Below are 57,520 nucleotides of genomic sequence, written 5' to 3'. Positions count from 1 at the left end.
GCAGAGGTAGAAACAAGTAGGTCATGATGCGCGTTCCTTGTGAGTCCAGCCTGATTTTGCCGGTTGAGCAGGACATATTGCGCAATCCTGTGTATGAAAAATACATTGTTATAGAGATTACGTTCTACTAAATAGAACGATATGCCGCTTAACTATCATCACCTACGTTACTTCTGGGCGGTCGCCCATGATGGCAACCTGACCCGGACAGCCCAGCGGCTGAACTTGTCGCAATCCGCGCTGTCTGTTCAGATCAAAGAGCTTGAGGAGCGGCTGGGTCACCCCCTGTTTGAACGTCGTGGACGCAAGCTGCATCTGACCGAGGCCGGACGTATCGCGCTGGACCATGCGGACGCAATTTTTGCGACAGGGCAAGAACTTGTGGCCACTTTGCAGGATGAAGGCAACGCGCGCACGGCGCTTCGGGTTGGCGCGCAGGCGACCTTGTCACGGAACTTTCAGATTGGATTTCTGCGTCCGATGCTGGCGCGCTCAGATGTCGAGGTGATCCTGCGATCAGGCAATCCCAGCGAGTTGCTTGAGGGGCTAGAGACGCTGAATTTCGATCTGGTTCTCATGAATCACGAGCCTGCCAGCGACAGCCTAACCAGTTTTGAAACGCACCATCTGGCGGAACAACCCGTCAGCATCGTCGGCACGCCGGCGCGACTGGATCCAGAGCGCCCGATCCGGGAACTGTTGGAGGAGCAGCCCTTTATCCTGCCAACCACAAATAGCAGCGTCCGCACGGCGTTTGATTCGATGGCCAGCCGCATGTCCGTCCGACCTCAGATCGCGGCCGAAGTGGACGACATGGCCATGATGCGCCTGCTCGCGCGTGAGGATATCGGCCTTGCGTTGGTGGCTCCGATCGTGGTGCAGGATGAGCTGTCCTCGGGCCGTCTGGTCGAGGCTGAGGAGCATCCCCGCATCAAGGAAAGCTTTCACGCCGTCACCTTCAAACGCCGCTTCCCCAACCCGCTGGTGCGGGAGTTGCTGACCTATAGCCTGCCTCAGTAGAAGTGGGGCAGGTTTTTTGCGCGCGCGACGCGGACCCAATTGGGCACGAAGGGGATGATCTTGTCTTGTGAGGGCACCATCATCTCGATGAAATTCGCGCCGGGATTGGCGATGGCATCGGACAGAATGGGTTCGATATCGACCTCGGAGGTGATCCGGGCGGTTTTGAACCCGAACCCTTCTGCAACCTTGCAATAGTCGACGCGTCCGAAATCGGTGGTCCAAGGCTCATCCACATCGTCGAGCAGGATCGCCTCTCCTCTGATCCAGCCAAACGTGTCGTTGCGGGTCAGGATGACGGTGATGTTCTTGCCGCTGCGCTTGAGGGTTTCCATGTCGCCGATGACGAACCCAAACGATCCGTCTCCGGTAAATGAAATGATCGGGCCGTCATGGGCATAGATCGCGCCGACTCCGGCAGGCATGGAGTATCCCAGTGCTCCCATGGAGTAGTTGGTGATGTAGCGCCGCCCCGGTTTGCGGAACGTCAGCAGCGCCGAAGGATAGATCGCGCTGACGCCGGGCTCAGAAGTGACAATCGCGTCATCGGGCATGATCTGGTCCAACACCTGAGACAGCCTGACCGGTGAGATCGTGCCTTCGGGCATCGGGATGTTCGAGTTGAAGACCTTGTCCAGCGCGGTTTGTTTGATCGGGTTCAGGTCCAGTGGTGTCCGCTGAAGACCAGGATGTTCAGCGTTCAGGATTTCGACCATATATTCGATGGTTGCTCGGGCATCGCCAACAAGGCCGACCTTCAGTGGGAAGGTGTTTCCAACATGCGCCTCGGCAATATCAAGGTGCAGGAAGTTTTTGGTATAGGGATCGCCATAGAGTTTCCAGTGATCCGTTCCGGCGCTGTCGGTGTTCGAGCCGATGAAGAAGATCGTGTCCGCTTCGAGAAGGTATTTGTTCGAATACTCCATCCCGCCGCGGCCACCGATGACGCGTAAGGCCAGTGGATGATCCTCGGGGATTGTGCCTTTGCCGGGTGTGGTGGTGCCGACCGGGATTTGTAGCCGTTCAGCCAGTTCAAGGATCGCGTCCGAGGCTTTTGAGATCAGCGCGCCCTGACCACAGACAATCGCAGGTTTTTGCGCCGCCAAAAGCACGTCGATTGCAGCGCGGATCTTGCCGTGATCCGCGACCGGTCGGTGCGCGGGATAGGTGCTGTAGTCGGGTTCGGCATACAGGTCGGTGATCTCGGCCTCTTCACCGAAGATGTTGATCGGCACGCGGATATGAACAGGCGCTGGACGGCCCGAGGTTGCCACGCGAAAGGCCCTGCGGATCAGGAACGGGATGTCGCGCGCATTGGTCAGTACGAAACTTTCCTTGCAGATGCTGTCATAGAGCTTGGTCTGATCGACGCCGGTCAGTCCGTGCTTCTTGTCCTGATTGATCGGGATGTCCGAGCTGAAATAGATCACCGGCACCGAGCTGAGGAACGCCTCGGTAATGCCCGGAGTGCAGTGGGTCACACCGGGGCTGGGCGCTTCAAGCACGGCAGGGCGGCCTGTGATCTTTGCATAGGCCTCAGCCGCGAAAGCCGCAGTGCGTTCATCGCGGGTCAGCACGAACTCGATCCCGCTATTGGCGCGCCATTCCTTGTACCAACCAATCGTTGTCTCACCGGGCAGACCGAAAACATGGGAAACGCCGTGAAGCTCCAGCATTTTCAGGATGATCTGCGCGCCATTCATGCGCGTCGTATGGGGCTGGTTCATCAGGTGGACCTTCGTTGGTGGCGTGTTTCGGGCAAACCCTTTTGAGGGGGTTTGCGCATATCGCCACCATGTCTAGGCGAGGATCGGAAGTCCAGAATTTGCTTAGCCAACAGCGCCCTTGGTGTTCACGTGAACTGCGTAGACACTGGTGGTTGCAGTGATGAACAGCATATTGCCGCGTGGGCCACCGAAACACAGGTTCGCGACGGTCTCGGGCGTCTTGACCTTGCCGAGCAGCTCGCCGTCGGGCGAGAACACATGCACCCCGTCCGCCGCCGAACACCAGACGTTGTCGTATTGGTCCACACGCAGCCCGTCGGGTAGACCTTGATCAATCGCCGCAAAATCGCTGGGCTCGCCAAGATGGCCGTCCTGCTGGACATCGAAAACCTTCAGAACTGATGGGACGTTCGGATCATGGCTGCTGCCGGATTCGGCGACGTACAGGCGACTTTCATCCTTCGAGAACGCAAGCCCGTTCGGCTGTACGAAATCTCGCGAAACGATGGTGGGTTCCGGACTGTCCGGATCAAGGCGGAAGACAAAGCTGCCCTCCTGTTCGGGCGTGGCTTTGTGACCTTCAAGATCAGAGAGAATGCCGTAAGTCGGATCCGAGAACCAAATCGAACCATCCGAACGGGTGATCACGTCGTTGGGCGAATTCAATCGGCGGCCATCATGATGGTCAGCCATTGTTGTCAGTTGCCCGTCATGTTCGGTCCGGACCACCGAGTGGGTCGCATGCTGGCAGGTCAGCAGCCGCCCCTCGCGATCACGCGTGTTGCCGTTGGAATAGTTCGAGTTTTGGCGGAACAGGCTGGTGCCGCCATGCGGGGTCCAGCGATACATGTGGGCGTTTGGTATGTCCGAGAACAGCAACGTTTCATGCGCGGGAAACCAGACCGGCCCCTCTGTCCAGACATGGCCCGTTGCGATCCGCGCCAGCGTGAGGTTGGAGTGGATCAGGTCCCGAAACACGGGACGGATGACCTCATATGTCTGCGAATGACTCATGCGCTATATCCTTTTCGGCTGGCCAGAGTGACCACACCCACAATCACGAGCCCGGTCAAAATCAGGCGAATTCCAGCGCCCAGACCGTATGAATTCAGCATCGATACGATCAGGAACATGAACAGCGCCGCCCCCCAGATGCCGGGTACGTTCGAATTGCCTCCGCCGATGGACGACCCGCCAATGACGACGACTGCAATGGACATCAGCATGTATTCGGTGCCCATGTTCAGGTTGGCCCCGCCAGAGAAGCTGGCCAGCAGAAACCCCGCCAAGGCGGCACAAACGGCTGAGTTGACATAGATGCCAAAGCGCACGGCGTTCACCGGAATTCCGCTGAGCCTTGCCGCGCGTAGGTTTTGCCCGATGGCCGAGATCCACCGCCCTGCAATCGCGCGCTCGAGCAACAGCCATGCGCAGACGGCCAGCGCTATGCCGACCCAGGCGACATTCGGAACCCCGAACGTCCCGCCCGAGGCGAACTCGGCCAGGGGTTCCGGTGGCTTGATACGCAGCCCCCGGTTCGACCAGATCGCCAGTGATTGGTACAGGAACGAGGCAGACAGGGTTGCGATGATGGGCGGGATACGCAGTATCAGGATCAGCGCGAAGTTCACGATCCCGCAACCGATGCCTATTCCGATTGCAACCAGCAGGCCGGGCAGGATCAGCGCGGACTGCGTGTCCATGAACTTTAGCGCCAAAGTGGCGGCCAATGTCATTGTGGCTGGAACAGACAGGTCGATATTGCCGGGACCAAGCGTAATCACGAGCATCTGTCCGATGCCGACAATAGCCGAGAAGGAGGCAAAGGTCAGCGCCGCATAGAGTAACGACCCCGCCCCGGACCCGGCCAGCAGACTGGTGGCGACAAAGGTAATCCCTGCGGCCAGATAAGCCCAGAGCCACGGTTTCTGAACAAGTGCCCGCAAGGGATTGTGTCCGGTGTCAGGGGTGGTTTGATCACTCATGCCGAGACCTCCTTGCGGACAAAGAACAGTCGCACGGCCAGAACGAGGATCAGGATCGCGCCCTGTGCACCGATCTGCCAATCCGGCGAGAGGCGCAGAAAGGACAGGAAGCTGGCGGCAAGGGTCAGGGTCAGCGCCCCGATAACGGCCCCGAAGGGCGAGACACGACCGCCGACAAATTCGCCTCCGCCAAGGATCACGCCCGCAATCGACAACAGCGTATAGCGTAGCGCGATATTGGCATCCGCCGCAGTGGTCAGTCCGACAAGGCACATGCCTGCCAGCACTCCGAACAGGCCCGCCAATCCATAGGCAGAGGCCCGCAGGCGGACGACCGACCAACCAGCGCGCTCCATTGCGCGTTCATTGCCGCCAACACCCTGAAGAACCACGCCCACCCAGGACCGTTTGATCAACAGATGCACGGCAAAGGCCACGACCAGCGGAGCAATCACGGCAACCGGTACCAGCGGGGTTTTGAAATTCATCAGGGTTTTCAGCCATTCAGGCGATGCTCCGCCGGGTGAGGGCAGGATCAGCACCGCCAGACCGCCCCAAACGAAAGACATGCCGAGGGTTACGACGATTGCGGGCAATCCCCGCAGTTGGATCAAGGCCCCCAGCGCGGCATAGGCCAGAATTGCAGCGGCCAGAATCCCATAGCCCAGCAGAGGCGTGTCATGCACGAAAGTAGCTGTGACACAGGCGCAGAAACTAACAAAAGTGCCGATGGATAGGTCGATGTCGTTGACCATGATGATCATCATCTGCGCAATGGTTGCCAAGGCCACGGGGATCGCCAAATTGAACAGGAGGTTCAGGCCAAAATAGCTCATCGCGCGGGGTTGCAGGTAGAATACGGCCCCCAATAAGACGGCCAGAGACAGAACGGGCAGCAATAGCCGCAAACGGTCGCTGGTCATATCAGGCCTCCTGCATCTGGAAAGAGGCGTTGAGGATGTTCTCCTCGGTGATCGCATCACCTTCCAGCTCGGCGGCAATCTGACCGGCGCGGAATACGAAGACCCGGTCACATTCGAGAATTTCGTCGGTCTCGGTCGAGTACCACAGGAAACTGCGGCCTCTTGCGGCTTCTGTCTGGATCATCTGATAGACGTCTTTCTTGGTGCCCACATCCACGCCGCGCATCGGGTCATCCATCACAACAATCGGCGCGGAGGAGGCCAGCGCGCGGGCAAACAGAACCTTCTGCTGGTTGCCGCCCGACAGGGACAGGATCGGGTTCAACAGATTGTCGGTGCGAATGCCGATACGGTCTTTCCAGGTCTGAACCATGTCTGCCTCGCTGCCGCGATCCACCATCACTTTCCGGCTGAACTCGGGCAGGGTGGTCAGCGAGAGGTTTCGCAGGATCGACCAGAGCGGCATTACTCCGTCTCGCGCGCGGTCTCCGGCGACAAAGACCACCTCGGGCTGGCGTGCAGATATCCATTTTGGGGCGTTGTCGAAATAGATTTGCGCCAGCGCTTCGGCCTGCCCGTGGCCCGCAAGCCCGGCCAGCCCGACGATTTCACCCGCGCGGGCGTTCAGCCCATTTGCTGCCCGTACGACCTCGGCCCCGAGGGTCCGATCTGCCCGCCCGGCGCCCGAGGTGTCTTCATCAGGCGCGACATGCCCCATCGCATCCACGATCGAGGCGCGGGTGAACTGGCTGGCAGGTTGGTCATCAACAATCTGGCCATCTTTCATGACGATGATCCGGGTCGAGACTTCGAAAATCTCACCCATCATATGCGAGATGAACAGCACCGCACCGCCCTTGGCACAGAACCGTTTTATATGGTCCAGCAATTGTTGCGCGATGGCGGCGTCAAGAGACGAGGTCGGCTCGTCCAGAATAACAAGGTTGGGTTCTCGGTCGCGGTCGGCAAAGGCGATGGCGATCTCGACCATCTGACGCTCGGCTATGGTCAAGTTTCCAACCGTGGCGCGGGCGTGGATGCCATGACCCGGAAAGACAAGATCCAGCGCATCGAGCATCTTTTGCCGCGCGACCCGCCGCCAGCCTTTGCGCGGCATGTTGCGATAGGGGATACGCAGGTTCTCCAAAACGGTCAGGTTCGGGCAGAGCGACAGCTCCTGAAACACGCTGCGAATACCTGCATTCTGCGCGTTTTGGCTGTTGCGTAGGGCGGGATCTGCGTTCCGATGGTGGACGGCGCCCTGAGTTTGTGTCAGGCGGCCGTTGATCACATTCGCCAGCGTGGATTTCCCGGCCCCATTGTGGCCGACAAGTCCAACGCATTCCCCTGCGCTGATGCTCAACGTCGCACCACGCAGGGCAAGAACAGGCCCATAGGACAGATGGGCCTGCTCCAGAGAGACAACCGGAGCGGCGGTGGCTCCGGGTCCCGTATTCTCGTCAGTCTTCACGCGCTTACTGGGCCGACGCGATGACGTCTTTGGCCTGATCCTGCGTGTATTCCACGTTGGCGACCGAGCCCTTGGGCGTTGTTTTCAGGGCGTCCTTCAAATCTGCCTGATCGATTCTCAGGAAGGGTACGGTCAGGTCCTTCGGAACCTCTTGCCCATCCAGAATCTGCTGGGCGACCCAAAAGGCCAGCGTGCTGACGCCTGGCGCAATCGACAGAGAGGTTGTCTGATATCCGTTTGCGTCCTGCTCATCCGACCACCACTGAAGTTCGTCCTGACGGTTGCCCATCACAATTGTTGGCATCGGGCGATCCGTAGCCCCGATGGCCTGCGCGGCCCCATAGCCGTCGCCACCCTGGGTCACGACGCCCACGATCTCGGGCAGGCTGGGCAGGATACCGGCGACGGCCTTTTGCGCCACATCCTGCGCCCAATCCCCATGGACCGAGCCCACGATCTCAAAATTGGTGTTCTTTACTTCGTCATGAATACCTGCGCTGATCTCATCATCGACGAACACTCCGGCCAGACCGCGGATCTCCAGCAGATTGCCGCCATCAGGATAGCGCTCGGCCAAGTATTTCACCTGCTCGCGCCCCATCTGCTGAAAGTCGACCGCAATGCGCCACGCGCAGGGTTCCTGAACGATGCCGTCGAAAGATACCACCGTGATACCCGCATCGCACGCAGCCTTGACCGCGCCATTGATTGCGGTGGGTGAGGCGGCGTTGATCACGATCGCATCATAGCCTTGCAGGATCATGTTCTGAATCTGAGCCGCCTGCTCGGTGGCCTGATTTTCCGAGGTCGTAAAGGCGTCAGCAGCGGCGACAACACCATCCGCGACGGCCTGATCTCCGTTTTTCTGCCAGCTTTCCAGCATGGCTTGCCGCCACGAATTACCTGCGTAGTTGTTGGACAGAGCAATGCGTTTGTCGGATGTATCCGCTTCGGCAGCCGGGGCTGTCAGGGTGATGATCCCGGCCGCAGCGCCGAGCAATATGGCCTTTAGTGTCATGTTTTCCTCCCAAAGCGGCCCAAGCGCCGCACGATTTTGGTGTCAGCCTGACGGGGCCGACTTGCCTAAAATTCCTAAAGGACACGCGCAAAGTAAGAGTAGGACGCGCGCATTCCTTGCGGGTTCCCGCAAATAGGCTGCGGCGACCCGCATGACACTCGATCCGCTGGTCGATATACTCGCCCATGCCGGTTGCGGCAGGCTGGCGCTGCGAAAGAGAACACATGGCCAATCTTGCCTATTACTTGCGGATTTCGAACCATCTGGCGGGCAATCTGGATATCAAATCCGCATTGCGGTCGGTCAAATCCGAGATCGTGCGCATTCTGGAAATTGACCATCTGGATGTTTGCCTGATCGACGAGGAAGGGCGGCTTAACACAAGCTATGAGGTCGGCCTGCGCACCAGTTGGAGCCGCACCCGCGCCCCGGTCGAGGTCTCGCCCGTGCGCGATATCCTGCGGGGAGATTGCGACTACATGTTGACCGGAAACGCGCCGGAGGACCCGCGATATGTGTTCGAAGGAGGGGACTATGATCCCATCCTCAAACACAATATGCGCAGCCGGGTGAATGTGGCGATGAAGGTTCTGGGCCGCACGATCGGGTCGTTGAATTGTTCATCCCAAAAGCTTGATTTCTATGATGAACAGGCCGTCGAACAAGTTCGCAATATTGCCGACATTCTGGCCCCGTATTTCTACGCTCTGCGTGCGAATGAACAGGCTCGGCGCGAGGCGATCATGCGGACCGAGGTGCAGGCGCGGGAAGAGGGGCTGCGGCTTGGGGCCCTCAGCCTGACAGACGCGCTAGAATTGGAACGCCAACGGATTGGGATGGATCTGCACGATCAGACTCTGGCCGACATGACGCGGATCAGCCGGGATTTGGAGCGGTGCGAAACGCCTCAGGACTTGGATGGGCTGCGCAGCAGTATGAGGAACTGCATTCAGGGCCTGCGTGAAATCATCGACACCTCGATTCCATCCCTGCTGGAGCTGTTCGGCTTTCAGCATGCCGTACGGACCCATCTTGAACGCGCGATTGACCCGGATGAAGGGGTCGAGATTGACGTTCGTGACCTGTCCGGCGGGATGGTCGACCGGCTGCCGCAAACCAAGCGCATCGCCTTGTTCCGTATCGCACAAGAGGCCATCAACAACGCGGTCCGGCACGCCTCGGCCAGTCGGATCGAGGTCGAGATTGTATGTCAGGACGGGCTGCGTCTTCGCGTGCGGGACAATGGGCGCAGCATGGGAGCGATTGAAATCCGGCAGGCCTCGGGCGGGCTGACGCATATGCGCACCCGCGCCCGGCTGATCGCGGCGCAGTTTGAGATCCGCTACAATAGCGGGACCGAGATTACGGTCTGCCTACCGGCTTCTGAATGCCCGAAAACCGAGGTGTTGGCATGAAGGTTCTGCTGGTCGAAGACGACGCCATGCATGCGAATTACCTGCGAGAGTTGGTTCAGGATGCCTTGCCTGAGGTGACCGATCTGAGCCTCGCCTCGAACGGTCGGGAAGGGGAGGAACAAGCCCGACAGAATGGAGTTGAGGCCATTGTCATGGACCTGCGCATGAAAGAGCGCAATGGGATTGAGGCCGCGCGCACGATTTGGTCGGAACGCCCCGCGACCCGCATTCTGTTTTGGTCCAACTATTCTGACGAGGCCTATCTGCGCGGCATTGCGCGGATCGTTCCGAAAGAGGCCGCCTATGGTTATGTTTTGAAGACGGCCAGCCCCTCACGAATGCATCTGGCCCTGCGCGCCGTTCTGATCGAGGCGCAGATCATGGTGGACCGGGAAATCCACCAGATCCAACGCGAACAGAGCCGCTCGGGTGAGGCGCTGACGGAGGTTGAGTTGGCAATCCTATCCGATCTCGCCCTTGGTTTGCCCGATAAGACCATCGCGCTGCGTCGCAAGCTGGCCCTGAGGACGGTCCAGAACCGACTGCTGTCGATCTATGAAAAGCTGGATGTGGGTGATCTGCCGGTGGATGGCAGCGATATCGCAATCAACAAGCGTGTCCGGGCGGTTTCAAAGGCCATGACTTCTCAGATACTGAACCGTGAGAGCATCTTTTCGGCGGAAAAAGAGCTGGGGAGCTGGCTTGAACGTCGGCAAAACCTGGCATGAAAGCCCAGCTAGTCAGACCGTGAGGATTTGAACAGGTAGAGGAATACAAACAGCGACCCGATCGAGGTTGTGACGATCCCCACCGGCAGCTCCTGCGGGGCCAGAAGTAGCCGGGACAGAATGTCTGAAAGTGTCAGCAGGATGGCCCCGACGACGGCGGATGTGATCAAGAGATTGCGGTGGAGCGTTCCGGCGATGCCTCGGGCGATATGCGGAACCATCAGGCCAACAAACCCGATCACGCCTGCCACCGATACAAAGCTGGCAGTGGCCAAGGCCGCGACCAGAAACATCCGGAATCGCAGGCCTTGTACTGGAATGCCCAGCGTCGAGGCCGTGAAATCCCCCGTCAGAAGCGCGTCGAGCCAGCGGCTGCGATAGAGGGAATAGCCTAGGATCAGGGTCAGCCCTAGCACGACAAGTGGAAAGGTCTCCCACCGGGCCAGACCAAGGCCGCCTAGCATCCAGAAAATGACGGAATGCGCGGCGCGGCTGTCGCCCGCGAAAATCAGATAGTTGGTGATGGCCGAAAACAGGAAAGATACAGCCAGGCCTGCAAGGATCAGCTTTTCCGGAGCGCTGGTGCGCAGGCTTTGAACCAGGGCCAGAACAATGCCGGAAGCGATCAGGCCTCCGCAAAAGGCCGCAAGTGGCAGGGTCCAGATGCCCAGAACATCGCCTGTCACAGTGATGACCAGAACGGCACCTGCAGCGGCCCCGGACGAGAGGCCAAACAAAAACGGGTCAGCCAGATCATTGCGCGTTGTCGTCTGTAAAACGACCCCGACAACACCCAGCCCGGCCCCAATCACAGCCGCAAACAACGCGCGGGGCAGGCGCAGGTCAAAGACGATCCGGTGCAGAGGGGACATGTCGCCCTCAGTCACGCCAGTACCCAGCCCAATCGCGGTGAAAACCTCGGCCAAGGGGATCGGGGTGGTGCCGTAGATCGTCGACAGCAGCAAAAGGGCGGTCAGAATGACCGCCCCCAGCAGGACCGCTTGGCCCGTTTTCGTCATCTCAACTGTTTCCCCGGTGCATCGCCGTTGCCATCTTCTCGATCGCTTCGATGTTTGCCGGTCCCGGTGTCAGCTCTTCGTAACGCAGGCCGATCCAGCGCTCGTTCTTGACTGCATCGGTCTGCGACATCACCGGGTGTTCCTGCAGGAACTTGAAGGTATCCGCCGCGCCGTTGCCGGTTTGATAGTCCAGCAGGACAAGGAATTCGGGGTTCGAGGCGGCGACAGCCTCCCACGAGGTGCGGCCCCAGCTAGTGTCCATGTCATGGGTAACGTTGACGCCGCCAGCCGCTGCGATCATCGCGTCGGGAATGGCATATTTGCCTGCGGTAAAGGGCGCATCGGCCGGGCCGTCCAGCAGGAAGACACGGGGTTTTTCCAGATCGGCGGTTTTGGCTTCGATTGCGGCCAGTTGGTCTTTCCAGCCCGAGACCAGCGCGTTCGCCTTGTCTTCGACCTGCATGACAGTGCCCAGACGCAGTACGTCATCAAACAGCAGGTCCATGCTGGCTTCGGGGCGGTCTTTGTTCAGGTGGATGCAGCTTTCGGTCAGCACCATGGTCTTGATGCCAAAGGGCTCTAGCGTGTCTGGGGTTACATCACCTCCGGGCTTCATGCCGTAATACCAACCGGCGAAGAACATGTCGGGTTCAACCGCGACGAGGTTCTCGACCGTCGGGTATTTCGGAGCGAGTTCGGGAATGTCACCGCGTTGCGCGTCGAAATCGGGGCTGGTCTTGTACCAGCCAGTGATGCCAGTCAGACCAACGATGCTGTCCTGAAGACCCAGTGCAAAGGCCATGTCGGTCATGTTCATGTCATGAACTACGATCCGCTCGGGCTTGGTGTCGAACACCAAAGGTTCACCGCAATTGTCGACGGTGATCTCTTGCGCGGCAGCGCTACCCGCCAGTGCGCTTAGTACCGCAGCGGACAAGAGTTTCAGTTTCATCAATCTCTCCTGTTAAGATGAAAGCTTTCGTTTTCGGATGTCCAGCGCGGGGATCACGCGTCCTTCGTGCTGGAAACACAAATAGTCAACACCAAAAGTCTCGCGCACGCGGTCTGGCGTAAGAACCTCGGCGACCGGGCCGAAGGCCGTCAGCTGCGCGTTCTTCATCAGGGCCACGTGGCTGGCGAATTCGGGGATCATGACCAGATCGTGGACGATCATCACAACCGTCACGCCCAACTCGGCCACCAGAGACAGCATGTGCCCTTTGGCATCCGGGTCCAGATGGTTGGTCGGCTCATCCAGAAACAGCAGCGAGGGGTTCTGCGCCAAAGCCCGTGCGATATGGGCGCGCTGACGCTCTCCGCCGGACAGTTTTGCCATCTGTTTACCAGCCAGATGGGACAGTTCGGTGGTGTCTAATACGCGCTGCAGGTCCGTTTTAAGAGCTTCGGCGGATTTGTCGGCCCTGATCGGGATTTGTCCAAGGGCCACATAATCGCGCAGTTGCAGCCGCCCGTCGGGTATTTCCTGCTGGCCGACAACGGCAATCCGTCTGGCCCGTTCCAGCGACGACAGTTTCCGCAGGCTTTGACCTTGAATACGCACATCACCTAGCGCCAGCTTTGCGACCCCGCACAAGAGGTTGAGAAGCGTCGTTTTGCCCGCCCCGTTCGGGCCAGCAACGGCCAATATCGCGCCTTCCTCAAGCGTGAACGAGGTGTCGCGCAGCAGAACATCGCCGTTCAGGGCGTAGTATTCCAGATTTTCAGCGACCAGAAAGCTCATGCCGTATCCTCCGGTGGCAGGCAGGGCATGCGCGACAGGGTTTTGGCATAGAGCGCCAAAGGACGGGTCGAGGCGCTGGTCCAACCATCCTCGCTAGCCCGGAACTGATGGGCGAACTCGGCCAAAGCGTTCAGATCGGCAGGGGATTGAATATCGCCAAACAGATATTGCGCCTTGCCCTTGGCCTGCAGCCCGACCGTCATTGGTCGGTCGCAACCGGCCATACAGTCGATCAGACGTGTCGAGAACCCCTCGGGCAGCTGGTCGTCCAGCGCTTCTTTTGCCTCATGCGAAGGGATCGGCCCTTTGCAGGTGCCGCATATCAGGACGAAATGATCAGCCATGGCACGCGTTGCCGACTTGAACAAAAGCCGATTGAAGGCAAAAGCCATGAGTTGCATCAGCACGCAGATGTGCCATCGAGCCTCCTTCCGGGACACCCCGCCCCGGGTTGGTTAAACTGTGATGGCAGGTCTCCTGACTTGCGGGTCATTGCTCGGCCAACCTTCCCGACCTTTGGGGCCAGTGGTTTTGTGGCGTCGCTCTCCGCTTACAGTTGCGGGGGCAGTCACGGCATTGGCCCTTGGGCCGCACCGTATTCCCATTTTCATCCCTCAGACACAGGCCGTCGGGAACCATCCAGAGCAGCTAGTCTGCTCACGCTCCTATTGTCAAGCACAGGAATCGCGCTAGCGGACCACACGCAGGATCGGCCTGCGCGCGGGTTGGCCCGGTCCGACGCCATTTGTCGGGAACTGGCTAGCCAGGGTCAAACCGGCCTGTATCAGATGGGCGTCCGGATAGCCTCCGGTCAATTCGTTCAAGGCATCGCGCGCCGCCGGAGTTTCGTCGCGGCGCATGTGGTGCAGCATCCGGAGCAGGGCGCGTTCGTCACATGTCAGTTCTTGCCGTGTTTCAACACAAAGCGGGTCGTTGAAGGCTAACCCACTAGGCCGGATGTGTAGCGTGGCCTTGATGACTTTGAAAACCAGATGCGCCAGAACCAGCCCCTGATCGCGCCCCCAACGTTCGGTTGCGACCGAAAAGGCATGTTGCCACGCCTGCGTTTCCGGCTGTGTTAAGCTTAGGATGAAGTGCCGCATGACAGGCAGCAAACCGCGTTCGAAACCGTCAAATTCGACGCGGGGCAATGTGTGGTCAAATGCTGAGGGTTTCATGCGCGTTCCCTATTGGGTTTGGGGGCTTGTGCGACCAAAGGGTGGACGTTTTGCGGAAGGGTGTTTGGGTCAACCGGCGTTTCAGGAAACGTTGATGCAGCGCGGACGGAAAAGCTGAGATCAGCCTCGATCGCCTGCCTCAGTTTTGGTTTCAATGCGCAGCCATGGCGGCTGGCAACGGCGTCCATGGCCAACAGATCTGCGAGGGATTTTCGCATGTCAGGTTATCTTTCGGTCGCAAAAAATGGGACCGGGCGATGATTCCAACGAAATCTGACTGGGTCAGCTGTTAACTGACAAAAACAGTCGGGAAGTACAAGCGCGAAATTCTCAATGAAGTTAGTAGTCGGCAACCAACAGGAAATCCGGCGCTGCATCTTCTTCGATTGTTGCAAAGCGTGGGATCGGGTCTTCGAATACGTTGTCCGTTCGGTCGTCATTCACGGTAGAGACTTCGCCAATCAAGCAATCCCCACCTTCCGCCCAGAAGGCGTGCCAGATGCCGGGCATCAAGGTCACGCTCTGGCCTGGCTTCAGGCGCAGATGCTTTCCGGGCTGTATGGTGACAGGGCAGGCATCGCTTGGAACGGTGACCGCGTTGTCGCGGTCGATACCGCCATCGGGGTCCGACGCATAGATTTCCATAACTAGATCGCCGCCCCCACGGTTGATGATGTCCTCGGCTTTGACGATATGGCGATGCATCGGCGATAGCTGTTTGTCGCGAGAGATCAGCAGTTTTTCGGCATAGAGCATACCGCGCCCTCGACTCAGATCACTCACGTTGCCGTTACGCAGGGTGAACAGGAACAACCCAAGCTCATCGAAATTGCCTTGACCGTAGTCGGTGATATCCCAGCCTAGCCCATGGGCACGGATGCTGTAGGCATCGTCGCTACGCATCTGCTCAGGCGTCCAATCTGCGAAAGGTGGCAGAACGGCACCAAATGAACTGATAAATGCCTGGGCTTCGGTCTTGATACGGTTGATTTCGGATCGTTTCATCTCGGACTCTTCGTAAGGCTATAATTCATGCGACCAAGGCGGGTTGGCTCCGGCACGCGAGACGGTTACGGCAGCCACCTCTGCGCCCAAGGTCAAAGCGTCGCTTAGCGCATCCGGGGACATTGCTTTCATGCCGGGCTTTGTCAGTTGGCCAGCCCGTTCCAGCGAGGCCAGAACCCCTGCATTGAACGTGTCCCCCGCGCCGACCGTATCAACAACTTGCACCGGTTTGACAGGGACTGAGACCACCGTGCCGTTGGCCAGATAACCCGAGGCACCCTCACTCCCACGGGTGACGATGACGGCGGAGGGGCCTGCTTGAAACAGCAAAGGGACTTTCTGATCGTGGCCTTCCGGGCCGGGGATGATCCAATCCAGATCCTCATCCGAGACTTTGACGATATCGGCCTGTTCGATCATCTGGTTCAAACGCGTGCGGTAGAGGGTCTGATCCTGTATGAAACCGGGTCGGATATTGGGGTCCAACATCACAGCACAGTTCGCGCCGTGTTGCGCCAGCATCGCGGCATAGGCATCCGCGCAAGGCTCACAGGCAAGGCTGATGCCACCAAAATACAGCGCTGAAACAGCGGCGAGTTGGCGCGGCATATCCTCGGCCCGTAGCATCCGACCCGCAGTGTTTTCATCGACAAACGTGTATGTGGCGTGACCGTCCTTCAGTTGAACGAAAGCCAGCGTGGTCGGCCTGTCCGAGGCAATCACATGTGTTGTGTCCACATGGCTGGCGCGCAGGTCACCGGCCAATTGCTGCCCGAACATATCCGAGGACAGGCCAGTCAGCAGCCCAACGGGCGCGCCCAATCTGCCCAAAGCGATAGAGGTATTAAAAATAGCTCCGCCGGAATGGGGAACGAAACCGTCCCGCCCGGACAGGGTCGGTTCGGCAATCATGTCGATCAGGGCTTCTCCGCAACACAGGATCATCCCACATCCTCTTCCAAAATACGCTCAGTTATCGCTGAAGCGCATTTTTACAGAAGTTGTTAGCGCCAACAATGCCAAATTCGGCCTGTTCCGAGATATAAAGGTTCATCGACTGCCGCAACTCGCTGAAACGTCCACCTGCATTGAACGCGTTGCGGAAGGCTTCGCCAAACATCCAGCGGTTTTTCTCGGCTACGCCACCAACAAGGAAGACGCCACCGGCAGGCATCACTGTGACGGCCATGTCACCCATCAACGCACCCAGATGGCTGATGAACAAATCTGCGGTGCGAACGGCGATCGGATCCTTGCCGTCGCGTGCGTCCTGCAGAATATCTCGGGCGGTGCGAACCGGAGGCTGAGCTTGCTCAGCCGCCATGCCTGCTGCCTGATACAGGATTGGCAAGCCAGTTCCGCTGAGGAACATCTCAGCCTCAAGCACGAGGCTGTTGTCGAAAAAGCACTCGGGTGCCAGATGGCGCGCGGCGTCGAAGATATCGACTTCATCCCGCGTGCGCGGGGACAGGCCCACATGGCCGCCTTCGCCTGACACGGTGTGGAAATGCCCTTCCGAATGGAGCAGCGCGCCGACACCCAAACCGGTTCCAGGCCCGACGACCAAACGCGTACCCATCGGCGGAGTGGCAGAGCCTTGCAGGACGGATACGTCAGCCTCTGTCACTTCGGCCACGGACCAGGCCGCTGCGGTAAAGTCATTGATCACATAAGTGTTGGCGGCCCCTGTCGCCTTGGCCAGGGCCTCCTCGGACAGGTCCAAATTCGCGTTGGTCAGTTGGATGCGCCCGTCACGCACCGGCCCGGCTCCGGCTGCGACCACGGCTTGGGGTGCGGTGCCGATCTCATCCCGAATTTCATGCAACGCGTCCAGCAGATCGGGCAGGGTGCCCGTCGGGTGTTTGTGCAATGCAGTCAGCTTACCATCAGAGACAATGCCTAGACGCGTATTCGTACCGCCTATATCGGCCACCAATGTCCAATGTGGTCGCAAAGAGCCAGACGGCTGGCGATAGGCCTGTCGTTCGGTAGAGCTCTTGGAAAGTGCGGCCTTTACAGCCGCGAAGGAGGCTTTGGGCCTGCGGTCCAGCGTCTCAAAATCCACGTCTACCAATCCAAACCGTTTTTCATAGCCAAAGGCCCATTCGTAGTTGTCCAGCAAAGACCAGATGAAATACCCCTTAACGGGCACATCCGCAGCCAAAGCCTGTTGCACCGCCGTCAAGTGATCGTCCAGATAGGCGATACGCTCATCGTCCTGCTGACGCTCGGCGCTCGCCATGCCGTTCTCTGTAACATAGATCGGAAGATCACCGGTATAGTCTTCTGCGGTCCTTTTCAGAAATCGGGTCAGGGCGTCGGGGTCGATCTCCCAACCCATCTGAGTTTTGGGCAGAGGGCCCGGCACTTCGGTCAGGCTTGGCCAGGCGCTGTCTGCCGAGGTGATCAGCTTGCGGGTGTAGTAGTTCAAGCCGCACCAATCAACGGGCGCCCCAATGGTGTCGAAATCATCTTGCCAACCCTCGGGCAAATGAGGCTCCAGTCCCTCCAGCACGTTGTCGGGATAGGCTTTTTTGAACACGCCGCCCAAAAAGAACCTGTTGTAGATCCCGTCATAGAGTGCTGCCGCGCGTTGAGCAGCAGCACTATCATCAGCGGGCTCCGCCCATTCGAGGTTGAAGACAGCACCCAGATTGGACATGCCCAAACTACGCATTGTTTGAATGGCGCTGCCATGGGCCAGAAGGACATGATGCATCGAACGTGCGGCCGCACGAATATCGCGCAAACCCGGTGCGTGATGGCCTTCGAAATGGCTGAGCCAGCTGACGCACCAAGGCTCATTGATCGGCGCGACCGAATACATGCGGTCTCCGATACGGCCCATGATCACCTGAGTGAAATCGGCGAACCATCCGGCGATATCCCGATTGCGCCAGCCCCCCAGATCGGCAAGCGTCGAAGGCAACTCCCAGTGGTAGAGCGTCGCACAGGGGCGGATGCCGCGTTCAAGCAGCGCGTCCGCCAGGCGGTCGTAATAGTCCAGCCCGGCTTGGTTTACATACCCCCGACCCTCGGGCAAAACGCGCGCCCAACTGGTCGAAAAGCGGTAGCAATCAAACCCTGCATCCTGAACCAGATCAAAGTCTTCCTCGAACCGATTCAGGTGATCGCAGGCGATTGCGCCATTTTCCGCGCCGACGACGTTTCCAGGCGTGCCCGCGAAACTGTCCCAATGCGTCCGGCCAGCACCGCCCTGTGCATGGCCTTCGATCTGGTAGGCCGATGTTGCGACGCCGAATAGAAAATCGTCGGGGAAGTCGTTGCGTGTATATTTCATCGTCGAACCCCACTGGGCGCAGGCCCGGTTGATCGCCCGACGACCAACTCGGCCTCAAGCAACCTCTTATGTACCGGCGCACCCGGAGACTTGATCCGTTGGATCAGCATCTCGGCCGCCATTTCGCCAGCGTCCCGAACGGAGGACCGCGTTGCTGTGAAGATCGGCACATCCTGACCATTTTTCAGGTAGGAAAGATCATCGTCATGGGCGATGACCGAAATATCCCGCCCCATCTGCAACCCTGCTTCTTCCAAGGCGCGGCGCACACCAATGGCCGTGATCATCGACGAGGCCAGAATCGCGGTCGGTGGTTCTGCGATCTGCAGCATCTGATGGGTTTCCCGGTGGCCATAGACCTCGGTCATTTCAGCGCTGCGCATTAAGGCGGCATCCGGCGTCAAGCCGGCTTGCTGTAGAGCGTCCAGGTATCCGGCTCGACGGCGTTGAGCAAAGTCCATATCCTCCAGCCCGTTGATCAGGGCGATGCGACGGTGGCCCAAATCAATCAGAAACTGCGTCGCGCGCTGGAACGAACTCTTGTTGTTCACATCAATCCAGTCATATTCAGCCTGCACGCCGGTTGAGCGGCCATGAACGATGAACGGCACCGCCATGCGCGTCAGAACCTTGATCCTTGGCTCGTTGACCTTTGGACCCTGCAGCACGACGCCATCGACCGCCCCGCGTTGGAACAGGTTGCGATAGGCCGCCTCGATCGAGGTGTCATCCGCGTTGGTGAACATCATGTCATAGCCATGCTCGGCATAGGTTTTTGACGCTCCGGCGACGAAATCACCGAAGATCGGGTTCACCATTTCATGCCGTGATGAGCTGGGGATGACGTGACCGATGACCATGGATTTGCCCGTCGCCAACCCCTTGGCGCGACTGTTGGGGCGGTAGCCATGTTTGGCAGCTGCAGCCTCGACCCGCAGACGTGTTTCAGCGTTGACCTCAGGATAGCCGTTTAGTGCCCGGCTGACCGTGGTTTGCGAAAGACCCAGTGTTTCAGAGAGCTGCTTGAGGTTCATAGGTAGTCAAAGCGCCTTCAAATCGAAGGCTTTACTGGTGAGGTCCTGTTTTGTGCGCCGGCCAACCTGTTGTGATAACAGACAAGCATGTTTTTCTGACTTATTCGAAAATACGACTCATTGACAGAGTAAAAATGTTAGCGGATAACAATATTCATTCAAAGCGCTTTGAAAAACGTGAAGCGAAGGCGCTGGAGAGTATTGGGAGGAGATTTCATGAAACGCACGCTGTACGCAGGTGTGGCCACGTTTGCCCTGACTGCCGGGGCTGTTCACGCACAGGGTCAAATGATCCACCCCGTTGGAGAGGGTGGCTTTGACTGGGACGGGTTCCAGGCCTTTGCAGACGCTCATGATCTGAGCGGTCAGGACCTGACTATTTTCGGCCCCTGGCTTGCGGGTGAAGGGCAGTCCTTCGAAAATCTGGTCGCCTATTTCGATGAGGCAACAGGCGCAAATTCCAGCTATGTCGGGTCAGACTCGCTGGAACAGCAGATTTTGATCGACGCGGCAGCCGGATCAGCGCCAAACCTGACGGTTTTCCCACAGCCTGGCCTTGCGGCGAACATGGCCAAGAACGGCTATCTGACGCCGCTGGCCGAAGGATCAGCGGATTGGATCAAGAACAATTTCGCCGCCGGTCAGTCCTGGGTCGATCTGGGAACGTTTGAAAACGCAGACGGAGCCAAGGATTTCTACGGCTTCTTCTTCAACGTGAACGTCAAGTCTCTGGTTTGGTACATCCCTGAGAACTTCGAGGACTTTGGGTATGAAGTCCCGGAGACCATGGAAGAGTTCAAAGCGCTTATGGATCAGATGGTCGAAGACGGTGAGACGCCGCTCTGCGTCGGCCTCGCATCCGGTGGCGCGACCGGTTGGCCGGCAACGGATTGGGTTGAGGACCTGATGCTGCGCACGCAACCGCCTGAGGTTTATGACCAGTGGGTTTCGAATGAGATGAAGTTCGACGATCCGCGCGTGATTGCCGCGATCGAGGAATATGGCAGCTTTACCCGCAATGACGACTATGTGGTTGGGAACGCAGACGACACGGCTGCGATCGATTTCCGCGACAGTCCCAAAGGCCTGTTCGAAAGTCCGCCTGCCTGCATGATGCACCGCCAGGCCTCATTCATCCCGGCCTATTTCCCGGAAGGGACAGAGCTGGGCGTGGATGCCGATTTCTTCTATTTCCCGGCCTATGCTGAGAAGGATCTGGGAACACCGGTTCTGGGCGCGGGCACCTTGTTCACCATCACGAATCCAAGCCCTGCGACTGAAGTGTTTATGGAGTTCCTCAAAACTCCATTTGCGCATGAGATCATGATGTCTCAGGACGGGTTCCTGACGCCGCATCTGGGGGCAAACCCCGAGAACTATGCCAACGACACACAGCGCGGTCAGGGTGAGATTCTGACCAACGCCACCACGTTCCGCTTTGACGGCTCAGACCTGATGCCGGGTGCGGTCGGTGCCGGTACGTTCTGGACCGGAATGGTCGACTATTCCTCGGGCGCGAAGGACGCGGCCACTGTTGCGGGTGAAATCCAGTCGTCGTGGGATGCCGCGAAGTAACTGACGCTTCGGGGCGGCTATATGGCCGCCCCGTTTCCAAACCGACGAGGGCATCATGACACCGGCACTTCAGGGCCTGCTGACCATCATAATCGGTGTGTCGGGTTGCGTGGGCTACTTCTACCTCTCGAACCAATTTCTGGACAAAGTCCTGTTCCCGCCGCGCGGGCCGAACGCAGGGCGCAATATCAACCGCGCGAACATGATCCGGCCCTGGCTGTTCTTGTTCCCTGCGCTCGCGGCGCTTGGCCTCTATCTGGCCTATCCGGTGGTTGAGACGTTGCGCCTTTCACTCACGGAGCGCGTGCCTGGCGGCGGGTACAGATGGGTTGGTCTGGAGAACTACACCCAGATGGCGGCCGAGCCGAAGTTCTGGGAAGCCATGCGCAACAATATGTTCTGGCTGATCGTCGTACCCGCAATGTCGACCGGTTTTGGTCTGCTCGTGGCACAGCTGACCGATCGCATCCGCTGGGGCAATTTTGCCAAGTCGCTGATCTTCATGCCGATGGCGATTTCCTTCGTAGGGGCCTCGGTTATTTGGAAACTGGTCTATGACGCGCGCCCAGCGGAACAGGATCAGATCGGCATTCTAAACGCCCTCTATATCTTTTTCGGCGGGACCGAACCGCAGACTTGGCTGACCGTTCCGTTCTGGAACAGTTTCTTCCTGATGATCGTTCTGGTCTGGATTCAAACCGGATTTGCCATGGTGATCCTATCGGCGGCCTTACGCGGCATCCCGGAGGAAACGGTTGAGGCCGCAATTCTGGACGGCGCCAACCCGTTCCAGATCTTCTTCAAGATCAAAGTGCCCCAGATCAAGACGACCATTCTGGTGGTCTGGACGACGATAACGATCACCGTCCTCAAGGTTTTCGACATCGTCTTTGCCATGACCAACGGCCAATGGGAGACGCAGGTGCTGGCCAACTACATGTACGACAAGCTGTTCCGCGCCAATGATTGGGGGGTGGGGTCGGCCTCGGCCATGGTGATCATGTTGCTGGTCACTCCGATCCTGATCTGGAACGTGCGCAATGCGCGCAAGGAAATGGAGTGAGGCCATGAGCGATATTGCAGGAACCAAACCGGCGCTGCGCTGGGTCGTCCATGCCTCGGTCGTCTTACTGGTGGTGCTTTGGGTGATCCCGACCCTCGGTCTGCTGATTTCGTCTTTCCGGACCGCGGATCAGATCTCGGGCAGTGGCTGGTGGCGGTCGGTTTTTCCGTCCGAGCAGAACCTGACCCTGCGCAGCGCCGCACCTGAAACGCAGGTGCTGAAGAACGGCCTCTACGTGATCGAAGGTCAGCTATTCGGGGATGACGAGCAGGTCAAGATCTCGAACTGGGGTATCAGTGCCCGTGAGGTTGATGCCTTTGTCCCCGGCGACACCGCCGAGCTGCGTCGAGGCGGCTCGATCACTGTTGATGCGGACGGCGCCTACAGGATGGAGAACACTGAGGAGTTCACCGGAAACCGAGGCGCGCGCGTGTTCGTCACGGCCGAATTGCCGCCAGAATTCACCTTGGACAACTATCGAAAAGTCCTGCTGGATCAAAGTAGTTCCGACAGTATGGCCAAAGCCTTCTTCAACACGTTGACGGTGACAATTCCCGCGACAATCATCCCGATCCTCGTTGCGGCCTTCGCAGCCTATGCGCTGGCGTGGATGGAGTTTCCGGGCCGTGCGCTGCTGATCGCGGCCGTCGTTGGGCTGTTGGTTGTGCCCTTGCAATTGGCGTTGATCCCGCTGTTGAAGTTCCACCTGAATATCGGGATCGGGAAAGGCTATCTGGGCGTCTGGCTGGCCCATACTGGCTTTGGTATGCCACTGGCGATTTACCTGCTGCGTAACTACATGGCCGGGTTGCCTCGGGATCTGATCGAGAACGCCCGTGTCGATGGCGCGACCGAGTTTCAAATCTTCACCAAACTGATCCTGCCGCTCAGCTTCCCGGCGCTGGCCTCTTTCGCGATCTTTCAGTTCCTGTGGACATGGAACGACCTGCTGGTCGCTAAGGTCTTCCTGATCGACGCAACCGGCCAGACCACCGTGATGACCAACCGCATCGTCGAACTTTTGGGCACACGAGGCGGCAATTGGGAAATCCTCGCGACGGCGGCCTTTGTGTCGATTTTTGTGCCACTGGTCGTGTTCTTCGCAATGCAAAAATACCTGGTCCGGGGCCTATTGGCCGGATCCGTCAAATAGAGGCGTCTGATGAACGTGCAAAACACCGTAGACCTATCCAACTCAACCAAAGCACCGTCAGACTGGTGGCGGGGCGGGGTGATCTACCAGATCTATCCGCGCAGCTTTCAAGACAGCAATGGCGACGGGATTGGTGACCTGAAGGGGATCACCCAACGGCTCGACTATATCGCCTCGCTCGGCGTCGATGCGATCTGGATTTCGCCCTTCTTCAAGTCGCCGATGAAGGATTTCGGCTATGACGTGAGCGACTATCGTGATGTCGATCCGATGTTCGGCTCGCTTGAGGATTTCCAAGAGCTACTGGATCAGGCTCATGCCAAGGGTCTGAAAGTGATGATTGATCTGGTGCTGTCTCATACATCGGAACAACACCCGTGGTTCACCGAAAGCCGAGCCTCAACAGACAATCCGATGTCCGATTGGTACGTCTGGGCCGACCCCAAACCCGATGGGACGCCACCGAACAACTGGCTGTCGATCTTCGGAGGGTCTGCCTGGCAGTGGGACCCGCGCCGACTGCAATACTACCTGCACAACTTCTTGACGTCGCAGCCGGACCTGAACTTCCACTGCGTACAGGTACAGGACGCGCTGCTAGACGTGTCCCGGTTCTGGCTCGAGATGGGGGTCGATGGCTTCCGCCTGGACACGATCAACTTCTATTTCCACGACAAGCAATTGCGCGATAACCCCGCGTTGCCGGTTGAGGAGCGCAATGCCTCGATTGCACCCGCAGTGAACCCGTATAACCACCAGAACCACCTCTATTCCAAAAGTCAGCCCGAAAACATTGCCTTCCTGGAACGGTTGCGGGCGCTGACCAACGAATACGAAGGACGCGCCTGTCTGGGTGAGGTCGGCGACGCGCAACGCGGGCTTGAGATCATGGGGGAATACACCTCGGGTGATGCGCGTATGCACATGTGCTATGCGTTCGAGTTCCTAGAAAAGCGCGCTTTGACAGCAGCTTACGCTAAACAGGTGTTTGACCAGCTTCAAGCCAAGGCCGGAGATGCCTGGCCCTGCTGGGCGTTCTCTAACCATGATGTGCAACGCCATGCCTCTCGTTGGGACCTCAGCGAAGCGGCAACGCGTCAGCACGCGGTTTTAATGATGTGCCTGCGCGGCTCGGCTTGTCTGTATCAGGGTGAGGAACTGGGCCTGCCCGAGGCCGATGTGCCTTTCGGGCGCTTGCAAGATCCTTATGGCGTTGAGTTCTGGCCGGAGTTCAAAGGCCGCGACGGGTGTCGGACGCCGATGGTCTGGACAACTCAGGCCGAACAATCGGGCTTTAGCACCGGCGAACCTTGGTTGCCTGTCAGTGCGGCCCAGTCCGAACGCGCGGTTGATCGTATGGAGGCGGATGATCAATCCATGCTGCACCACTATCGTCGCGCGATTGCTCTGCGCCAAGCGCATCCGGCGCTGGCTGCGGGGGCGCAATCAGAGATGGAGCAAGTCGGCCCGGCCCTAGTTTTCCGCCGCGAAAACGCCAGCGAAGAGGTGTTTTGCGCCTTCAATTTGGGGCGCGAAGCGGGGCAGGTCGATCTGCCCTCGGGCAGCTGGCAGGCAATTGGTGAGGACATTGGCAGTGTCACGGGTGAAGGTCGCGTCACGCTGCAACCTGCCGAATTCTGCCTGATGCGAAGGGATAAGGGGTAAGTCATGTCGGAACTCAAACTCACAGATGTGGCGAAATCCTATGGTCCAGTCGACGTCCTGAAGCACATTGATCTGGATATCGAGCAAGGCGAGCTGATCGTCTTTGTCGGCCCGTCCGGGTGCGGAAAATCCACGCTTCTCAGGATGATTGCGGGGCTGGAGAAGATCACCGGCGGCACGCTGGAGATCGAAGGTCAGATCATGAATGACGTGCCACCCGCGCAGCGCGGCATCGCCATGGTGTTCCAATCCTATGCCCTCTATCCGCATCTGACCGTGCGCGAGAATATGTCTTTTGCGCTCAAGATCGCCAAACGGCCCGCCGCAGAGATTGACGCTGCTGTTGAGCGCGCGGCTCAAATTCTGCAATTGGACCCATATCTTGATCGCCTACCCAAAGCCCTTTCTGGTGGTCAGCGCCAGCGCGTCGCGATCGGGCGGGCGATTGTGCGGGATCCCAAGGTCTATCTGTTTGACGAGCCGCTCTCGAATCTCGATGCAGCGCTGCGCGTCGCCACGCGGATTGAGATTGCGCGCCTCAAAGAGGCGATGCCCGACAGCACCATGATCTATGTGACCCATGATCAGGTCGAGGCGATGACCTTGGCCAGCCGCATCGTTGTGCTGGCCAACAAAGGCATCGCCCAGGTTGGCACCCCGCTTGAGCTGTATGAAACCCCGGACAATGAGTTCGTTGCCCAGTTCATCGGCTCGCCTTCGATGAACCTGTTACCCGGAACGATCACTGGCACTGGGCAGATGACGACGATAGCCTTGGAGGGCGGAGGCATGGCGATTTCCGCGATCCCGACCGGGCCCGAGGATGAAGGCAAGCAGGTAAACATCGGCGTCCGGCCCGAAGATTTCAATTTGACGGATAGCGACCCGATGCTGAGCGGCGAGGTTGATTTCACCGAAGCGTTGGGTGAAGTGACTCTGCTCTATTTTGCCAAATCCAACGGCGCGGATCAGGTCATCGCCAAATTGCCTGGTATTCAACGGAACCTTCGCGGGCAGCAGGTTTCGGTCACAGCACGGCCGGAAAAAGTGCATCTGTTCCATAACGGCCTGTCTATGCGCAAGTGATTTAGCAAGGCGGCTTCAAGCCGCTTGACAACTCATACAACCCCGTTCAACCATTATTGAAACGTTTCAATGGTGATAAATGCGGATCTCTGCGCAGCTATACACAGTCCGGAATTGTGGTGATCTTGGCGATCAACTGCAATTGGCGGCGGCCTGTGGCTATGCAGATGTCGAAACGACGGGGTTGCACGACCTGACGGCGCCTCAGATGGCCGGGATCGTTGAGCAATCCGGTTTGCGGGTACGTTCCGCGCATTTCGACTGGGAAGAGTTCGACAGGCGTTTACCCGAAATTCAGGACCTTCTGGAACGATTGGAATGCCCGGTTGCCGTCATGCCTTGGCTGGCACCAGCGGCGCGGCCCGACACTGCCGAGGGATGGAAGGCTGTGTCGGGCCAGTTATCGCAATGGGCAGCGCAACTGTCAGGCTCGGGCGTTCAACTGGCCTATCACAACCACGATTTCGATCTGGCCGGGTATCCCTCGCAGACGCCGCTAGAGATGATTCTGGAGAAGGGGAACGTCTTCTGGCAGCCCGATATTGGTTGGCTGGGGGCGGCCCACCTGGATCCGGCCGGATTGATTAGGCGATATGCTGATCGTGTGGTTTCGGTCCACGCCAAGGATGTGGATCCCAGCCAAATGGGGGATGCCCGGTGGCGGGATTTAGGACAGGGCGATATAGACTGGAGCAAGGTTCTCGATGCACTTGATCGTACGGCGTGTTCGGATCTGTTCGTTGAGCATGACGAGTCGTCGAGCCCGGCGACGACTCTGACAACAGGCAGGCGCTTTCTGAGCGACCTTTTGAAAGGTCGTATCTAGATGGCCCGCGCAACGATCAAGTCTATCGCCAAGCAGACAGGCTACTCCGTCGGGACCGTATCCAATGCCCTGCGCGGAGAGGACTCGGTCAAACGCGAAACCCGTGAAGAGATACAGAAAGTGGCCTTGGAGCAGGGCTACAAAGTAAACCTTGCCGGGCTGAAATTACGCACGAACAAGTCCTACCGGATCGCGGTACTGGTGGGCGTCTCCACCGACGCAACCGAGGAGTGGGAGGGTGTCGAGTTCACCCGAATTGTGGCTGGCATCTCAACCGCCTTGCAGGGGTCACGTTATGAGCTGAGCGTGTGCAGCGTGGCCGATTTGGACGAAGCGATGGCCGCCCTGCGCGCGATCGTACAGGAACGCTCGGCGGATGGGGTGATCTTTTCGGGCACTCGACATAACGACCCGCGTATCGCCTATCTGCAAAGTCAGAACTTCCCCTTTGTAACCTATGGCATGAGCGGCAGTTCTGAACCTCATCCCTATGTCGATTTCGATAGCGAAAGCGCGGCGCGCGACGCGACAGAGCGGCTGTTGCGTTTAGGTCATCGACGAATTGCTCTCATCAATCCACCCGCCGAATTGGTTTACACTGGACAGCGTCAGACTGGCTATGCCGCCGCACTACAGACGGCGGGCGTGCCCGTTCAACCCGATCTGATCTACAACGGCCCCACAACGGCGCAAAGCGGCCAAAAGGCTTTTCGCAGCCTGATGCAACGCGCAGACCGCCCGACCGGCATCATCTGCGCCAACGAGGCGATGACGCTGGGCGCTTTGTCGGCCGCCGCCGAAGATGGCATCAGAGTCGGGCGCGATGTTGTGGTCATTTCGACCGATGACCTCCAACTCAGCAAGTATTTCGTGCCCGCACCTAGTGCCTATTACGTGCCGATTGACGAGACCAGCCGGTTGCTGGGCGCGTTCATGTTAAAATCACTGGACGGGGCCGACCCGCCTGAAATTCAAAAGAAGATCAGGGCAACGTTAATCGAGCGGCAACCTGACACACCTCCGCCGAACCCGGCGATTTGACCTGACCCAACAAAGGAGAAACCAAACATGTTCAAACATCTACTTGCCGCTGCAGTCGTTGCGACGATGACGGTCCCAGCCGCTTTTGCCGCCGATTTGGAAGGTCGCGTTCTGAAAATCGGAACGGATGCAACCTATCCCCCGATGGAAACCGTCGACGAGACAACGGGCGAGATCGTGGGCTTTGACGTCGACGTGATGAACGCCATTTGCGAGCGCGTGAACTGCGTGCCGAATTTCGTCAACACCGCGTGGGACGGCATCTTCGCAGCCCTTCAGCAAGGTGAGTTCGATCTGGTCATCTCGGGCGTGTCGATCACGCCGGAACGGGAAGAGACCATGGATTTCTCAGAGCCTTATATCGTGGTCAGCCAGGCCATCCTGTTGCAAGTCGACAAGGGTGACACGACCTTGGATGACTTCAAAGCCGGAGGTCTGAAACTGGCCGCTCAAACCGGAACAACCAATGCGCAATTGGCGGAAGAGCTGGTAGGGCGCGAGAATGTCAGCCTCTATGACAACTTCTCGGCTGCCATTCTGGCGTTGCAAAACGCCGACGTCGAAGGCGTGATCATCGACGGAACTTCGGCCACCGCGTATGAGCAGGAGTTCGCGGGTGAACTGACCGTGGGCATCACGGGGCTGCAATCCGATCCGCTGGGCATCGTGTTTCAGGAAGGTGACCCGACCGTCGATGCGATCAACGAAGGTCTGGCCGCAATTCAGCAAGACGGCACGTTGGATGAGCTGAAAGCCAAATACTGGGGCACCAACTGATCCTTTGAACCCCTTCCAGCCCCGGCGAGTTCTGCCGCCGGGGCTTTGAACTAGCGGAGAACCCCATGTCGCGCCTCAGCTCGATCCGCCCGAGCAACCTCGTGTTGCTCGCAGCCGCACCCTTTATCATCTATCTGTTTGCCACCTCGTCCAAATACCTGCGATCTCTGGTCGCCATTCTGGGAATCGGCAACAATGCAGGGCCGATTTTCGTGGGGTTCTTGCTTGTCCTTGCGACGGCGATCCTCGGCTATCTTTGCGCCCGGCACACCCGGTTCGAAGCGCAAGCGCCCGCATGGCTTCGGATTTCGGCATTGACGGCTTTTCCGGCGGCGGTTGGCCTGTCCATTCTGGCTTTTGTCGCCCCGCATGTCCTGATGTCCTTCGCCGAGTCCGTCTTTTTTCATGCGCTCAGCGAGAATACCTCGACCCTGATTGATCGCACCAACCAAACGTGGGTTTTGTTTCCCGAAGTGGTGGCACAAGTTCAGAGCGGCTTGCAGATCCTGCTGGCTGTCTATGCTGTGATCATCGCGCTGTGCCTGATCTCTGGCCGTTTGACGAAACCTCTGCGCGGGCGCGTGCAGCTTGGGTTTGAAATTCTGACGGGCGCCGCGCTGTTCTACCTGATGTTCATGGCTCATTGGCAATTCGCAACAGGCGTCGCGATTACGTTCCGCGCGGCGATCTTTGCTTATATCTTCGCCGCGATCCTTGGCCTGATCTGGGTCGGGCTGCAGTCTTTCAAGCCAAAGGCCCGGACAACGATGGTCTATGGAGCGATCAGCCTTGCGTTGCTTGCAGTGTCCACCTTCTTCTTCATGCAGCCCAAAGTCAGCTATGTCCTTGTCGGCAATACCGAGGGGCGTATCGCCATTGTGCGCGGTACCCCTCAGGCGCAGGCCGATGTGATCCGCTTCGGTGAGTTCGAAGGCGGCGGCGATCAGCAAATCCGAATTCGGAGCGCCCCGGACGCTGCATCTGCGATCGAACAGATTGAGACCGTCGACAGCGTCTCGGGTGCGTTTGTTCCGGTTGAGGCCCACTCGCAGGGCTACCCGGTGATCTGGCAGACCAGCTTCCTGCCAGACAAGTTTCGAAATCCGGGGCTGGCCTTTGCCGTTTTCGGTTTCCTCTTGCTGACACTCACGGTCGGCGGGTCCCAACACAAACTGCACCCACTTGCGGTCGGGGCCGAGTTTTTCGTGGACACGATCCGAGGCATTCCGATGCTGGTGATCATCCTCTATATCGGCCTTCCCTTGGCGGGCGCGGTCAAGGATGCCACCGGCGGCGGGATTGATATGACCAACATGACCCGCGGGATCATCGCCATTTCGGTTGGGTATTCCGCCTACATGGCCGAGATCTTCCGATCTGGCATCGAAGCCATACCGAAAGGCCAGCTTGAGGCTGGCAGCTCGCTGGGTTTGTCCCGCTGGCAAACTGCGCGGTTGATCGTGTTACCGCAGGCCCTGCGGATCGTGACACCGCCCCTGGGCAATGAGTTCATCGCGATGATCAAGGACACCTCGCTGCTGTCGATCCTGTCGGTGCGCGACATGACCCAACGCATGCGCGAATTCCAAGCCTCCAGCTTCCTGCCGTTTGCGCCCTTCAACACGGCGGCGATCCTCTATGTCGTGATTACTCTGGGTTGCGCCAGCTTCCTGAAATGGATCGAGCGGCGAACCGCGAAGGACACCAGATGAGCAAGCTTGAACTGGGTGTTTGCTACTACCCCGAACAATGGGATCCGTCCCAATGGCGAGACGATGCTGCGCGTATGGTCGAAATGGGCCTCGATTGGGTGCGGATTGCCGAGTTCACCTGGGGCCTGATCGAACCCCGGCGCGGTCAGTTCAAATGGGGTTGGTTGGATGAGGTGATCGGGATTTTGGGTGAGGCTGGCCTGCGGGTCATGATGTCCACGCCGACGGCTTCGCCGCCCAAATGGCTGATCGACGAGTATCCAGAGATTTTGCCCGTCGGCCCAGACGGTCGCGTGCGCGGTTTTGGATCGCGCCGGCACTATTGCTTTTCCAGCGATGTCTACCTTGAGGAGGCCAAACGGATCGCAACCGAATATGCCCGGCGCTATGGGCAAAACCCGCATGTCCATTCGTGGCAGATCGACAATGAATACAATGACCATGACACCGTCCTCAGTTACTCGGACGCGGCTCGCAATGGGTTTCGCCGGTGGCTGCAAGTGCGCTATGGCGCGATTGAGGAGCTGAACCGGAAATGGGGTACGGTCTTCTGGGGCACACAATACGCAAGCTTTGACCAGATCGAGCTGCCAAACGGCTTGGTCGCGGCCGCGAACCCGACGCAGTCTTTGGATTTTGCGCGTTATTCCTCCGGCCGGGTCCGACTGTTCAACAAAGCTCAGGTAGATATTCTTCGGGCGCATTCTCCGGGCCGGGACATCACGCATAACTTCATGGCGGGCAGTTTCGAGTATGATCACCACGCGGTGGCCGCCGACTTGGATATCGTAGGCTTCGACAGCTACCCGCTGGGCAATCTGCTGGGATCATCCCTGTCTGATCAGGACAAGCATCGCTACTTGCGAACCGGGGCGCCGGACTATCAGGGGTTTCACTGCGATCTGTATCGCTCGCAAGGGCGCGGGCGCATGTGGGTGCTAGAGCAACAACCCGGTCCCGTCGACTGGGCAGAAAAGAACCCTTCGCCCGCAGATGGCATGGTTCGGCTATGGACCTGGGCGGCCTTTGCCCATGGCGCGCAGGCGGTGATGTTCTTTCGCTGGCGGCAGGCAAAGTTCGCTCAGGAGCAGTTCCACACTGCGCTTTTTCGGTCGGATGGTAGTCCGGATCAGGCAGCGGTTGAGCTGGCGCAGGTAGTGAAGGATCGCGCGGCATTACCCCCGGCCAAAAGGCAGAAGGCCCAAGTCGCAATGCTGATCGACTATACGTCGATCTGGGCGGCGGAATTCCTGCCGCATGACGATGCGTTTCCAAATGCGAACATCCTGCGAGACTGGTACGCGGGTTTGCGCGGTTTCGGTGTCGATCTGGATTTTGTCGGGCCGGAGGATGACCTGAATGGCTATGCCTTGATCGTGCTGCCGCAGAGCATGATCGTCAGCGACGGGTTGGCCTCAAGACTTCAAGCGTCGTCAGCGAAACTGTTGATCGGGGCGCGGTCGGGTAGCAAGACGCCAGATATGCACAGCCCTGACACCCTCGCACCGGGAGTGTTGAGCGATTTGACAGGTGTTCGCGTTTTGAGGGTCGAGTCCTTGCCTGACCTTGCAGACGAAGCCGTGCAGTTGGGCGAGCAAAACCCGCTGCACTTCACTGGTTGGCGCGAAATTGTCGAGACAAGTGAACAAGCTATCGGCCATTTCGTCAGCCGATATCAAAATGGCAGTCCGGCGGTCATACGCTCAGCCAGGGCGACCTACCTTGCGATGGTTCCGAGCGGCGCGTTGTTGCAAAACATCTTGCGCGACGTGTTGGATTGGGCTGGGCTGGAGGTCTCCGAAACGCATCACGATTTGCGGCTCACCCGACGCGGGGACCTGCGCTTTGCCTTTAACTTTGGCGATCAAGACCAACCACTGCCCGCGAACACAAAGCGCTCGCTTCTGGTCGGAGAAGACCCGGTAGCCCCGCACAGCCTTGCAATTTGGACGGAATAGCGCGCCCGTATCAACCCTCCGAGGACGCGCTGTTTTCGAGGACTACAACGTCGCAGCCCGCAATGGTGTGCCCGTTCCACTCAACCGGATCGGCATTGTAGTTGATCAGGAACGTATGCTCGGCCGTGTCCCGAAGCCTCAGGCCCTCGGACAACGGCTGCAAATTCAGCCCGGTGTGCTCCGCCGCCAGCCCGATGAGACGATCCCAGAGCGCCTCATTCGGGAAACCCGCCAGATACCAAACGCCATCCCCTGTTTTCACGGCTGGAGTCCCATCTTCAAATTGCAAGAGGTCCGCGCCGTCTCCGGACAGACGATCGATCCAGTGCTGCGCCGCTCCGCCCCCCACTACCGGGCGTTTGACATTTGGCGGCAGGGTTTCAACCAGATCGACATGGCAATCGATGCCATCAAGGCCGGGGCGGCCCGACAGAGGGATCTGGAAATCACGGGTGATCGCGCCGCTGCGTGGGCCAATGATGGCAAGATCGCAGGCCTCGGCCAAACGCGCTTCCAACGCGGCATTGATTGTGGCCAGCCCCGGCGCAAGGATCACCGCGTAACCTTTCGGCAGGTCCTGAGGTGAAACGATGTCCACCGAAAGCCCGGCGCGACGCAGCGTGCGATAGGCCGAGAATACCAGCCGGAAATAGTCAAAACCTGCGCCCTGCGGCTGCGTGGTCCACGCCCAATCCGAGGCATAATCGAACAGGATCGCAACCTGCGCCTGTTTCTGGTGAACCGGACCGATGGCCTTCAATTCATCCGCCGTCTGGCGCGCCTCGGCCAGACCGGGGGCCGCGCGGCTGTCTGGTGTCAGCAATCCGGCGTGCATCTGTTCCTGCGCAAAGGGCGCTTGGCGCCAGCGGAAATAGCTGACCACCTCGGCCCCGTGTGCCACGGCCTCAAGCGACCACAGCCGGACCATGCCGGGCAGGGGAGCAGGGTTGTACGGGGCCCAGTTCACAGGGCCGGGCTGTTGCTCCATCACCCACCAGCGACCACGACCAACCGCGCGGTAGAGGTCGTGGTGAAAGCCCTGCATATCCGGATCGCCCTGTTGCAGGAATTTGGCCTTGTGTTCGGCGTCATCTTCCAATCGGTCTGACAAGAAGCCGATCGGATAGCTGTCCCAAGTAGCGATATCGAGGTCCGCCCCGACGTCGAAATGGTCGAACTCAAGCACGCGGCCCATGTAGTTATGCGACAGCGGCGCATCGGTCAGCGGGCGCAACACTTCGGCCTGAGCCTTGTTAAACGCCACTACCTGATCCGAGCTGAAGCGTCGGAAGGCCAGAACATGGGCTGGGTTCGGCTCGGTCACGGTCAGGTTCGGTAGGTCGATCTGGTCAAAGTGGTCGTATTCCATCGACCAGAACACATTGCCCCAAGCCTCGTTCAGGGCGTCGATGCTGCCATATTGATCCGCCAACCACAGCCGAAACGCTGCAAGCGCCGGGGCGCTGTAGCTGATCGTGGTGTCGTGACAGCCATATTCATTGTCGATTTGCCAAGCCGCCACATGCGGATTGTGGCCATAGCGTTCGCCAAAGATCCGGGCGATGCGGACGCACTCGTCGACATAGCCCGCATGGCTGAAGCAATAGTGCCGACGTGACCCGAATTTACGCGGTTGGCCTTGGGTGTCGACGGCCAGCATGTCGGGGTGTTTGTCCAGCATCCAGCGCGGAGGTGTGGCCGTGGGTGTCCCCATAACCACCTTCAAACCGGCCGATCCCAGCACCTCGACCGCGCGATCCAGCCAGTCGAATTGCAGATCGCCGGGCGAGGGTTCCAACCTGCTCCAGGCGAATTCGCCGATGCGCACCCAGCTCAGGCCCGTTTCGACCATGCGCGCGGCATCTTCGGCCCAAACAGCCTCGGGCCAGTGTTCGGGGTAGTAGCAAACGCCGAGTTCGGGGGTCATAGAAGGACTCTGTGTTCCGGTTGGCCCTGGCCTGCGTTCAGTTCGGCAAAGGTCATTCCGTTCGTGGGTTGGGTTTCAAGCGTTTCCGCGCTCAGCCCTTGGCGGGCGGTTGTGCAGAACAGTGTCGTCAGGTCGTCTCCGCCAAAGGCGGGGCAGGATGTATGGGCGGCGTCAATGGTGACCGCGCGCAGGAACTTGCCCGTCGGATCATAGGCCGCGACCCGGCTCGCCCCCCATTGAGCGATCCAGACGTTCCCGGCGGTATCAACCACCGCGCCATCCGGGTTCAAACCGTCTTCGTTCAGATCCAGAAAGACCGAAGGCTCCCCTTCGGGCCAGCCGGTCTCAGTGTTCAGGCCCCACCGCATTACCTGTCGTGTCGCGGTGTCTGCGTAGTAAGCGGAGGACCGGTCCGGAGCGAAACAGATCGCGTTTGAGATGGAGATACCCGGCACCAAACGGCGCAGCTCGCCCTTGTAGAACCGGTAGATTGAACCAGCACCGAGCTCCGCGCTTTTGCCCATCGTCCCGATCCAGAACCCGCCCCACGGGTCGGCGCGACCGTCATTCGAGCGGGTGACGGGATTTTCAGCCTCTAGCGGAACGACCAGTGATTTCTCACCCGTGGCCAGCGAAAACCGCCACAACCCGGTTTCCGAGGCTATTAGCAGAGTATCACCGTCCACCCAGCCTGCGGCCGAGACATATTCGTCGAAATCCCAGCTTTTCTGCGCCTCGCCTTCACGGGTCAGAAGGCGTTTGCCGAGGATGTCGAACCAGAACAACTGCTTCCGCTCGGGATGCCAGAGGGGGCCTTCGCCCAGCATACACGGGCGGTCGTCGAAAGTGACGCTCATGCAACGGCCTCGTCATAGGCCGCTACGATCCGGATGGCGCGTTCCGAGATTTCCGCGATCTCCATGTCCGGTTTGAACAGGGCCGAACCGATGCCGAAGCCGTCAGCGCTGGCTGCGATCCATTCGTCGAAGTTGTCTGTACCCGCGCCGCCAACCGCGAAGACCTGCGTGCCAGCCGGCAAGACCGCCCGCAACGCTGACAGACCTGCGGGGCCTGCCAAAGATCCGGGGAACAGCTTCAAACCGGTTGCACCCGCTTTGAGGGCCGAAAAGGCCTCGGTCGGGGTGAAGATGCCCGGCCAGGATTGCAGCCCCAGTTCACGGCTGCGCCGGATCACATCAGGATCGGCATTGGGCGAGACAATCAGCTTGCCGCCCACATCCCGTACGGCCTCAACCTGTTCGGGTGTCAACACCGTGCCCGCGCCGATCAAGGCGCGATCGCCGAAAGCTTCGACCAGAATGCCGATGCTCTCAAGAGGATCCGGAGAGTTCAGCGGCACCTCGATCCGGTCGATCCCGGTTTCGATCAGAAGTCGACCGACTTTCTTGGCGCTCGAGGGGGTCAAACCTCGCAGAATGGCAATGATGGGGCGGCTCATACGGTTTCTCTTGTCATATTGCGGGCTTTGTTCAACCCGGCCAGAGTGGATGTGGTGGCGTCGGCCATCTCGACAAACGCGCCTTGCGGTTGCAGCGCTTGCGCGTAGGCGGCCGATAGCCCCTCGGCCCCGATGATCGCGATCTGCTGACCCAGCCAATAGGGGCGTGAGGCCGCAAGTTCGGCCCCAATCAATAGCCCTGACAGACGCGCGCGGGCCGTGCTGCCGTCCTGCCCGTGCAGCAGATCTGCAGCACGCAGACTGAACAGGCGGGCGGCAAGCTGTTCGGGTTTGGACAGAGTATCCTCGACAGCCTCGGCAAACGCGGCCTCGTCCCAGCCTTCACTCACCGAGTGCCGAAGGACCGATTGACCGCGCAGCAAGTCGAATAACTCTCCGGTCATGAAGGTGCGGAAGCTGACGACCTCATTCGCGCTGACCTGCACCCATTTCGTATGGGTGCCAGGCAAGCAGATCACGCCGTCCCAGTTGGGGTGTGTATCCAGAAACCCTGCGATTTGCGTTTCTTCTCCGCGCATCACATCCGGCGGGGACACTTGTTTCAAACCAGGCACGACAAAGGCGCGGATCCGAGGATCGGTGGCAGGCACGCGGATCGGAACGCCCTGCACAGGCGCGGTTGGAACAGCAGCATAGGGTGCTTCAACCCATCCCTGACGGGCGCCGACCATGCCGCAGGCAACGACATCGACAGGGGCATTGTCCAACCAGCCCTCGATCAATGCCAACAAGGCGTCCTCAAACCCGCCTTTGGAGACGCGCGCCATGCCCATGTCCGACTGGGCTTGGTCAATATGGGTCGCCCCCTCCATCGCCCAGACGCGCAAGTGCGAGGTGCCCCAGTCCGCTGCGATCCATTCTGGTTTCATAGTTCTACCCCGTTACCACGACGCCACCATCGGCAACCATGCACTGTCCGGTCATGGCGCGGCTGGCGTCCGAGGCCAGAAACAAGGTGGGTCCGATCATGTCGTCGGGCTTTAGATGTTCTTTCAGGCATTGGCGATCCAAATGTGCCGCCAGATCTTCGGGCGTGGCCCACATGTCCAACTGCTTTTGCGTCAGAACCCACCCGGGGGCCAGCGCGTTGACGCGGATGCCTTTCGGCCCAAGCTCGCGCGCCAGCGACCGGGTCATGCCCGTAATCCCCGCATTCGAGGTCGTGTAGATCGGATAGCCCGCGTTGCCCATCATGTAGCTGATCGAGCTGAAATTGATGATCGAGCCACCACTCTCCATCTGCCGCGCGGCTTCCTGACAGGCGAAATAATAGGCTTTGAGGTTCACCTCGATCATCCAGTCCCAGAATTCAGAGGTCGTCTCATCCAGTGAGTGGCGCTGATCGTTGGCGGCGTTATTGACGAGCACTTTGATCGGTCCATGGGCCTCGGCGGCCTTCTGCATTGTGGCGTGCAACAGTTCCGTGTCGGTCATATCGCCTTGCATGAACAGGGGCGCACGACCGTGTTTTGCACGCATTTCTTCCACGAAGGCGCTTGCGTCCGAGCGGCCGATAAAGGCCACGTTGGCCCCTTGCGCCATGAACCCGTCGGTCAGCGAAGCGCCAACGCCCGAGCCACCACCGGTGATATAGACTGAGGCCCCTTTGAGGTCTTGGAATACAGCAGGTTGGTCCATTAGTGGCTCTCTCTTGTAACGAGGCGTGTGTCTTTGCCGACAAGGAAATCAAGGTCAGCGCCCTGATCGGCTTGCAGCACGTGGTCGATGTAAAGTCGGGCGTAACCGCGCGTGTAATGCGGCGCCTCCGGCTGCCAAGCCGCGCGGCGGGTGTCGAGTTCTGCCTCATCGACCAGCAGCTCAAGCTCTCCCTTACTGGCGGAGACGCGGATGCGGTCGCCGGTCTTGACCAATGCCAATGTGCCACCGGCCTGCGCCTCGGGGCTGACATGCAGGATGACAGTACCGAAGGCGGTGCCGGACATGCGCGCGTCCGAAATGCGGATCATGTCGCGCACGCCTTCTTTCACCAGTTTCGCCGGGACCGGCATGTTGCCGACCTCGGGCATGCCGGGATAGCCCTTGGGTCCGCACCCTTTGAGAACCAGAATGGTCTCGGGCGTCACAGGCAGGTCTTCGCGGTCGATATTGGCCTTCAGATCTTCGATGCTTTCGAAAACAAAGGCTTCGGCTTCGGTTTCCAGCAGTTCATCCGTAGCCGCCGAAGGTTTTACGATCGCTCCGTTCGGCGCTAGGTTACCGTGCAGAACGCGCAGACCGGCTGTGGGTTTCACCGGATCATCGAAGGGCCTGATCACGTCGCGATTGTAGCACTCTGCCCCCTCGTAGTGAGCCGAGATATCTTTGTTCAGAACCGTTTTCGCAGGGCGTAAGAAGGACTTGAGTTCATTCAAAACCACAGGCACGCCGCCTGCGTAACAGAAATCCTCCATCAGGTATTTGCCAGACGGCATGCAGTTGACCAGCAGGGGAATTTCAGATCCGATCTCAAAGTCTTTTAGCGTCAGATCGACACCAACTCGACCCGCCAGCGCCAGCAGGTGGACTACGGCGTTGGTCGAGCCACCCACAGCGGCATTGGCCAGAATGGCATTCTCAAATGCTTCCTTAGTCAGGATGTCCGAGGGTTTGAGGTCTTCGTCTACCATCTCGACAATCCGTTTGCCGGTCAGGTGTGCCAGCGCCATGCGCCGTGCGTCAACGGCGGGCAGGGCGGCGTTGGTGGGCAGGGACATGCCCATGGCTTCGACCAGTGAAGCCATGGTCGAGGCCGTGCCCATCGTCATGCAAACCCCGGCGCTGCGCGACATGCCGGATTCGGCGTTCATGAAATCCTGCAGCGTCATTTCGCCTGCGCGGACTTCTTCCGAGAACTTCCAGACATCGGTGCCTGATCCGATATCCTTACCTTTGAACTTGCCGTTCAGCATCGGCCCGGAACTGACCACAATCGAGGGCAGATCAACCGAGGTCGCGCCCATCAGTTGTCCCGGTGTGGTCTTGTCACACCCGCCCAGCAGAACAACGCCGTCAATGCCATAGGCGCGGATGGATTCTTCGACATCCATGGCCAGCAGATTGCGGAACAGCATGGCTGTGGGTTTCATCTGGGTCTCGCCCAGCGACATGACCGGAAATTCGACCGGGAAGCCCCCAGCCTCCCACACACCGCGTTTCACGCCTTCGGCCAGATCTCGCAAGCCCGAGTTGCAGGGCGTCAGTTCAGACCACGTATTGCAGATGCCAATGATGGGGCGCCCGTCAAAGGCGTGGTCAGGGAAGCCTTGGTTTTTCATCCAGGAACGGTGGATGAACCCGTCTTTGTCGAGTTTTCCGTACCAATGCGATGAGCGGCGTTTCTTTGTCATTCTGGCTTTGGTTCTTTGGCAGGGGCTGGAATTGCGGTTCGTGAAAAATTGAAGATCATGCGGCGCGGAGCGGGCGGCACCAGTCGGGCAGCCAGTCCGAATGCGCGGTCAGAAGGTCCGTGACAAGGCTGCGGATTTGGCGCAGGTCCAGTTCGGCCGCGGTATGCGGATCCATCATGGCGGCATGGTAAATGTATTCGGCGTTTTGCTCGGTCAGCGCTCGGACGGTCAGCTCTTGCACGTTGATTTGGGTGCGCATCAGCGCCACCAGTTGCGGCGGGATGTCGGTAACGACCGAGGGCTGAACGCCGTTTGAATCGACCAGACAGGGGGTTTCCACCGCAGCGCCCAAGGGCAATTGCGGGATCTGACCCGTATTGGGCAGGTTTCCATAGGCCGCATAGGGCGTGTCCGTGACGACGGCGTTCATCAGGTCCGCCGCGAATTCGTGGCTGCGAATAACCGAGACATCGCGCCCGTCTGTCAGTGTCTTAGCCTGTTCTTTCCAATCCGCGACCTGCTCGACACAGCGGGTTGGGTATTCATCCAGCGGGATCGAGAATTGTTCGATCAGGTCGGGCCGTCCGTCCTTGATAAACCACGGCACGTATTCAGCCAGATGCTCCGAGCTCTCAGTGCAGAAATAGCCCAAGTGGTCCATCACCTCGTACCGCACCTTGTTGGGGCAGCGTGGCATCAACAGAGGTGGTTTCGGCAGAGTACCGTGCGCGTAGCCCCGGCGTAAGGCCGGGTAGAGGTCGCGGCCCTGATGATCCAGCCGCAGGAAGAAGGCCACATGGTTCACGCCTGCGACCTTGTAGCGGATCTCATCCTTGGGCAGGTCCAGATCATGGGCAAGTTCTTCGACCGTATTCTGGACGGAGTGGCATAGGCCGACATGCTTCAGGTCCGGGAATTGCTCGGCCAGAGCCCAGGTATTGATCGCCATCGGGTTCACATATTGCAGCAGCGTCGCGTTGGGGCAGAGCTGCGTCATATCCTGTGCCACGCCCCACAGAACTGGAACGGTGCGCAGCCCGCGCATGATCCCTCCGATCCCGAGCGTGTCTGCGATGGTCTGGCGTAACCCGTATTGCTTGGGGATCTTAAAATCCGTCACCGTGCAGGGTTCGTACCCGCCGACCTGAAAGGCGGTGATGACGAAATCGGCCCCCTCCAATGCTGCGCGGCGGTCGGTGTGGGTGGTCACCCTTGCTCCGGTGCCGACTGAACGGATCATGGCGCGCGCCACGGTTTCACTTTCGGCCAGGCGCTGCGGGTCGATATCCATAAGTGCGAAATGGCTGTCGGCGAGCGCTGGGGTCAGCAGCGCATCGCCCACGATATTGCGCATGAAGATCGTGGAACCCGCGCCGATAAAGGTGATTTTGGTCATTTTGCAAAACTCTCGTTTGGCGTTATTTAACAGCTCCAAGGGTCAAACCCGCGATGAAGTGTTTCTGCATCAGGAAGAACATGGCCACCGGCGGCAAGGCGGCAACGAGGGAGCCCGCGCTCATCAGTTGATATGCCGCGCGGTACTGCGCGTTGAAACTGGTGATCCCAGCGGTCACAGGTTGGCTTTCGGCCCCTTGGGTGAGGACCACGGCCCAGAAATAGTCGTTCCAGATGAAGGTGAAGATCAACACGCTCAGCGCCGCGATCGCGGGTTTCATCAGCGGCAGGACCACGTACCAGAAGATACGGACCTCGCTGATGCCTTCGACCCGAGCGGCTTCGATCAGCTCAAAAGGCAGCGCGCGGATGAAGTTTCGCATGAACAGCGTGCAGAACCCGGTCTGGAACGCGATGTGGAACAGGACCAGCCCGGTTTTGGTATTGTAGAGGCCAAGCTCCAAAGTCAGGTCGCGGACCGGAACCATAAGGATCTGGAACGGGACAAAGTTGCCGGCCACGAACATGAAGAAGATCCACAGGTTCGACTTGAATTTGTAAATTCCCAGTGCGAACCCGGTCATGCAGCTGAGCGCAACCGCTCCGATCACCGTTGGAATGGTGATCATGAATGAGTTCAGCAGATATCGCGGCATGTCCGAGTTGAAGAAGACCTGTCCATAGTTGACCGCGCCTTCAAATCGGGACGGCAAGCCCCAGTAGTTTGCGTTGGTGAAATCCGCCTCGGGCTTGATTGAGAACAAGGCAACTGCAAGCAAGGGGCCGAGCCACAGCAGAAGGGCAATGGGCAGCATAGCCTGATAAGTGATCTGTGCCGCGCGGGGTTGTTTTTCGATGGGTTTAGGAAACATCTCAGTGCCCCCTTTCTTCGCGGTACATCGACCACAGGAAATAGGCGATGAAGCACAGCATAATGAGGAACAGGATCACGGCGATGGCCGCGCCATATCCCATGCGGAAGCCGTATTCAGATAGGGCGACCTCGAACATGTAATAGGCTAGCACGCGCGACGACCCGAACGGCCCGCCCTGCGTCATGATTGAGATCAGGTCGAAGGACCGCAGAGCGCCAATGATCGTCACGACAAAGGCGATAAACGTCGCCGGGCGCAGTTGCGGCAGGATGATGTGCCACAACATCCGCCCGCCTTTTGCACCGTCCAGACGTCCGGCCTCGATCTGTTCGGGGTCCACGGCGTTCAAGCCGGTGAGATACAGGATCATGCAATAGGCCGTCTGCGGCCACAGGCCAGCGACGATGATGCCGTAAGTGACCAGTTTTTCATCTCCCAGCACATTCAGCGGGCCAAGACCAAAGAAACTGAGGAATTCGTTAAGTAGCCCGAATGTCGGATCGTAGAACCATGTGAAAACCAGCCCGACGACGACCTGAGAGATCACGAACGGAAAGAAAAATAGAGACTTGTAGAGTCGAATGCCCCAGACCGTCTGGTTCAGGAACAGGGCGATGAACAGGCCCGCCGGGATCGCTGCCAAATACAGGATCAACCAGATCAGGTTGTTCTTGAGTGAGATGTAGAACGCGTCGCGATCCACCCACTCCCAGTACAGGTCCTCGTAGTTGCGGAACCCTACGTATTCCGCGGCGCCCAGCCCATCCCATTCATAAAGTGACAGGTTGAAGGACTGAAAGACCGGGATGATCACATAGACCATGAAGAACAACAGGCCCGGCGCAAGGAAGAGCCAAGGCGCGATGCGTTGTTGGTTGCGATGGAACCAGCTTTCCTGTTCCGGTGTGTCGACGGCTGACATGGGCTATCTCGGATCTGGGGGCGAAGGCGGGTTGAAGCCCGCCTTGCATTTGAAGAAGGCGTAGGCCGGGTCTTACCCGGCCCCTGCCAGATCAGTTGTCGTATATACGGCTACGTGCGCGTTCCAGTTTGGCCAGAATCTTGTCCAGATTGTCCGGCTTGACCATGAACTCCTGGAAGCCTTCCATAGAGACCTTGGCCATTTCCGCCGGAGCGTCACGGTCCCAGAACTGGGCGACACCGCCGGGGCTGTTCGAGGACAGCATGGTGAACCCTTGCTGGAGGAACTTGTCATCATCCACCGAGGATTGCGCGTTAACCGGAAGCTGGCCCAGGTTGGAACCGTTGTTGATTTCGGTCTGAACGTCCGGAGACACGACGAAGCGCAGGAACTCGCGCGCGGCTTCCTTGTTCGAAGCGTTGGCCGGGATGTGGAACGTATCGGTCGGGGCGTCCTCGGCCAGTTCAACATCGGGGTTGATCGCGACGAACTGGTAGAAGTCCAGTTGATCGTCGCTCAGACCCGCTTCGCGCAGAGGAGCAACAGCGAAGTTGCCCATCAGATAAGCGGCCGCATCTCCGTTCACCATGAAGGGCAGCGCTTCCTGCCAGCTATAGGTCTGGTGGTTGTCGATGAAGGCACCCATGTCGACCAGCTGTTTCCAGTTGGCGAAGGTCTGCTTGACCCGATCGTCTTCCCAGCTGATTTCGCCATTGGCGAGCTGGTTGTGGAAGTCGAACCCGTTGGTGCGCATGTTCAGATAGTCGAACCAGCCACCGGCGGTCCACAGGAACTTGGTCCCGATGGTATAGCAGGCACGGCCCGAGTCGATGATCTTTTGGCAGTTCGCCAGCTCTTCTTCCCAGGTGGTCGGCTCGGTCAGGCCCAGTTCGTCAAAGATGTCTTTGCGGTAGTAAACGCCCCACTGATAGTAGGTGTAGGGCACGCCCCACTGCTTGCCATCAAGGGTCATCGCTCCTTTGGTCGAGGCCAGGTTCTCGGCGATCTCAGGCTCTGCCCACAGGTCCGAAACGTCTTCGAACAGACCCGCCTCAACATAAGGCTTCATGCGGTTTGCGGCATACCATGTAGCAACATCCGGCGTGTCAGCCGTCAGGAAGTTGCGGATCTGCGTCTTATACGCCTCGCGGTCGATCACTGTGGTTTCGATGGCCAGATCCGGGTGCTGGGCCTGAAACTGTTCGATCATCGCTTCCATCGTCGCACGAGGCGCCGGGTTCGAGGTGTCAAGAAAGATGCGCAGTTCGCCGGTCAGTTCGGCGGCAACGGGTGCAGCTAGTGCCACACTCGCCGCCAGTGCGGCAGCGGTGCGCTTGAACATGGAATGCATGGTGTCCTCCCTTAGCTTCCATTTTAGTTCCAAATAGTGAAACCGTGTTTTATATATTGAAAACTACACATCGACTCGGCTAGTCTTGTCAAGACCCTCGTGAAAACACCGTGGTTGAACGGGGGTCAAACGGAGGAGAACACACACCCGTGGCTGGTGACGGAACAATAGGCAAAGCATGCGATGTGCTGGAGCACGTGGCCTCGTTCGAGCGCCCCGTGCGGTTCGCGGAACTGTTAGAGAGCAGCAGTTTTCCCAAAGCGACGCTCTATCGCTTTCTGCAATCGCTGACCAATCAGGGCATGCTGGCCTATGAGCCAGACCGCCAGACCTATTCGCCGGGTCTCCGGCTGGTCCGTCTGGCGCATACAGCGTGGACGCAAAGCTCTCTGGCCCCTATCGCGCGGCCGTTTCTGGATACGCTCAGTTCCGAGACGGGGGAAACGGTGCATTTGGCGCAGCTGGACTCCAATCAGGTTCTGTATGTCGACAAACGCAACGCTGCGCAGCCGGTCGAGATGTATTCTCAAGCCGGCAAGGTCGGCCCGGCCTATTGCACCGGCGTAGGCAAGGCGATGATGGCGTTTCTGGATGGGCCCGCATTGGACCGCGCCGTATCCCAGCAAAGCTATCACCGTTTCACGGACAAAACGCTGACCTCGGAGGCGGCGTTGCGGGCGGATCTGGAACTGATTCGCAGACGCGGCTACGCGATTGACGACGAAGAACATGAGCCCGGCATTATCTGCGTTGCCTGTCCGGTTCTGACCTCGGGCGGGCGCGTTTTGGGCGCGATTTCGATAACCGGTTCAACCGGGCGGATGGATTTCAATCAACTAGAGGCCTGGGTCCCTCGGGTGCGGCGCGTTGCCGACCAGATCGCGACCGAGGCGCAGGCTTGGCGGTTCCCTGAAACCCGCCCGAATGGACAGAACAACAGGATGCAATCGACATGACAGGTGTAACGCTCAATCAGGCGATCAAACGCTACGGCCAGACTCAGGTGATCCACGGGATCGATCTGGAAATCGAAGATGGTGAATTCTGCGTGTTCGTCGGCCCCTCGGGCTGCGGCAAGTCCACCTTACTGCGGATGATTGCGGGGCTTGAGGAAACATCGGAAGGGCAAATTCATATCGGCGCGCGCGAAGTCACCCATATGGACCCGGCAAAGCGCGGCGTGGCGATGGTATTCCAGACCTACGCTTTGTACCCGCATATGACAGTTGCCGAGAATATGGGTTTTGGCCTGCGCATGAATGGCGTTCCCAAAGCCGAGATTGACAAGAAGGTTCAGGATGCCTCCAGCATTCTAAAATTGGATCAATATTTGAAACGCAAGCCCAAGGCCCTGTCCGGTGGTCAACGTCAGCGAGTCGCCATTGGGCGTGCGATCGTGCGCGGCCCCGAAGTGTTCTTGTTTGACGAGCCGCTCTCCAACCTCGATGCCGAGCTTCGGGTTGAGATGCGGGTCGAAATCGCGCGTCTGCATCAGGAGATCGGCGCCACCATGATCTATGTGACCCACGATCAGGTCGAAGCGATGACAATGGCCGACAAAATCGTCGTGCTACGCGATGGCCGGATAGAGCAGGTGGGCGCTCCGATGGACCTGTACCGTGATCCGGATAACCGGTTTGTGGCCGGATTTATCGGCTCGCCAGCGATGAACTTTCTCGAATGCGATTATGCAGACGGACACGTCACGCATCCGGCCCTTGGTCAGCCGTTGCCGGTATCGGCTCAAGTTCCGGCTGGGGTAAACAAGGTGACCCTTGGCATGCGGCCCGAACACATCCAGATCGACCGCAGTGCCGACACCTGCACCGTTGATTTGACCGAGGCGCTTGGGGGCGTGTCCTATTCCTATCTTCTGACCCCGAACGGCGACAAGCTGATCGTTGAAGAACGGGATGACCAACGCAGCACTACAGGCGAGAAGATCGGGATCACGGTCCAACCCGAACGTGCCATGGTGTTCGACCCTGAGACTGGCGTTCGGTTTAGGTAGCAGCGATTCAAGTTCAACCGGGGTTTTTTGAGCGCAGGTTTAGGCTTGACCGAAACGGGGTCGTTCTCTGAACTGGTCCAAACGAGGCCAGTCGGCCCGACTCATTTCGAGTAGAGAGGTCTCATGCGCAGCGTCAAAACCGTCCACGTGATCTCGGCCCATGCGGAAGGCGAGGTGGGCGACGTCATCGTCGGTGGCGTGCAACCACCACCCGGAGAAACCCTGTGGGATCAACGCACATTCATTGCGCAGGATCAGAGCTTGCGCAATTTCGTGCTGAATGAACCCCGAGGCGGCGTCTTTCGCCATGTCAACCTGCTGGTCCCTCCGAAACATCCGCAGGCGGATGCGGCGTTCATTATCATGGAGCCGGAGGACACGCCGCCCATGTCGGGGTCAAACTCGATCTGTGTGTCCACTGTCCTTTTGGATAGCGGCATCATTACCATGCTAGAGCCGGAAACCCATATGACACTCGAGGCTCCGGGCGGTTTGGTACGGGTCCGGGCAGAGTGTCGGGATGGCAAAGCCCAGCGTATCTATGTGCAAAACCTGCCAAGCTTTGCAGACAAGATTGCGGTCCCCTTGGAGGTGACGGGCGTTGGCACACTCACCGTGGATACGGCCTATGGAGGGGATAGTTTCGTGGTGGTCGATGCCGAGGCTTTGGGGTTCGAAATTGTCGAGGCCGAGGCCCGCGATATCGCCCGTCTAGGTGTTGCCATCGCCAATGCCGCCAATGATCAACTCGGCTTTACCCATCCGCAAAACGCGGCTTGGGATCATATCTCTTTCTGTGCGTTTTGCGGGCCTTTGCAGGCAACTGAAATCGGACTGACAGGGAAATCCGCCGTTGTGATCCAGCCTGGCAAAGTTGACCGCTCGCCAACCGGAACGGCGGTCTCGGCGCGCATGGCCCTGATGGCGGCGAAGGGCCAGATGAAGGTCGGTCAGACTTTTGAGGCCGTTTCGATCATCGGGTCGCGTTTTACCGGCCGGATTGTCGAAGAAGCCAAGGTCGGGGACCGCGCGGCCATCATCCCCGAGATCAGCGGCCGGGGTTGGATCACTGGCGTTCATCAGCACATGCTGGACCCGGATGACCCATGGCCCGGCGGATATCGGCTAAGTGATACCTGGGGCGTTGGGCGCTGAAAGGCGCGCAATCACAGGCCCATCGGCTTGTTTTTCCCCAACCGTGGCAATTTGCGCCCCCAGTAGACGATTGATCCCAACGCAAACCTGATTTAAGGGAAGCCCTGTCAAATCAGAGTCACTCAGGGGTGTTATGTCATTCGCGCCCCTCCCGCGCCGCAATGAAGCGGCCCAAACTCTTGCAGCGATTGCCCCTTAAAGGCTTAAAAAAGGTGAAAGAATATGGCAGATAAATCGAACTTCGACATATTGTATACCATTGTAGACGAAGCGCCTGAGCTGGCCAGCGCCTCATTCCTGCCGATCATTCGCAAATTCGCCTCGGCGGCGGGTGTCAGCGTTGGCACCAAGGATATTTCTCTTGCAGGCCGTATCATTTCGACCTTCCCAGAAAAGCTGACCGATGCGCAACGCATCACCGATGATCTGGCCGCATTGGGCGATCTGGTAAAAACGCCCGACGCCAACGTAATCAAACTGCCCAACATCTCGGCCTCGGTTCCTCAGCTCGTGGCCGCAATCGAAGAGCTGCAGTCGCAGGGCTACGACATCCCCAACTACCCCGAAGAGCCTTCGAATGACGAAGAAAAGGCGATCCGTGCCCGCTATGATGCCATCAAAGGCTCGGCGGTGAACCCGGTTCTGCGCGAAGGCAACAGCGACCGCCGTGCGGCGCGAGCGGTGAAGAACTACGCCCAAAAGAACCCTCATTCGATGGGGGAATGGGTGTCGGACAGCAAAACCAAAGTGTCTTCGATGTCCGGCGACGATTTCTATGCCAATGAGAAATCGGCGACGATCACAGCGGCACAAGCCGGTGATGCGAAGATCGAATTTGTCGGGAAAGATGGTAGCGTGACCGTGCTGAAAGACGGCTGGGCGCTGGAAGAGGGCACCGTTGCCGATGCGACCTTCATGTCGGTCAAAGCGCTGTCGTCCTTCCTGGCCGATGCCATCGAGGACACCAAGAAAGACGGCACCATGTTCTCGCTGCACATGAAAGCGACGATGATGAAGGTCAGCGACCCGATCATCTTTGGCTATGCCGTTCGCGCGTGGCTGGCTCCGGTGTTCGAAAAATTCGGCGCAGAGCTTGAGGCGCTGGGTGTCAACCCGAACTCGGGTCTGGGGGATCTGCTGGACCGCGTGAAGGACAACGCCGACATCGTGGCCGCGATCGACGCGATCAAAGGTGATCGTCCGTCCATGTATATGGTCGACTCGGACCGTGGTATTACCAACCTGCACGTTCCGTCCGATGTGATCATCGACGCCTCGATGCCCGCCGTTATCCGCGCAGGTGGCAAAGGCTGGGATGAAACCGGAGCCAAAGGCGACACCAACTGTGTTATCCCTGACCGTTGCTATGCGTCGGTTTATGACGAATCCATCAACTTCTTCAAAGCCAATGGCGCGCTGAACCCGGCCACTGCCGGTGCGGTGGCCAACGTTGGCCTGATGGCGCAAAAGGCCGAAGAGTACGGCTCGCACCCGACCACGTTCCAGGCACCTGCGGATGGCACAATCCGCGTCGTTCTGGCCAATGGCGAAACGTTGCATTCTCATGAGGTCGAAGCCGGAGACATCTGGCGAGCCTGCACAGTGAAAAAAGCGCCCATCGAGAACTGGATCCAACTGGCGATGGATCGTCAGCGCCTGACCGGATCCGAGGCGATCTTCTGGCTGGACGCAAACCGCGCCCATGATGCCGAGTTGATCCAATATGTTAAGCCCGCGCTGGAAGCGGCTGGTGTTGCTGATAAATTCCTGATCATGGCCCCACGTGAAGCAACGCGTCAGTCGCTGGAGACTATTACCGCCGGAAATGACAGCATCGCCATCACCGGCAATGTGCTGCGGGACTATCTGACCGACCTGTTCCCAATCCTGGAACTGGGCACCTCGGCCAAGATGCTGTCGATCGTCAAACTGATGAACGGCGGTGGTCTGTTCGAGACCGGTGCAGGCGGGTCCGCTCCGAAGCACGTGCAGCAGCTGGTCGAAGAAAACCACCTGCGGTGGGATTCGATGGGTGAGTTCTGTGCGCTGGGTGAATCGCTGAACTTCCTCGCCGACAGCAAGGGCAACGCCAAGGCGGGTGTTCTGGGTACTGCGGCCGAAGCGGCAACGCAGGGCATTCTGGACAACAACCGCTCCCCCAGCCGGAAGGTTGGCCAGCCGGACAACCGTGACAGCCACTACTGGTTCGCGCGCTATTGGGCCGAAGCTCTGGCCGCGCAGTCGGATGATGCGGAACTGGCAGCTGAATTTGCCCCGCTTGCAACTGCTCTGGCCGATAAGGAAGAGCAAATTCTGGGTGAGCTTGCTTCGGCCCAGGGTGGGGCTGCCGATCTGGGTGGCTACTACCACACCGATCCTGCCAAAACCGCGGCTGTGATGCGCCCAAGTGCGACGCTGAACGCCATCATCGGCTAAGAAAACGACCCGCGCCCTAGTGGCGCGGGTCCTTCCCACTGGTGCGGAAACCCGACCAGTTTTTCCTTTTTCTTCAAACTGTTGCGAATCTTTGCCCGCAAGTCATGACTAAAACTGCATGATCTACGGGATTCCCCCAATACACTGATCCGTCCCCGCTTGATAACTTGTCCAAGACAAGAGATTCACCGGTGAGGCCTTCGGGCCTATCACTCACTCGAAAATGGCCAGCATTTGGGGTGCTGGCCATTTGTTTGTCTGAAATCTGCTTGCGCTTAGCTGGATCGAACGCGCCTTTGCGGTGCCACGCGACTTAAACGCACAGTGAAAAAGCCAGCCGAGAAAAGGACTGGCTTTGACATGATTGTCTAAAGTTTAGCCCCGAAGGACTTTGCCCGCCGCGTCAAAGGGCGGCTCGTGCAGGATGGTGGCTTTGTGAGGTTGGCCCAGAACCATAACCTCAACTTCGTCTCCGGGTTGGGCGTTTTTGACGTAACCCAAGGCCAGCGACATGCCCACGGTATAGCCATAAGTGCCCGAGGTGACCCGACCGATGCCTTCGCCGTCCTTGAAAATCGGCTCACCACCAGTGGCGTCCGCGTTGGAGGCCGTCACGTCGGCCTCATCCAGATGCAGCAGGACAAGCTGTTCACGTGCAGGGTTTTCCAGAACTTTCTGGGCGGCGTCTTTGTTGAGGAAGTCTTTCTCGAACTTGCACAGACGGTCTAGACCCACCTCATGCGGCCAGTATTCGGGGCTGTATTCGCGGCTCCAGGAGCCATAACCCTTTTCAACACGCATAGACATCAGGGCACGGCTACCAACCGGGCCTGCGCCGAACTCTTTGCCCGCCTCAAGCAGAGCATCGTATAGGCGCGCCTGATCTTCGGTCTTGCAGTGCAGCTCCCACCCCAGATCGCCTGTGAAGGAGACACGCAGGGCCAGAAGTTCAACGCCTGCCAGCTCGATCTTAGCTGAGCGCATGAAGGGGAAGTCCTCATTCGCGAGCGAGGTGTTGGTCAACCGCTGCAGGATCTCGCGCGATTTCGGACCGGCGACGTTGAAGCCGCACATTGCTTCGGTGTGGCTTTCAAATGTGGTTCCTTCGGGCAGGGGAACCTGCTTGAAGAAGCGCTTGTGATAACGTTCGGCCATACCGGAACCGATAACCCAGAACTCATCCTCGGCCACGCGGGTGACGGTGAAGTCCCCGGCAATGCCACCGCGTTTTGAGATCAGCGGGGTCAGGCAGGACCGGCCGATCGCCTTGGGCATGTTGTTGGCGAAGACCGCATTCAACCAATCCGCAGCGCCGGGCCCTTTGCAGATGTATTTGGCAAAGTTCGAAATATCGATGATGCCCGCCCGCTCGCGCAGCATCTTGCATTCTTCGCCAACCGGGGCCCACCAGTTCTGACGAGTGAAGCCGTTTGTATCGACGACGCCCGGCTCATCCGCGAACCACAGCGGGTGTTCCCAGCCGACGTTAAGGCCAAAGACGGCACCCATGGCTTTTTGGGTCTCGTAGATCGGGCGCACGCGGGCAGGGCGGCCTGCGCTGCGTTCTTCGTTCGGGAAGTGAATGGCGAAACGGTGTGCGTATTGGTCCTGCACTTTGGCCTTGGTGAATTCCTTGGTGGCCCAGGTGTCAAATCGCGCCATGTCCCACGCAAACATGTCGTATTGGGTTTCCCCTTCGATGATCCACTGCGCCGCCATCAGGCCCATGCCGCCCGATTGCGAGAAGCCGGGGATGATGCCGTTGCAGCAGAAATATCCATCAACCTCGGGCACCGGCCCCATCAGCACGTTGGAGTCCGGAGACCAGATCATTGGGCCGTTGATGACGCGCTTGATCCCGGCCTCAGCCACGGCGGGCAGACGTTCGATCGCGTTCATCATGTTCTCTTCGATCCGCTCCAGATCGTCGGGGAACAGGTCATGGGCGAAGTCCAGCGGAGTGCCTTCCTCGGCCCAGAATTTCATGTCCTTTTCATAGGCCCCTACCAGCAGGCCATTGCCTTCCTGACGCAGATAGTACTCGCCATCGCGGTCCGAGACAGAGGGCAGGCGGGTGCCGTGGCCTTCGACGTCAGACATCGCCTCGGTCACGAAATACTGGTGTTCGGTGGGCTGCAGCGGCAACTCGATGCCAGCCAGCTTGGCCACCTCGCGGCCCCAGAGGCCTGCCGCGTTCACGACCCAAGGCGTTTTGATGTCACCTTTAGGCGTTTTGACGATCCAGGTGCCGTCTTCCTGCCGTTCGGTCGCGGTGACGGGGGTGAAGCGATGAATCTCGGCCCCACGCTGGCGGGCACCGACCGCATAGGCGTTGGTCACGCCCGACGGGTCAACGTTGCCACCATCGGGTTCGAACATCACACAACGTATGCCTTCGTAGTTAACCAGCGGGTTCAGTTTTTGCGCCTCTTCAATGCTGATCTCGTAGAAATTCATTCCATAGAGCTTGGCCTTTGCGGCCTGCAGTTTCAGCTGGTGTTCCCGCTCTTCGGTCTGGGCCAGATACAGCGAGCCGGGCTGGAAGACACCGCAGCTTTGGCCGGTTTCTTCCTCCAGCGAGTTATAGAGGTTCATAGTATAGTGCTGGATGCGGCTGATATTGGTGCTGTCATGCAGACCGTGAATGTTGGCTGCCGCATGCCAGGTTGATCCAGAGGTCAACTCATCCCGCTCTAGCAAGACCACATCGGACCATCCCAATTTGGCCAAATGGTAGAGGATCGAGCAACCGATCACCCCGCCGCCGATAACTACCGCCTGTGCTTCTTCGCGCATTTCATCTTCCTGATTTGCTGTGTCATGTCAGAACCGGTCTTTCGTTAAGAATATGGCGATTCAGACCCATAACTGTTCTAAACGCGTCAACTGAGAACCCGGTTTGACCAGAGACGCAGCCTGCATTCGCTTCTTGGGGATACGGGGCACCGCCGGGTACCGCGTATTATTTCACTTGGACTTTGCCGACATTGCTCAGAACTCCAGTCTGTGGGCGCGGCCATAGTCAGCCAGCCGTTTGTTCAGATTGCTTGCCTCTGGGTGGCCAGATTCCAGCGCAAAGACGAAGGCGTGGGTCAGATAGAAACAGGCGGCATCAATGTCCTGGGCCAGCTCTCGTTCGTCGGCAGCAATCGTATACATGCGCACAAGCGCCTCTTGGTCGCAATTGGCATGTGCCTCTAGCAGTTCACGGTCTAAGGCTTCGCGATCCATGGCTATCCCTTTAGCGAAATGGCGATGTTTTTGGTGCGAACATAGTTGTAGAGCGCCTCAAGCCCTTTTTCTCGACCGAAGCCGGATTTGCCGACGCCACCGAACGGGGTTGAGACACCTCCGGCGAACCATTCGTTGACGAAAACCTGACCCGCCCGCAATTTGCGTGCCACCCGATGGGCGCGGGCGAGATCGCGCGTGAAGACGCCCGCGACCAACCCGAATTCGGTGCCATTGGCAATCGCGATGGCTTCCTCTTCGGTATCGAAGGGCGTGAAGCAGGTGACGGGGCCAAAGACCTCCTCCTGCGCTATGCGGCTGGCAGGATCGACATCGGCCAGAATGGTCGGAGCCATGAAATACCCTTCGCGATCCAGTCTCGCACCACCGGCTGCGACCCGCGCACCGTCCTGACGGGCGGTCGAGGTGATCTCTTCCACGCGCTGCAGCTGCAGGCTGGACACGACCGGAGTGTGATCGGGGTTCTCAAGCCCGTGACCGACGCTTAGCCCGTTGGCCAGCGCAGCCGCACGTTCCACGGCCTGATCGTAGATCGAGCGATGTACCAATACGCGCGCCATGGCAGAGCAGACCTGACCGGCATTGTAGAAAATACCGCGCTGCAGGCTGGACATCAGCGTATCCAGATCCGCGTCGTCAAAGGCGACGGCTGCGGATTTACCGCCCAATTCCATCAACGAAGGCACCACGTTGTCGGCAGCCGAGCGCAGGATATGCTGGCCGGTCGGCACCGATCCGGTGAAGACGATCTGGTCCACCTGCGAACTCGCCACCAGTTTCGCGCCCAGATCCGAGCCGATCCCGTTCAGGATCGATACCGCACCGGCAGGCACCTCGGCGCGTTCCAGCGCAACACCCAGCATCGCGAGCGCAAGAGGGTCCAGCTCGGGCGATTTGATGATGGTCGAGTTTCCCGCCGCCATAGATGGTGCGAGCGAACGACCGGCGATCGAAACAGGGAAGTTCCACGGCACGATCTGCGCCGACACGCCGTAGGGTTCGAATACGGTGAAATCAGCATAGTCGGGGCCCAGCGGGATCGACTTGCCCTCAATTTTGTCCGCGACGCCGCCGTAATATTCGAAATACTGAGCCGCCTCGATGAACTCATCACGGGCAGCGTCCAGTGTTTTGCCGCTTTCACGGCACAGCAACTCTGCCCCTTCATCCGCGAGGTTGCGGATTTCCTGCGCGATGCGGATCATCAGGCGGCCACGCTCGGCCGGATTCATGTCTGCCAGATCACCGCGATCGAACGAGGCGCGTGCGGCCTCAAGCGCCTGAGCCAGCGACTCCTCACGGGCTTGCGCGCAGTCCGCCACGTGATCCTGATTGCCGGGATCTTCCACCGCGATGGAGGCGCCCTTGTCGCCCTCCACCCACGACCCGGCCAGGAAATTCCTGGCCAAGCCGTCGTTCAGAAAAGAGGTCATGCTTCCGCGCGCGCCTTTTCGATCTGCGTTGCGACCCAGTGGTGGAAGCAATGGGTGGGACCATCCATTGCGGGAGAGAAGCGGCCTCCGTCGAATTTGACGCCATGGCGGCCTTTCTGCATGCCTTCGACCACGAAGACGTCCTCTTCGAACACGGTTTTCCAAAGCGCCGCGTTTTGTGCGCGCAGGCCTTCATGTTCGGGGCTATCTTCAGGTTTCTGAGCATAGTACAGCTCAATCCGCTCGTTCGACCGCTCGTGCGTGATCGGGTCGATGATAAAGGCAAAACCGTGATCGCGTTGAACGCCCAAGAGGGTGTTCGGGTAGACCACGATGTACTCCGCGCCTTCGTGCCACTTCTCGCTCAGGCCATCAAAATCAGCCAGTTTCGAGCCGTCTTCCCCTTCGAACTGACGATAAACAAGAGTGCCCTGACCCGAGTATTTGCCGAGTTCGTTGATGTTGTAGTGGTCTTCCAGACGGGAATAGCTGTTCAAGCCGGGGTGAACCCAGGGCAGGTGGTAGCTTTCGCAGAAGTTTTCGACCGCCAGTTTCCAGTTCGAATCCAGCTCAAGCCGGACCGACGCGCCTGCGCCGCCATGATACATAGGCTGTTCGAACTCTTTCCAACGCTCCATCAGCTCGCCGTGAACTTCTTCGAACTCGGGGGCGTTGCCGTCGACGTTAACAAAGATCACGTCGCGCCAGACGTAGGAACGGATGCGGATCAGACCCAGTTCCGAGAAATCCAGATCTTCGTGGGTATTCTGACCGGGGCCGCCGACATGAGGGGCAGTGCGCAACTCACCGTTCAGGCCGTAGCACCAGCTGTGGTAGGGGCAGCGGATGGCGCCGCGGATTTTCTGAGGCTTGTCGACCAAGATCATGCCGCGGTGGCGGCAGGTGTTCTGGAACACGCCAATCTGACCGTCGCGATCACGGACCATCAACAGGGGCATGCCAAGGAAATCAATGGGATAGGCATCCCCTGCTTCAGGGATGTCCTTGCCGAAGCCGATCCCGGACCAGTTCGCAAACAGGACCGAGTCGCGTTCCTCGGCAAACACTTCAGGGTCGATATAATGCGCGTTCGGCAGCCCCTTTGCTGTGTTTACCGGGGTCAGAACAGACGAAAGCGGTGCATGCTTGTTCATCGGTCACTCCTAAGACTTTTGAATTGGCGTTTTTCTGGTCTCCATTGGCAGCGCAGAGGCCCTGCATTCAATACTAAAAATCCTAACCGATAGATGAGGGGAGCTAAACCGAATTCTCCTCAAGCTCATTCAGCAGCCATTCCTTCAAGGCCAGCGCCCCTTCTGACAGGCTATCGTTTTCCCGTTCAACCAGATAGAAGTTATGCGGCGCAGGTATGTTGAAATCCTCTAAAGCCACAAGTTTTCCGGAATCCAGCATGGGTTTTAGCAAACGCTTCCAGCCGAGGGCGACGCCAGCGCCCTTTCTGGCGACCTGCAGGGCCAGAGCATAGCTGCTGACACGCGCCTGCGTCTGAATACTTTCATTAAACCCTAACGCCTGAAACCAGTCCGTCCATGTGGTCCAGTTGCTGTGTTTGGTAGCAAGGTGAATCAGGCGGTGTTCGGTCAGGTCCCTGAGGTTGGCCCCTTTGAGATCTTCCGCCAGTTCGGGGCTACAAACCGGTGTCAGGATATCCCGATACAGCTTGGTATGCGGCAGAGAGGCATTCGGGTCTTTGCCGTATCGAATGAAAAAGTCCACGTCAGAGCGATCTGCGAAATATGTATCCTCGGCCATTTGGTTCACTTTTACGTGCGGATAGTCCTGCCAAAACCGAATGACCGACGGGGACAGCCACAAGGCAGCAACCGCTGTTGTGGACCCTACGGTGACATGATTGTCGGAATCCCCACTGCGAATCTGCTCAAGAACTTTTGAGATTTTCAGGAAAGAGCTTCCCAGTGCCTCTAGCAGCGCCGCGCCATCCTCGGTCAGTTCAACGCCGCGATGTTTACGTATGAAAAGCGGGGATGCCAGCTCGGTCTCCAATGCTTTGATCTGATGACTGACAGCGCCGGGCGTGACGGACAATTCGCTTGCAGCAACCTTGAAACTGAGGTGCCGGGCGGCAGCCTCGAAAGCAGAAAGCGAGGCAAGCGGAGGTAGATTGTAGTGGCGTCGCGACATTAGGGATACGTGGCTCTGAGATTTTTGATTGAGCTACCTTCACCTGAGCGCGAAAAATATTGCAATTGAAAACTATCTTTTTTTCTGCAGTTTTGCGCCCGGTGAAGTTCCGCCTTTCTCCAAGGGCGGTATTGCAGTTCTATGCCGTCCCTACGAGGCGCGCCCCGACCCAAGCCAGGTAGTAGTCAACACCAAGGCCGACACAATAACCGCCTTTCCGCGGTTCTTTTCGGCGCAAGATAAGATGAGTAGCCCGATGAACACTCAGAAAGCGCGTCTGATCCGAAAAACTGAACTCAGCTCGGACACTTCGGATTTCTGCTTCGAAATTGAACAGGGGCGTTTCACCGGACTTGAACCCGGCGCGCACGTGGATATCCACCTTGGTGACGATCTGGTGCGCCAGTATTCTCTCTGGAGTTGGAGTCAGGACGGTCGCACCCTCAACGTCGCCGTCAAGCGTGAGGATGGTGGTCGCGGGGGGTCGCTGACCATGCACGCATTGGACGAGGGGGTTGAGGTCGCCATCGGAGGTCCGCGCAACCACTTCAAGCTTGAAAGCCATGATCGCCACGTGACCCTTATCGCGGGCGGTATTGGTGCCACCCCGATGGTCGCGATGGCGCGTGAGCTGCTGAATCGGGGCCAGGATTTCCGGGTCTATTACTTGGTCCGATCCAAAGATCTAGCCGCGATGGATGACAAGTTTCGCGCTTTGGGTCTGGATGAGTGGTACCATCTGCATTGCGACGACACAGACGGGCAGTTCGATTTGACCGCCGTCATGCAATCCATGCCGATGGGCGCTGATGTCTATACCTGCGGTCCGGAACCGATGCTGAACGCGGTCCTCGAGTCTGGTAGCGCTCTACGCGGAGGGGCCATCCACTTTGAGCGTTTTGCCGCTGCTTCCGATATCGAACACGCGCCCAACGACAGCTTTGAAGTCGAGGTCCAGTCGACTGGAGCCGTCTACAAGGTGTTGAAGAATGAAACCATTCTCGACGTCCTAAGAACCAACGGAGTTCATGTGGATTTCGGTTGCTCCGAAGGTCTGTGCGGATCGTGCATGGTGGACGTCGTCGAAGGTGAGGTGGATCACCGGGACGGCATTCTGACTCCCGAGGAACAAGCCTCGAACAGCTACCTATGTACCTGTGTCTCCAGGGCGAAATCGGACCGTCTGGTCCTAGCACTTTAGGAACAGTGCCGTTGCATGCCGGATGGTCCGGGGTGCAACGGCTGCAAGAAACGAAAAATGGGAGGAAATTGATGTCGATTAAAGAACCGTTTACGGATTTGGACATTAAGACCGCGGATAGCGGTTTTTATGAGAATAACAGCGTTCCGAT

Annotated in this window: 50 protein-coding genes, 1 pseudogene and 1 riboswitch (1 of these 52 cut by a window edge); of the genes and pseudogenes, 18 read left to right on the top strand and 33 right to left on the bottom strand. The window is 58.7% G+C overall.

The window, feature by feature from the left end:
• A protein-coding gene (locus ACR0J4_RS14830; RefSeq protein ID WP_170641289.1) for a proton-conducting transporter transmembrane domain-containing protein crosses the window boundary here: on the bottom strand, window positions 1-25 show its beginning. It extends 1,526 nt beyond the left edge of the window; the window shows 25 of its 1,551 coding nt (coding positions 1-25); it begins with the start codon at window positions 23-25; its stop codon lies off the left edge, out of view.
• A gap of 116 nt (window positions 26-141) precedes the next feature.
• Between ACR0J4_RS14830 and ACR0J4_RS14825 the strand changes: the two genes are divergently transcribed.
• On the top strand, window positions 142-1,020 hold the full coding sequence (locus ACR0J4_RS14825; RefSeq protein ID WP_170641291.1) for a LysR family transcriptional regulator: 879 nt from the start codon (window positions 142-144) through the stop codon (window positions 1,018-1,020).
• Here the strand turns inward: ACR0J4_RS14825 and ACR0J4_RS14820 are convergent.
• The 6 genes from ACR0J4_RS14820 to ACR0J4_RS14795 all read right to left on the bottom strand — a co-directional run bounded on the left by ACR0J4_RS14820 (window position 1,014) and on the right by ACR0J4_RS14795 (window position 8,144).
• Window positions 1,014-2,747, bottom strand: a complete 1,734-nt coding sequence (locus ACR0J4_RS14820; protein WP_170641293.1) for a thiamine pyrophosphate-binding protein — start codon at window positions 2,745-2,747, stop codon at window positions 1,014-1,016. The genes ACR0J4_RS14825 and ACR0J4_RS14820 overlap by 7 nt on opposite strands.
• A 102-nt stretch (window positions 2,748-2,849) precedes the next feature.
• Window positions 2,850-3,761: an SMP-30/gluconolactonase/LRE family protein gene (locus ACR0J4_RS14815; protein WP_170747330.1), complete on the bottom strand. Its 912-nt coding sequence runs from the start codon at window positions 3,759-3,761 to the stop codon at window positions 2,850-2,852.
• Window positions 3,758-4,732 carry an ABC transporter permease gene (locus ACR0J4_RS14810; RefSeq protein WP_170641297.1) on the bottom strand — a complete coding sequence of 325 codons (975 nt, stop codon included), beginning with the start codon at window positions 4,730-4,732 and terminating at the stop codon, window positions 3,758-3,760. Before ACR0J4_RS14810 ends, ACR0J4_RS14815 begins: the two co-directional genes overlap by 4 nt.
• Window positions 4,729-5,655 (bottom strand): ABC transporter permease, encoded by a 927-nt coding sequence (locus ACR0J4_RS14805; protein ID WP_170555060.1) that lies wholly within the window; start codon window positions 5,653-5,655, stop codon window positions 4,729-4,731. The genes ACR0J4_RS14810 and ACR0J4_RS14805 overlap by 4 nt, the downstream gene beginning before the upstream one ends.
• A 1-nt stretch (window position 5,656) precedes the next feature.
• Entirely contained in the window at window positions 5,657-7,126 is a 1,470-nt protein-coding gene (locus ACR0J4_RS14800) for a sugar ABC transporter ATP-binding protein (protein ID WP_170641299.1), read from the bottom strand.
• Between the two features lie 4 nt (window positions 7,127-7,130).
• Entirely contained in the window at window positions 7,131-8,144 is a 1,014-nt protein-coding gene (locus ACR0J4_RS14795; RefSeq protein ID WP_170641301.1) for a substrate-binding domain-containing protein, read from the bottom strand.
• Window positions 8,145-8,368: 224 nt separating this feature from the next.
• Between ACR0J4_RS14795 and ACR0J4_RS14790 the strand changes: the two genes are divergently transcribed.
• Together ACR0J4_RS14790 and ACR0J4_RS14785 are read left to right on the top strand one after the other, a co-directional pair.
• Window positions 8,369-9,559 (top strand): ATP-binding protein, encoded by a 1,191-nt coding sequence (locus ACR0J4_RS14790; RefSeq protein WP_170641303.1) that lies wholly within the window; start codon window positions 8,369-8,371, stop codon window positions 9,557-9,559.
• A complete protein-coding gene (locus tag ACR0J4_RS14785) occupies window positions 9,532-10,287 on the top strand; it encodes a response regulator transcription factor (protein ID WP_480668714.1) in 756 nt (251 codons plus the stop codon). The genes ACR0J4_RS14790 and ACR0J4_RS14785 overlap by 28 nt, the downstream gene beginning before the upstream one ends.
• Window positions 10,288-10,295: 8 nt before the next feature.
• Here the strand turns inward: ACR0J4_RS14785 and ACR0J4_RS14780 are convergent, their stop codons facing one another.
• From ACR0J4_RS14780 to ACR0J4_RS14730, 11 genes and pseudogenes are all read right to left on the bottom strand, one after another.
• The gene (locus ACR0J4_RS14780; protein ID WP_170641305.1) at window positions 10,296-11,306 is read right to left on the bottom strand and encodes a FecCD family ABC transporter permease; all 1,011 of its coding nucleotides are present in this window, start codon (window positions 11,304-11,306) and stop codon (window positions 10,296-10,298) included.
• A gap of 1 nt (window position 11,307) precedes the next feature.
• Window positions 11,308-12,258, bottom strand: coding sequence for an ABC transporter substrate-binding protein (locus ACR0J4_RS14775; protein ID WP_170641307.1), 951 nt, complete (start codon window positions 12,256-12,258; stop codon window positions 11,308-11,310).
• A 12-nt stretch (window positions 12,259-12,270) separates the two neighbouring features.
• Entirely contained in the window at window positions 12,271-13,047 is a 777-nt protein-coding gene (locus ACR0J4_RS14770; protein ID WP_170641309.1) for an ABC transporter ATP-binding protein, read from the bottom strand.
• Window positions 13,044-13,391, bottom strand: a complete 348-nt coding sequence (locus tag ACR0J4_RS14765) for a DUF1636 family protein (protein WP_170641311.1) — start codon at window positions 13,389-13,391, stop codon at window positions 13,044-13,046. The genes ACR0J4_RS14770 and ACR0J4_RS14765 overlap by 4 nt, the downstream gene beginning before the upstream one ends.
• Before the next feature lie 106 nt (window positions 13,392-13,497).
• A riboswitch (cobalamin riboswitch) is annotated at window positions 13,498-13,702 on the bottom strand.
• A gap of 34 nt (window positions 13,703-13,736) precedes the next feature.
• On the bottom strand, window positions 13,737-14,225 hold the full coding sequence (locus tag ACR0J4_RS14760; RefSeq protein ID WP_480668713.1) for a hypothetical protein: 489 nt from the start codon (window positions 14,223-14,225) through the stop codon (window positions 13,737-13,739).
• Complete coding sequence (locus ACR0J4_RS14755; RefSeq protein ID WP_170641313.1) at window positions 14,222-14,443, bottom strand: hypothetical protein; 222 nt, start codon at window positions 14,441-14,443, stop codon at window positions 14,222-14,224. Before ACR0J4_RS14755 ends, ACR0J4_RS14760 begins: the two co-directional genes overlap by 4 nt.
• 121 nt (window positions 14,444-14,564) lie before the next feature.
• Window positions 14,565-15,230, bottom strand: a complete 666-nt coding sequence (locus ACR0J4_RS14750) for a D-lyxose/D-mannose family sugar isomerase (RefSeq protein WP_170641315.1) — start codon at window positions 15,228-15,230, stop codon at window positions 14,565-14,567.
• Between the two features lie 18 nt (window positions 15,231-15,248).
• Entirely contained in the window at window positions 15,249-16,175 is a 927-nt protein-coding gene (locus tag ACR0J4_RS14745) for a carbohydrate kinase family protein (protein ID WP_170641317.1), read from the bottom strand.
• A 28-nt stretch (window positions 16,176-16,203) separates the two neighbouring features.
• Window positions 16,204-17,163, bottom strand: coding sequence for a glucokinase (locus tag ACR0J4_RS14740; protein WP_480668724.1), 960 nt, complete (start codon window positions 17,161-17,163; stop codon window positions 16,204-16,206).
• Window positions 17,164-17,223: 60 nt separating this feature from the next.
• Window positions 17,224-18,531, bottom strand: a pseudogene (locus tag ACR0J4_RS14735) (GH1 family beta-glucosidase); the annotation flags it as partial.
• Window positions 18,528-19,565, bottom strand: a complete 1,038-nt coding sequence (locus ACR0J4_RS14730; RefSeq protein ID WP_170641321.1) for a substrate-binding domain-containing protein — start codon at window positions 19,563-19,565, stop codon at window positions 18,528-18,530. The gene ACR0J4_RS14730 and the pseudogene ACR0J4_RS14735, both read right to left, overlap by 4 nt.
• 216 nt (window positions 19,566-19,781) lie before the next feature.
• Here ACR0J4_RS14730 and ACR0J4_RS14725 point away from each other — a divergent pair, with 216 nt between their 5' ends.
• The 10 genes from ACR0J4_RS14725 to ACR0J4_RS14680 all read left to right on the top strand — a co-directional run bounded on the left by ACR0J4_RS14725 (window position 19,782) and on the right by ACR0J4_RS14680 (window position 32,421).
• Window positions 19,782-21,140 carry an ABC transporter substrate-binding protein gene (locus ACR0J4_RS14725; RefSeq protein WP_170641323.1) on the top strand — a complete coding sequence of 453 codons (1,359 nt, stop codon included), beginning with the start codon at window positions 19,782-19,784 and terminating at the stop codon, window positions 21,138-21,140.
• A 55-nt stretch (window positions 21,141-21,195) separates the two neighbouring features.
• Entirely contained in the window at window positions 21,196-22,203 is a 1,008-nt protein-coding gene (locus ACR0J4_RS14720; protein ID WP_170641325.1) for a carbohydrate ABC transporter permease, read from the top strand.
• Window positions 22,204-22,207: 4 nt separating this feature from the next.
• Window positions 22,208-23,356: a carbohydrate ABC transporter permease gene (locus ACR0J4_RS14715; protein WP_170641327.1), complete on the top strand. Its 1,149-nt coding sequence runs from the start codon at window positions 22,208-22,210 to the stop codon at window positions 23,354-23,356.
• A gap of 9 nt (window positions 23,357-23,365) precedes the next feature.
• A complete protein-coding gene (locus tag ACR0J4_RS14710; RefSeq protein WP_170641329.1) occupies window positions 23,366-25,021 on the top strand; it encodes an alpha-amylase family glycosyl hydrolase in 1,656 nt (551 codons plus the stop codon).
• Between the two features lie 3 nt (window positions 25,022-25,024).
• Window positions 25,025-26,107 carry a sn-glycerol-3-phosphate ABC transporter ATP-binding protein UgpC gene (locus ACR0J4_RS14705; RefSeq protein WP_170641331.1) on the top strand — a complete coding sequence of 361 codons (1,083 nt, stop codon included), beginning with the start codon at window positions 25,025-25,027 and terminating at the stop codon, window positions 26,105-26,107.
• 79 nt (window positions 26,108-26,186) lie between these two features.
• Entirely contained in the window at window positions 26,187-26,933 is a 747-nt protein-coding gene (locus ACR0J4_RS14700) for a sugar phosphate isomerase/epimerase family protein (RefSeq protein ID WP_170747329.1), read from the top strand.
• Window positions 26,934-27,974: a LacI family transcriptional regulator gene (locus ACR0J4_RS14695; RefSeq protein WP_170555097.1), complete on the top strand. Its 1,041-nt coding sequence runs from the start codon at window positions 26,934-26,936 to the stop codon at window positions 27,972-27,974.
• Between the two features lie 27 nt (window positions 27,975-28,001).
• The gene (locus ACR0J4_RS14690; RefSeq protein WP_480668712.1) at window positions 28,002-28,751 is read left to right on the top strand and encodes a basic amino acid ABC transporter substrate-binding protein; all 750 of its coding nucleotides are present in this window, start codon (window positions 28,002-28,004) and stop codon (window positions 28,749-28,751) included.
• 65 nt (window positions 28,752-28,816) lie between these two features.
• Entirely contained in the window at window positions 28,817-30,463 is a 1,647-nt protein-coding gene (locus tag ACR0J4_RS14685; RefSeq protein WP_170641335.1) for an amino acid ABC transporter permease, read from the top strand.
• On the top strand, window positions 30,460-32,421 hold the full coding sequence (locus tag ACR0J4_RS14680; protein ID WP_480668711.1) for a beta-galactosidase: 1,962 nt from the start codon (window positions 30,460-30,462) through the stop codon (window positions 32,419-32,421). Before ACR0J4_RS14685 ends, ACR0J4_RS14680 begins: the two co-directional genes overlap by 4 nt.
• A 10-nt stretch (window positions 32,422-32,431) precedes the next feature.
• Here the strand turns inward: ACR0J4_RS14680 and ACR0J4_RS14675 are convergent, their stop codons facing one another.
• From ACR0J4_RS14675 to ACR0J4_RS14630, 10 genes are all read right to left on the bottom strand, one after another.
• Entirely contained in the window at window positions 32,432-34,348 is a 1,917-nt protein-coding gene (locus ACR0J4_RS14675) for a beta-galactosidase (RefSeq protein ID WP_170641339.1), read from the bottom strand.
• Entirely contained in the window at window positions 34,345-35,205 is an 861-nt protein-coding gene (locus ACR0J4_RS14670; RefSeq protein ID WP_170555105.1) for an SMP-30/gluconolactonase/LRE family protein, read from the bottom strand. Before ACR0J4_RS14670 ends, ACR0J4_RS14675 begins: the two co-directional genes overlap by 4 nt.
• Window positions 35,202-35,807, bottom strand: coding sequence for a 2-dehydro-3-deoxy-6-phosphogalactonate aldolase (locus ACR0J4_RS14665; protein ID WP_170641341.1), 606 nt, complete (start codon window positions 35,805-35,807; stop codon window positions 35,202-35,204). The genes ACR0J4_RS14670 and ACR0J4_RS14665 overlap by 4 nt, the downstream gene beginning before the upstream one ends.
• Window positions 35,804-36,697, bottom strand: a complete 894-nt coding sequence (locus ACR0J4_RS14660) for a 2-dehydro-3-deoxygalactonokinase (protein ID WP_170641343.1) — start codon at window positions 36,695-36,697, stop codon at window positions 35,804-35,806. Before ACR0J4_RS14660 ends, ACR0J4_RS14665 begins: the two co-directional genes overlap by 4 nt.
• Window positions 36,698-36,701: 4 nt before the next feature.
• Complete coding sequence (locus ACR0J4_RS14655) at window positions 36,702-37,466, bottom strand: SDR family oxidoreductase (RefSeq protein WP_170555112.1); 765 nt, start codon at window positions 37,464-37,466, stop codon at window positions 36,702-36,704.
• Window positions 37,466-39,175: an IlvD/Edd family dehydratase gene (locus ACR0J4_RS14650; RefSeq protein ID WP_170555113.1), complete on the bottom strand. Its 1,710-nt coding sequence runs from the start codon at window positions 39,173-39,175 to the stop codon at window positions 37,466-37,468. The genes ACR0J4_RS14655 and ACR0J4_RS14650 overlap by 1 nt, the downstream gene beginning before the upstream one ends.
• 55 nt (window positions 39,176-39,230) lie before the next feature.
• Window positions 39,231-40,571: an alpha-glucosidase/alpha-galactosidase gene (melA, locus tag ACR0J4_RS14645; RefSeq protein ID WP_170641345.1), complete on the bottom strand. Its 1,341-nt coding sequence runs from the start codon at window positions 40,569-40,571 to the stop codon at window positions 39,231-39,233.
• Window positions 40,572-40,593: 22 nt separating this feature from the next.
• Window positions 40,594-41,442, bottom strand: a complete 849-nt coding sequence (locus ACR0J4_RS14640) for a carbohydrate ABC transporter permease (RefSeq protein WP_170377452.1) — start codon at window positions 41,440-41,442, stop codon at window positions 40,594-40,596.
• Window position 41,443: 1 nt separating this feature from the next.
• On the bottom strand, window positions 41,444-42,367 hold the full coding sequence (locus tag ACR0J4_RS14635; RefSeq protein ID WP_170555117.1) for a carbohydrate ABC transporter permease: 924 nt from the start codon (window positions 42,365-42,367) through the stop codon (window positions 41,444-41,446).
• A 91-nt stretch (window positions 42,368-42,458) separates the two neighbouring features.
• The gene (locus tag ACR0J4_RS14630) at window positions 42,459-43,718 is read right to left on the bottom strand and encodes an ABC transporter substrate-binding protein (RefSeq protein ID WP_170377456.1); all 1,260 of its coding nucleotides are present in this window, start codon (window positions 43,716-43,718) and stop codon (window positions 42,459-42,461) included.
• A 149-nt stretch (window positions 43,719-43,867) separates the two neighbouring features.
• Between ACR0J4_RS14630 and ACR0J4_RS14625 the strand changes: the two genes are divergently transcribed.
• From ACR0J4_RS14625 to ACR0J4_RS14610, 4 genes are all read left to right on the top strand, one after another.
• Window positions 43,868-44,674: an IclR family transcriptional regulator gene (locus ACR0J4_RS14625; protein ID WP_170641347.1), complete on the top strand. Its 807-nt coding sequence runs from the start codon at window positions 43,868-43,870 to the stop codon at window positions 44,672-44,674.
• The gene (locus ACR0J4_RS14620; protein ID WP_170555123.1) at window positions 44,671-45,729 is read left to right on the top strand and encodes a sn-glycerol-3-phosphate ABC transporter ATP-binding protein UgpC; all 1,059 of its coding nucleotides are present in this window, start codon (window positions 44,671-44,673) and stop codon (window positions 45,727-45,729) included. Before ACR0J4_RS14625 ends, ACR0J4_RS14620 begins: the two co-directional genes overlap by 4 nt.
• A 123-nt stretch (window positions 45,730-45,852) precedes the next feature.
• Window positions 45,853-46,884, top strand: a complete 1,032-nt coding sequence (locus ACR0J4_RS14615; protein ID WP_170641349.1) for a trans-3-hydroxy-L-proline dehydratase — start codon at window positions 45,853-45,855, stop codon at window positions 46,882-46,884.
• 222 nt (window positions 46,885-47,106) lie between these two features.
• Window positions 47,107-49,320 carry an NADP-dependent isocitrate dehydrogenase gene (locus ACR0J4_RS14610; protein ID WP_170641351.1) on the top strand — a complete coding sequence of 738 codons (2,214 nt, stop codon included), beginning with the start codon at window positions 47,107-47,109 and terminating at the stop codon, window positions 49,318-49,320.
• A gap of 375 nt (window positions 49,321-49,695) precedes the next feature.
• Here ACR0J4_RS14610 and ACR0J4_RS14605 read toward each other — a convergent pair whose 3' ends face one another.
• The 5 genes from ACR0J4_RS14605 to ACR0J4_RS14585 form a co-directional block, all read right to left on the bottom strand.
• Complete coding sequence (locus ACR0J4_RS14605; protein ID WP_170641353.1) at window positions 49,696-52,116, bottom strand: FAD-dependent oxidoreductase; 2,421 nt, start codon at window positions 52,114-52,116, stop codon at window positions 49,696-49,698.
• Window positions 52,117-52,311: 195 nt separating this feature from the next.
• On the bottom strand, window positions 52,312-52,551 hold the full coding sequence (locus ACR0J4_RS14600) for a hypothetical protein (RefSeq protein ID WP_170641355.1): 240 nt from the start codon (window positions 52,549-52,551) through the stop codon (window positions 52,312-52,314).
• Window positions 52,552-52,553: 2 nt separating this feature from the next.
• Entirely contained in the window at window positions 52,554-54,005 is a 1,452-nt protein-coding gene (locus tag ACR0J4_RS14595; protein WP_170641357.1) for an aldehyde dehydrogenase family protein, read from the bottom strand.
• Window positions 54,002-55,159 carry an aromatic ring-hydroxylating oxygenase subunit alpha gene (locus ACR0J4_RS14590; protein WP_170641359.1) on the bottom strand — a complete coding sequence of 386 codons (1,158 nt, stop codon included), beginning with the start codon at window positions 55,157-55,159 and terminating at the stop codon, window positions 54,002-54,004. The genes ACR0J4_RS14595 and ACR0J4_RS14590 overlap by 4 nt, the downstream gene beginning before the upstream one ends.
• 103 nt (window positions 55,160-55,262) lie before the next feature.
• Window positions 55,263-56,168 carry a LysR substrate-binding domain-containing protein gene (locus ACR0J4_RS14585; protein ID WP_170641360.1) on the bottom strand — a complete coding sequence of 302 codons (906 nt, stop codon included), beginning with the start codon at window positions 56,166-56,168 and terminating at the stop codon, window positions 55,263-55,265.
• 256 nt (window positions 56,169-56,424) lie between these two features.
• On the opposite strand from ACR0J4_RS14585, the gene ACR0J4_RS14580 reads away from it, so the two are divergent.
• The gene (locus ACR0J4_RS14580; protein ID WP_170555139.1) at window positions 56,425-57,369 is read left to right on the top strand and encodes a PDR/VanB family oxidoreductase; all 945 of its coding nucleotides are present in this window, start codon (window positions 56,425-56,427) and stop codon (window positions 57,367-57,369) included.
• Window positions 57,370-57,520: the final 151 nt, after the last annotated feature.

Source organism: Ruegeria sp. B10 (assembly GCF_056539825.1).
This window is presented reverse-complemented; position numbering and strand designations above follow the sequence as displayed.

Coding starts and splice junctions, on each gene's coding strand:
- ACR0J4_RS14825 (WP_170641291.1), top strand. CDS start 142: ATGCCGCTTAACTATCATCACCTACGTTACTTCTGGGCGGTCGCCCAT.
- ACR0J4_RS14820 (WP_170641293.1), bottom strand. CDS start 2,747: ATGAACCAGCCCCATACGACGCGCATGAATGGCGCGCAGATCATCCTG.
- ACR0J4_RS14815 (WP_170747330.1), bottom strand. CDS start 3,761: ATGAGTCATTCGCAGACATATGAGGTCATCCGTCCCGTGTTTCGGGAC.
- ACR0J4_RS14810 (WP_170641297.1), bottom strand. CDS start 4,732: ATGAGTGATCAAACCACCCCTGACACCGGACACAATCCCTTGCGGGCA.
- ACR0J4_RS14805 (WP_170555060.1), bottom strand. CDS start 5,655: ATGACCAGCGACCGTTTGCGGCTATTGCTGCCCGTTCTGTCTCTGGCC.
- ACR0J4_RS14795 (WP_170641301.1), bottom strand. CDS start 8,144: ATGACACTAAAGGCCATATTGCTCGGCGCTGCGGCCGGGATCATCACC.
- ACR0J4_RS14790 (WP_170641303.1), top strand. CDS start 8,369: ATGGCCAATCTTGCCTATTACTTGCGGATTTCGAACCATCTGGCGGGC.
- ACR0J4_RS14785 (WP_480668714.1), top strand. CDS start 9,532: ATGCCCGAAAACCGAGGTGTTGGCATGAAGGTTCTGCTGGTCGAAGAC.
- ACR0J4_RS14780 (WP_170641305.1), bottom strand. CDS start 11,306: ATGACGAAAACGGGCCAAGCGGTCCTGCTGGGGGCGGTCATTCTGACC.
- ACR0J4_RS14775 (WP_170641307.1), bottom strand. CDS start 12,258: ATGAAACTGAAACTCTTGTCCGCTGCGGTACTAAGCGCACTGGCGGGT.
- ACR0J4_RS14770 (WP_170641309.1), bottom strand. CDS start 13,047: ATGAGCTTTCTGGTCGCTGAAAATCTGGAATACTACGCCCTGAACGGC.
- ACR0J4_RS14765 (WP_170641311.1), bottom strand. CDS start 13,391: ATGGCTGATCATTTCGTCCTGATATGCGGCACCTGCAAAGGGCCGATC.
- ACR0J4_RS14760 (WP_480668713.1), bottom strand. CDS start 14,225: ATGAAACCCTCAGCATTTGACCACACATTGCCCCGCGTCGAATTTGAC.
- ACR0J4_RS14755 (WP_170641313.1), bottom strand. CDS start 14,443: ATGCGAAAATCCCTCGCAGATCTGTTGGCCATGGACGCCGTTGCCAGC.
- ACR0J4_RS14750 (WP_170641315.1), bottom strand. CDS start 15,230: ATGAAACGATCCGAAATCAACCGTATCAAGACCGAAGCCCAGGCATTT.
- ACR0J4_RS14745 (WP_170641317.1), bottom strand. CDS start 16,175: ATGATCCTGTGTTGCGGAGAAGCCCTGATCGACATGATTGCCGAACCG.
- ACR0J4_RS14730 (WP_170641321.1), bottom strand. CDS start 19,565: ATGAACCTCAAGCAGCTCTCTGAAACACTGGGTCTTTCGCAAACCACG.
- ACR0J4_RS14725 (WP_170641323.1), top strand. CDS start 19,782: ATGAAACGCACGCTGTACGCAGGTGTGGCCACGTTTGCCCTGACTGCC.
- ACR0J4_RS14720 (WP_170641325.1), top strand. CDS start 21,196: ATGACACCGGCACTTCAGGGCCTGCTGACCATCATAATCGGTGTGTCG.
- ACR0J4_RS14715 (WP_170641327.1), top strand. CDS start 22,208: ATGAGCGATATTGCAGGAACCAAACCGGCGCTGCGCTGGGTCGTCCAT.
- ACR0J4_RS14710 (WP_170641329.1), top strand. CDS start 23,366: ATGAACGTGCAAAACACCGTAGACCTATCCAACTCAACCAAAGCACCG.
- ACR0J4_RS14705 (WP_170641331.1), top strand. CDS start 25,025: ATGTCGGAACTCAAACTCACAGATGTGGCGAAATCCTATGGTCCAGTC.
- ACR0J4_RS14700 (WP_170747329.1), top strand. CDS start 26,187: ATGCGGATCTCTGCGCAGCTATACACAGTCCGGAATTGTGGTGATCTT.
- ACR0J4_RS14695 (WP_170555097.1), top strand. CDS start 26,934: ATGGCCCGCGCAACGATCAAGTCTATCGCCAAGCAGACAGGCTACTCC.
- ACR0J4_RS14690 (WP_480668712.1), top strand. CDS start 28,002: ATGTTCAAACATCTACTTGCCGCTGCAGTCGTTGCGACGATGACGGTC.
- ACR0J4_RS14685 (WP_170641335.1), top strand. CDS start 28,817: ATGTCGCGCCTCAGCTCGATCCGCCCGAGCAACCTCGTGTTGCTCGCA.
- ACR0J4_RS14680 (WP_480668711.1), top strand. CDS start 30,460: ATGAGCAAGCTTGAACTGGGTGTTTGCTACTACCCCGAACAATGGGAT.
- ACR0J4_RS14675 (WP_170641339.1), bottom strand. CDS start 34,348: ATGACCCCCGAACTCGGCGTTTGCTACTACCCCGAACACTGGCCCGAG.
- ACR0J4_RS14670 (WP_170555105.1), bottom strand. CDS start 35,205: ATGAGCGTCACTTTCGACGACCGCCCGTGTATGCTGGGCGAAGGCCCC.
- ACR0J4_RS14665 (WP_170641341.1), bottom strand. CDS start 35,807: ATGAGCCGCCCCATCATTGCCATTCTGCGAGGTTTGACCCCCTCGAGC.
- ACR0J4_RS14660 (WP_170641343.1), bottom strand. CDS start 36,697: ATGAAACCAGAATGGATCGCAGCGGACTGGGGCACCTCGCACTTGCGC.
- ACR0J4_RS14655 (WP_170555112.1), bottom strand. CDS start 37,466: ATGGACCAACCTGCTGTATTCCAAGACCTCAAAGGGGCCTCAGTCTAT.
- ACR0J4_RS14650 (WP_170555113.1), bottom strand. CDS start 39,175: ATGACAAAGAAACGCCGCTCATCGCATTGGTACGGAAAACTCGACAAA.
- melA (WP_170641345.1), bottom strand. CDS start 40,571: ATGACCAAAATCACCTTTATCGGCGCGGGTTCCACGATCTTCATGCGC.
- ACR0J4_RS14640 (WP_170377452.1), bottom strand. CDS start 41,442: ATGTTTCCTAAACCCATCGAAAAACAACCCCGCGCGGCACAGATCACT.
- ACR0J4_RS14635 (WP_170555117.1), bottom strand. CDS start 42,367: ATGTCAGCCGTCGACACACCGGAACAGGAAAGCTGGTTCCATCGCAAC.
- ACR0J4_RS14630 (WP_170377456.1), bottom strand. CDS start 43,718: ATGCATTCCATGTTCAAGCGCACCGCTGCCGCACTGGCGGCGAGTGTG.
- ACR0J4_RS14620 (WP_170555123.1), top strand. CDS start 44,671: ATGACAGGTGTAACGCTCAATCAGGCGATCAAACGCTACGGCCAGACT.
- ACR0J4_RS14615 (WP_170641349.1), top strand. CDS start 45,853: ATGCGCAGCGTCAAAACCGTCCACGTGATCTCGGCCCATGCGGAAGGC.
- ACR0J4_RS14610 (WP_170641351.1), top strand. CDS start 47,107: ATGGCAGATAAATCGAACTTCGACATATTGTATACCATTGTAGACGAA.
- ACR0J4_RS14605 (WP_170641353.1), bottom strand. CDS start 52,116: ATGCGCGAAGAAGCACAGGCGGTAGTTATCGGCGGCGGGGTGATCGGT.
- ACR0J4_RS14600 (WP_170641355.1), bottom strand. CDS start 52,551: ATGGATCGCGAAGCCTTAGACCGTGAACTGCTAGAGGCACATGCCAAT.
- ACR0J4_RS14595 (WP_170641357.1), bottom strand. CDS start 54,005: ATGACCTCTTTTCTGAACGACGGCTTGGCCAGGAATTTCCTGGCCGGG.
- ACR0J4_RS14590 (WP_170641359.1), bottom strand. CDS start 55,159: ATGAACAAGCATGCACCGCTTTCGTCTGTTCTGACCCCGGTAAACACA.
- ACR0J4_RS14585 (WP_170641360.1), bottom strand. CDS start 56,168: ATGTCGCGACGCCACTACAATCTACCTCCGCTTGCCTCGCTTTCTGCT.
- ACR0J4_RS14580 (WP_170555139.1), top strand. CDS start 56,425: ATGAACACTCAGAAAGCGCGTCTGATCCGAAAAACTGAACTCAGCTCG.